The sequence below is a fragment of the Streptomyces cacaoi genome, from assembly GCF_006539165.1.
GTDB lineage: Bacteria > Actinomycetota > Actinomycetes > Streptomycetales > Streptomycetaceae > Streptomyces > Streptomyces cacaoi.
In genome coordinates, this window is sequence record NZ_BJMM01000046.1 from 1 (window position 1) to 54,041 (window position 54,041).

Genomic DNA, 54,041 nt, shown 5'->3' on the forward strand with positions numbered 1-54,041 from the left:
CCAAGAAGGCGCACCCTGAAGCAAGGCCCGACCAACAAGGCGAACCGCACAAAGCGCGCACAACAAGACCCTCAGCGGCGGAGATAGGTGAGAACCGCCAGCACCCGCCGATGATCATCCACCGCAGGCGGCAGATCCAACTTGGCAAGAATCGACCGCACATGCTTGACCACAGCGGCCTCGCTGACGAAAAGGGCCCGCGCGATCCCCCCGTTGGACCTCCCCTCGGCCATGGCCGCGAGAACCTCCAGCTCCCGAGCGGTCAGCCTCCGCAACGCGGACGGCTCCCGCCGCCGCCCGAGCAACCGCCGCACCACCTCGGGATCGATGACGGTCCCGCCGGAGACCACCCGCTCGACGGCGTCGATGAACTCGGCGACCTCACCGACCCGGTCCTTGAGCAGATAGCCCACGCCGTCGCCGGTGGCCAGCAGTTCGGCGGCGTACGCGTTCTCCACGTACTGGGACAGGACCAGCACGGGCAACCCCGGCCGCGCCGCGCGGAGTTCGAGCGCGGCCCGCAGCCCCTCGTCACGCAGTCCGGGCGGCATCCGGATGTCGGTGACGACGAGGTCGGGCTCGTGCTCGGCGACCGCGTCCCGCAGCGCGGGCGCGTCGCCGACGCCCGCGCACACCTCGTGCCCGAAGCGGCCGAGGATCTGCGTCAGCCCTTCCCGCAGCAGCACGGAATCCTCCGCGATCACCAACCGCACCTGTCCGCCCCTCACTCGTCGAGCCCGTCGAGCCCGTCGGGCTCGTCCACCCGTCCATACGTCCGCTGCTCCGCAGCCCCGGCCCCGGCCCGCCGGACGGCTCCACGGGCGCACCGCATTATCGCGGTACGGGACGGCTGCCCCGTCACGCCCAGGGCAGTTCCATGCGCAGGACGGTGGGCCCGCCGTCCGGGCTGGACAGGCGGACCCGGCCGCCGTGCACGGCGAGCCGGTCGGCGAGCCCGGTCAGGCCGGTGCCGCGGGACGGGTCGGCTCCGCCGTGCCCGTCGTCGCGCACTTCCAGCCACAGCAGGCCCGCCTCGCGCCCGGCCGTGACCGTCGCACGGGAGGCCCCGCTGTGCCGGGCCACGTTCGTGAGCGCCTCGGACACCGCGAAGTACGCGGCGACCTCGACCGCTTCGGCGGGGCGGGCCGCGCCGAGCCGGATGTCGGCCGTCACGGGGACGGGCGAGCGTTCGGCCAGCGACTGGACCGCGGCGCCCAGTCCGCGGTCGGTCAGCACCGAGGGGTGCAGGCCGTGCACCAGGTCGCGCAGCTCGTCGAGCACGGCGCGCGCCTCGTCCTGGGCCTTGGCGACGAGCGCGGGATCGGCGTCGAGCCTGGCCAGCCCCAGCGTCATGATCAGCCCGGTGAGCCGCTGCTGGGCCCCGTCGTGCAGATCGCGTTCGATGCGCCGGCGCTCGACCTCGAAGGCGTCGGCGAGCCGGGCCCGGGAGGCCGTCACCTCGGTGAGCCGGGCGTCCAACTCCCGCTCCCGGCGCGGCTCCACCAGCAGCGCGCGGGCCAGCGCGGCGCGCGCCCCGGCCACGGCCGTCCACACATAGGCGGCGAGCACGGCGAAGACGGGCGTCAGCAGCAGCCACGGCAGCACCTGGCCGACCTCGGTGAGGACGACGACCTCCCAGTAGGTCACCCGCTCACCGCCCGCGACCGCGATCAGCGCGTAGGGCTGGCTCACGACGAGCGCCAGGCCCAGCACGGCCACCGTCAGATCCACCAGCGCCAGCAGCGCGTTCAGCAGCGCGAAGCCGAACTCCAGCCAGGTCGCCGGGGAAGTGGCCCGGCGCCACAGCCGGCGCAGGGCACGCCACCGGGTTCCCTGCGGTACGGGCGGGGCGAACTCCGCGCGGTGCGGTGAGGGCGCCTCACGCGGGTCCATCCAGCGCAGCCGCCGACGCTCCAGCGCGGCCAGCCCGACGGCGGTGACCGGCACGCACAGCAGCGCGACGGCGCCGATCCCGGCGGCCGGGAGCAGCAGCACTCCCGCGGTGATGAGCGCGACCGCGAGGAACAGCCAGCCGATGCCGAGGACACCGCCGGTCAGCAGATAGCCGAGGGCCCGCCAGGGCCATACGGTCAGCAGCAACCGCCCGGGCCGGTGCACCAGCACATACCGCACCCCGGCGGGACGCCCGCTCGCCTCGGGCCCGGCGACGGTGGTCCCGCCCGCCGGGGTCCCGTGCGCAGCGGTGCCGCCCGCCGCCGGGGTCCCGTCCGCCGGAGGCCCGCCCGCCGGGGTCCCGTCGTCACGGGCGGACACGGCTCCCCCGCCCCGCTCGTCGGCCGCGTGCCGTCGCCCACCCGCAGCACCCGGCGCCGAACGCCCGCCCGTCGGCTCACCCTTGGTCACTGCTCGACCGTACGTGACAGCAGATCACGGAGCCGCTGGGCCGCCGCGTCCCAGGTGTGCGCCCGCGCGACCCACTCGCGGCCGCGCCGTCCCGCAGCCGCGCCGACGCCGGGGCGGGGGCCGTCGGGTGTGCCGAGGAGTTCCACGAGGTGGGCGGCGACGGCGGTGGGGTCCCTGCCGTCGACGACGCGGCCGGTCTCTCCGTCCCGTACGGCCTCCGGGGCGCCGCCCGACGCCCCGGTGAGCACCGGCAGGCCCGCTGCGGCCGCTTCGAGGCAGACGATGCCGAACCCCTCGGTCTCCAGCCCGAACCGGCGGGTGCGGCAGGGCATCGCGAAGACGTCCGCCGCCGCGTAGTAGGGCGGCAGGTGCGCATGGTCGCGGGGGCCGGCGAGGACGACGGCGTCCGGGGGCAGCTCCGGCTCCCGGCGCACCGCACGGCGCAGCGCCCGCTCGTACGGCCCGGAGCCGACGATCAGCAGCCGTGTCCCCGGCACCGCGCGGCGCACCCGCGGCAGCGCGCGGATCAGCACGTCCTGTCCCTTGCGCGGCACGAGCCGCGAGACGCTGAGGATCAACGGGCCGGCGCCGAGGCCGAGTTCGGCGCGGACGTCGGGCTCGTGTCCGGTCACCGCCTCCGTGGTGCCGTCCGCGGCCCGAGCGGACGCGTCCGGGGGCGCGTTGCCGGACGGGCGGTGTCCCGGGGTGTGGTCCCGCGGCCGGAACATCCGCGGGTCCACTCCGGGGGTGAGCCGTTCCAGGTGGGCTCGCGGGCCGAGGGCGGGCGCCAGCCGCGCACGGGAGTGCTCGGTGAGGTAGGTGACCGTCGTGACGGTGTCGCCGATGCGGCGCAGCGCCGCGCGGCTTCCCGGGAGGGCGGCCCACCACACCTCGTGCCCGTGCGTGGTGGCGACGGCCGGGAGGCCGATCCGTGCCGCGAGCAGCCCCAGCGGCGCTGCGGCGCCGAACCACACCCGGTCGCAGCCGTACCGGAAGGCGAGCGCCCGTGCCGTGGCGGCGACCCGCGGTGTGGGCAGCAGCAGCCGGGCCCGGTCGCGGACGACGGTGAACGGCTGGGCCGCGTCGAACGCGTCGGAGCCGGGCTGGGCTGCCGTGTAGACGACGGTGTCGTCCGCGGGCCAACGGCTCGTGATTTCGTGCACGAACGTCTCGATGCCGCCACGGCGCGGCGGGAAGTCGTTCGTGACGACAAGAGTGCGCCCCGCCCGCTCTGCCCGGCCCTCCCGCTCGGCCCGGCCCTCCCGATCTGTCCGCCCGTCCGGCGAACAGCCGTACGGCGCCTGCCCGTCGGCCGCCGCCCGGCCGACCGGTACGCCGTGCCGCTCAGGCGCCGAGCCGCCCGTGGGCCCGGGCAGCGTCGAGGGGTGCCGCACCCCCGGCGCCTGCTCCACCCCCGGTCCCGGCTCCGGCGGCTGCTGCGGGAAGGGCGGGCGGTGCGGTGGTCGGGGCATCGGGTTTCCTCCAGTGGGCCCACAGGGCGAGGACGAGCGGATGGACGAGATAGCCGAAGCGGGAGGCGGGCATCAGCGCCATGGCGGCGCACAGGCCGAGAGCCAGCCGGAGCGCGGCGGCGGGGGCGTCCCGCGGCGGACGCAGCACGAGCGAGACGGCGACGGCGACCGCCGCGAGCGCGAGCAGCACCACGGCCGCCGTGTGCCCGCCCGTCCCGAGCCCGGCCAGCAGCCGTCCCGGCAGCGGGGCGGCGGCCGGCGAGGCGGCATCGGCCAGACCGAGCGGATAGCGCACCGTGTTGGCCAGCAGTCCGCCGGGATCGGCCAGCGCCGGCAGCCCCACCCCGCACACCAGCGGCATCGCGGCGCCCGTCCCGAACCGCGCCACCGCACGGCGACCGCCGTACACCGCGAGCAGGGCCGCGGCCACCGGCAGCGCGGGCCAGGCGGTCGCCTTGAGGGTGCCGGCCAGCCCGAGCACCAGCCCGGCGCGGCCCGCATCGCCCCGGCCCGCGAGGGCGAGGCCCAGACAGCACAGTCCGATGACGGGCAGGTCGTCCCCGCCGACCGCGAGCGGCAGCGCCACCAGCGGCGAGGCACACAGCGCGAGCGTGCGCACCGTCCACCCCGCGGCCGTCGGCCGCCCCTGCCGGGGCCCCGCCGGGGCGCACGGGGTACGCGGGGTGTGAGGGACACGCGGGGCACGGGGGACACGCGGGATGCGTCGGACGGAGGTGCGCAGGGCCGTGGCGAACGTGACGGCGAAGACGGCGCCGAACACGAACCGGGCGTCCACCCCGGCCAGTCGGTGCGGCAGACCGAACAGGGCCATACCGGGCAGATACGGGTTGTACGCGGTGTGGTCCGCACCGTCGAGAGCTGCCGGGGCCGCATAGGGCGTGCCGTGTACGAGGAGCCGCGCGGCGGCACGGTGCACCACGGCGACCTCCTCCTGTGCGCTGTCCCGCGCCACGAGCACGAGGAGGGGCAGGACAGCGGCGGTCAGAAAGGCCACCACGACGACGGCGCCCGCGCCGCGCCGTCCCGTCACGGAGGCGGGAACGGCGGACGAAGCGGGGCCGCACGCGCGGGTGTGCGCGGAGACGTGGGCACGGGCCCGGGTACGGACCCGGGTGCGGGGCGCGGCGGCGAGGGCGAGGGCGAGGGCGGACAGTCCGTAGCCCGCGGCTGCGATCGTCCCCCACAGCCGGTGCGGCGGCAGCGCGGTGACGGCCGCGGTGAGGGCGGCGAAGACGGCGAAACCGCCGTACAGGGCGGGGTGTCTGCTCACCCGTCCAGCCAACCGGGGCCCGGCGCCGGGATCATTCCCACTGTCCACCCTTCCGGGTAGAGCCGGCTCTACCCCGCAGGCCCGCCCGCCGGGGAGGGGCCGGCTTCCCCGCCGGATCCGGCCCGTCCGGCCCCGAAGGCCGCCGGTGGGTGCGGGCGGACGGCGAACGCCGAGGCCACGGCGCGAAGCGGGCCACGGAGCCGCTGTCCGAGCCCACTTGGCAGAAGGACGGCCGGGGTAAAAGTTTGTGAACTGATTCACACCACCCCCTTGGCCGTGCGCCCCCACGCATGCTGAGATGCGTCACATCCGGCTCGACGGCGCGCTTGGGGAGGGCACTGTGGCGGACACCGCCATGTCTCGTTCGGAAAGCCTGGATCCCGACTCCGGTGACGGCGGTGGCCGCCCTCCCGCGATGGGTCCCGACAGTCCGCTGGGCCGCGCGGTGTGGCGGCTGCGGTCCCGCGGCTGCTGGGACGACGCGGCGGAACTGCTGACCCCCTATGTGCAGCAGCACCCGCAGGCCGCGATCGGCCGCGCGGGCCTCCTGGTGGAACGGTGCATGTTCACCTCCGACGGCTGGCAGGCCGCCGAGGACGCCCTGCGGCTGGCGGAGGCGGTCGCCCGCGTCGACGACGAGCGGGGCGCCGCAGCCTGCGAGCGCGGCCAACTGGCGTACGCGGCCACGGTGTTGGGCGTACGCGACAGGACGGACGAGGCACGCGCCGCCCTCGGCAGGGCCGCGGCGCTGCTCGCGCCGAACGCCCCCGGCCGCGCCCTGCTGGACTTCCGGCGGGGCCTGCTGGCCGAGAACCTCAGCGACACCCCCGAGTCGGCACGTGCCGCGTACCGCCGGGCGCACGCGGGCGCGACGTCCCGCGGCGATCTGCTGCTGTGCTCGTTCACCTGGCGCCATCTGGCGGGGCTCTCCGTCCGGGAGGGCGAACTGGCCGACGCCCGGCACGGATTCGCCGAGTCCCTGCGGCTCCGCGAGGAGCTGGGCTTTCTCGTGGGGATGGCGCCGGCGCTCGCCTCCCTCGCCGATGTGGAGCCCGAGCCGACGGCGACCCGGCTGCGGGAGGAGGCCGCCCGCCTCTTCCGCCTCCTCGGCGGCGTCCCCTCCTGGCTCGCCGACCATCTCCCGCTGCCCCGCAGCCCGGACACCCGGGACGCGCGGCACGAGCCGAACGAGCCGGACGAGTCACAGGCGCCGGACGGTGGGGACGGACGGGGCGGACCGGGCCGGCCGAACACCGGGACGCCCCGTACCACGGCGACGGACTGACCTGCGGTAGCGGCCCGCACGGCGAGGACCGACCGAGCGGCGGCGATCGACCGCGCGGCGGGCCGCCGTCAGTAGTGGCCGCGCACCAGCCGCTCGACGGCCGCCAGATCCCCCTCGGTCAACGCGTCCAGCAGGGCCACATGTTCGGCGGCCTCGGCGAGCAGATCGGTGGTGCGGGGCGCGGGAGCGGCGCGGACGGCGCACAGATGGGCGCGCCGGTGGATGTCGTCGCCGAGGAGCACGAGCTGCTGATTGCCGGTCAGTTCCAGCAGCGCACGGTGGAAGACGCGGTCGGTCTCGGCGTAGCCGGCGCGGTCGCCGCGGGCCGCCGCCTCCAGGGTGTCCTCGGCCAGCGGACGCAGCCGGTCCCAGTGCGCGACGGGCACGGTCCGGGCGAGCGCGAGCACGGCCGGCACCTCCAGCAGGGCGCGGATCTCGGTGAGTTCGGCGACGTCGCGCGGGCTGTGCTCGGCGACGCGGAAGCCCCGGTTGGGCACCGTCTCGACGGCGCCTTCGCTGGCGAGGCGCTGCATGGCTTCCCGTACGGGGGTGGGCGAGACCCCGAAGCGGTCGGCGAGCGCGGGCGCGGAATACACCTCGCCGGGCGCGAGTTCACCGGAGAGCAGCGCCGCACGCAGCGCCTCCAGCACCTGGTCACGCACGGAGTGCCGGCGGGGTACGGGGCGCGGCGGGGCGATGTCGGGGGCCGGCGGCTCGCTGTGCACGTGTTCGCCGCGCACCCGGGGGCGGCGCTGCTCGGGCGTCCGCCCGGCCTCCCGGAGCAGGGGAGCGCCGCCGTGCCCACCGCCTCCGCCGCGCGGGTCGCACCCGTCATGGCCGTCGTAACCGTCGTGGCCGTCGCACCCGTCGTGGCAGTCGTGGCCGTCGGCTCCCGGATCCCCCTCGGAATTCCAGGGATCGCGTGCGTCCTCAACGGCCCGCGTCCGCACGGCGGAAGGGGGCGGCTGGGCGGGAGCGGGGCGCTCGCGGAGCGCGGACGGTGCGACGGGCACGGCAGCCGCACGGCCGGCGCGCTGTATGGGCGCCTCCGCTCGGGTCTGCTCCATCTGTCCCCCTCCAGGTGTCGCCCAGCACGATAGGCGCCGGAGGCGCGAGATCAAACCACGCGAACCATCCGCTAAGGTAAGGCTTACCTGCCAAAGTTCGTCGATTCGGTGGTCCCCATGACCGTGCCCACCCTCGCCCCCGCGGCCCCTGACGTGTCACCTTTCGGTGCGGCCTATGCCCGGTTGACCGAGGTCTTCCCCGCGCTCACTGTGACCGAGACCACGGCTCGTGAATCCTTTCCCGAGGGTCCCGGCTGGGTGCGCGCGGACGAGCTGGCGGCCGGCGGCCCCGCCCTCGACGCCTTCCTCGCCCACGACGAGGAGCAGATCCTGCGCGACTACGGGCAGCGGGCCCGCCCGCACGTCGTCGCGAGCTTCGCGCTGCACCGGTACGCGTGGCCGGCCTGTCTGCTCGTCACGATCCCCTGGTTCCTGCACCGCCGGGTGCCCCGCGTACCGGCCGGCGCCGTCGCCTTCCAGCGCACCCTCGGCCGGATGGTCGTCCGTATCGAGTCCTTCGCCTGTCTGCCGGACGACCCGGCGGCGACGGCGCCCGGGGCACGCGTCGTACCCGACGAGGAAGCCCTGCGTACCGAGGTCCGCTCGGCCGTCGCCGAACATCTCCAGCCGGTGCTGGAGGGCTTCCGGCCCCGGATGCGCCGCGGATCGCGGGCGCTGTGGGGCATGGCGACGGACGAGATCACCGAGGGCCTGTGGTACCTCGGGCACCTCTTCGGCGAGGAGGAGCGCGCCATGGCGGAGGCCGGACAGCTGCTGCCCGGCGGCCTCACCCCGTACGCCCAGGGCTCCCGGTTCCGCGCGCTGGAGGCACCGGACGGGCGCCGGCTGACGACCCGCGACCGCGCCAGCTGCTGCCTGTACTACACGCTCCGCCCCCAGGACACCTGCGTGACCTGCCCCCGCACCTGTGACGCCGAACGAATCGAGCGCATGACCGCCCTCGGCTGAGCCGTTCGACCCCCGGCACCCCTTCCGTGCTCAACGGGCCCCCCGTACCGGTCACTTGGCGGGAAACGGCCCGGAAGCGCCGCACGCTTCGCGGAGGATTCCCGTCGACAGCGAAGCAAGCAGACCGCGAGCACGGCGCTGCCCGCACACCGGCCCCGGGAGCCCACATCCCGGCGCCTCCCGTGCGCGAGCCGGGCACCGTGCGGCAAGGGGCCCACCCGATGAGACTGACCGACATATCGCTGAACTGGGTACTGGCAGGAGCCGTCCTGCTGGCCGGTGCCCTGGCCGCGGTACTCGTGCTGGCGCGCTCGCGCCGTCACCCGGAGCCGCCGGAGGGCGCCGGCGGCGACGCGCGCTCCGCGCAGCCGGACTCCTGGGAGCGCATGGAGGAGCGCAGGCGCCGCAAGGAGACCCTGTACGCCACCGCCGCCTATCTGCTCCTGTTCTGCTGTGCCGCCGTCGCTGCCGCGCTCTCCTTCCACGGGCTCGTCGGCTTCGGCCGCCAGAACCTCGGCCTGAGCGGCGGCTGGGAGTACCTGGTGCCGTTCGGGCTGGACGGCGCGGCCATGTTCTCCGCTGTGATCGCCGTACGCGAGGCCAGCCACGGGGACGCCTCCCTCGGCTCCCGGCTGCTGGTGTGGATCTTCGCGGGGGCCGCCGCCTGGTTCAACTGGGTGCACGCGCCCCGGGGTTCGGGACACGACGGCGCACCGCAGTTCTTCGCCGGGATGTCCCTGTCGGCCGCGATCCTGTTCGACCGCGCCCTCAAACAGACCCGCCGCGCCGCGCTGCGCGAGCAGGGGCTCGTCCCCCGTCCGCTGCCCCAGATCCGCGTCGTGCGCTGGCTGCGCGCCCCGCGCGAGACCTTCGGCGCCTGGTCGCTGATGCTGCTGGAGGGCGTACGGACGCTCGACGAGGCCGTGGACGAGGTACGCGAGGACCGCCGCAGACGCGAGGAGGAGCAGCAGCGCAGAAAGGAGCAGGAACGGCTGGAACGGGCACGGGTCAAGGCCCTCAACAGACAGCACCGGCTGTGGAACCGGGGCCGGAGTCCGGCGCCGCGCGTCGACGTCGAGCTGACACCGGCCTCCGCGAACGGTGCGCCGCCGGGCGGCCCCGCGGTGGCCGACCCGGCGGCGAACCGGTCGCGGACACCGGCTGCCGCGCTTCCCCTCGCCGGCGCCGTCGACGCGCCCCGGAACCGGCCGGCTCTCCGGGCCGCCGCCGAGGAGCCCCCGGACGAGCGGGACACCCTCCCGGCATCCGGCTCCGCGTCTGCCGACGCCGCGTCCGCCGGTTCCGCACCTGCCCGCCCGTCGACCGCCGGTGCCTCCGGTTCCTCCGGTTCCGCCGGTGCCTCCGGTTCCGCATCCGTCGGCGACGGGACGGCGGAGGCCGCGGGCTCACCGGACGACCGTACGGACCGGGACCGTGACGCTCGTCCGGACCGGGACGGCGGTCCGGTACGCACCGAGCGGGCCGGGCGCGGCACGGCCGGGCCACGGCTGGACAGCCTGGAGAAGAAACTCGCCGAGATCGAGCGGCAGTTCGGCTGACCCCACCGCGCGGACCGTCCACGGACCCCCGCAGCGATGGCGCTCGGCCTTCCGCCACACCCGGCCGACCACGACGGCCACCATGGCGACGGCGACGGCGACCACGACCGACGACGGCGCGGCGGTGGTGACCGACCACGGCGGTGGCACCTCGCGAGGTGCCACCGCCGCACCGCGCCCGAGCGCCACCGTCCGACACCGCCCGCCCGGCCCGGCCTCGCTCCGGCCCCGACACCTGCCCGGTGTCGTGGCCCCGGCACCGCCCTCGCCCGGCGTTCGGCGTCCCCGGAACGGGGCTCCCGGGGCGGGGGCTCCCGGGGCGAGGGGAGGAGGGAGGAGCGGCCCGGGTTCAGCTCTCGTTGCCGTTCCGGTGCTCGTCGGGCGCCTCCCAGACCGTGGCGGCCGTCCGGTCACCCGGCTCTCCCGGCCCTTCCCGCTGGAGGTCCATGAGGTAGGCGGCCGCGTCCGGCGCCGCCCGGGTACCCGCCCAGCGCACGGCCAGCGCGTCCGGGAACGCCCCTCCCCTGCGCAGCGCCCGCGCCAGGCCGGGACCGCACACCATCAGCACATCGCCGGGCCGGCCCACCGAGGCCCGGAACCGGAAGGGATCGGCGGGGACGGCCGCGGCCGGATCCGCGTGCGGTGCGCCGACGCCGCGCAGATGCATCGTCGGCCGCGTCGTACCGGACGACGCCGACGCGGAGGACGGCGCCGACGCCGATCCCGCGGTGCGCGGCTCGATGTCGCGCCACGCTCCGTCACGCAGCCGGAAGAAACCGCCGTCGCCGGTGCCGAAGAGGATCCGGGTCCGGCAGCCGGGGTCGACGGGCAGCAGCAGACAGCGCAGATCGACGGTGTGCTGCTCCGGTGCGGGGCCGGGCGCCCCGGCCCGGGCACGGAGTCGGCCGAGTGCCCGGCTCGTCAGCCGGTGCAGCCCGGAGTCGAGCGCGTTGCGCCGCCCGGCGCGGAGGTCGTCGACCAGCCGCGCATGGCTGCGGCCCACGGCGGCACCGAGCGCGTGGCACGCCTCGCGCGCCGCCCGGTTCGCGTGCGGCCCCGGTGGTGCGGTCGCGACGGCGACGAACAGCAGGGCGTCGTCCCCCTCGCCGAACCGTGCTGTCAACAGGGCGTCGCCGCGCGGCAGTCCGGCCTCGCGTGTCGTCTCGCCGCGTGTCGAGGCGGCGCGGAGCGTGAACGCTGTGCAGCGGGCTCCGTCGAGCACGGTGTCCGGCACCAGTTCGGCCAGCGCCGCCGGATCCGCCGCGGGCGGCAGCCCGGGCATGTCCCCGGGAACACCCACCGGCTCCGTCCCGGCCAGGCCCTCCGTCCCGCCGTCGTCCACCCCACCGGGCACGGACTCCCCCGAGCCCCCGGCCACTCCGACTCCCGGCCCGGCCTCCGCCCCCGGCTCCCTCTCCTCTTCCGGCCCGGCATCCGATCCGGGCACACCCTCCGCCACCGGTTCCGCTTCCGGCCCGACCTCCGCTGCCGGTTCCGCCTCCGGTCCGGCTCCCACTGTCGGTTCTGCTTCCGGCCCGGCTTCCACAGTCGGTTCCGCCTCCGGCCCGGCTTCCGCCCCCGGCGCACCGTCCGCTGCCGGTTCCGCCTCCGGCCCGAACTCCGCTACCGGTTCTGCTTCCGGCCCGGCTCCCACTGTCGGTTCCGCCTCCGGTCCGGCTTCCGCTCCCGGCGCACCGTCCGCTGTCGGTTCCGCCTCCGGCCCGACGCCCGCTGCCAGGTGGGTTTCCGGCCCGGACTCCGCTCCCGGTTCCGCCTCCGGTCTGAAGTCCGCTGCCCGGTCGGCTTCCGGCTCGGGGGCTGCCTCGGGTCCGGGCGGCGTACCGGGGCCTTGCGCGGTTTCCACTTCCGGCTCGGGGCCCTGCCCCGAATCCACCGGGCCGGACTTCGGCTCCGGCTCGGGCCCCTGCGCAAGGTCCGTCCCAGGCCCGGGCGCGGACTCCGGCCCAACCCCCTGTGCGAGGCCCGCCCCAGGCCCGGGCTCCGGCCGCGGAGCGGACGGCTGCTCTGCGGCAGGCTCGTCGGGAGGCGGCGCATCGGCGGAGGCGCCGGTGGAGGTCTCGGGTTCGGGCCGGTCCGTGGAGGTGTCCGCTTCGAGCCGGTCCGTGGCGGCGTCCGGTTCAGGCCGGTCCGTGGCGGCGTCCGGTTCGGGCCGGTCCGTTGAAGTGTCCGGTTCGGGCCGGTCGGTCGAGGGTGTGTTCGCCGTGGACCCGTCCGTGCGGGGTGGGGCGGTGCCCGGGGTGAGCGCGAGGGTGGCGTCGGCCGGAGTGAGGGCCAGGGTGGCGTCGTCCCGGCGTCCGGTGTCCGGCGTCCCGGCGGGGCGGAGTCCGGGCGCGCCCTGCCCCGGGCGCCCGGACTCCTCGACTGCGTCCGATGCGTCGGTTGCACCCGATGCCTCGGTTGCGCCCGATGCGTCGGACGCGTCCGGCGGCTCCGGGGCCGGGCGCGGTGTCGTGGGCCCGGCGGCCCGCGGGTCGGGGACGGGGCCCGGACCGGCCGGCCCGCCGGAGGGCCGGTCCGGGTCCGGCGGGGCCGTGTGTCCGGCCACGTCCACCGTGCGGGTGACGGAGGCGAAGCGGTCGTCGACCGTGTCGGACGCCCGCGCCCCGCCTGTGTCGGATGTGTCTGCGTCGTACAACTGCGCCCACCAGTCCTCGTGTTCGCCGTCCGTCCCCCCGGCCGGCGGGCCGTGCCGTTCCCCCTGTGCGTTCATACGCTCATTCTCACCCGCGCCGCACACCGCCGGTGCACGTACGGCCGAACCGAACCGGAGCGGACCGGTCCGCCCCGCCCGTCGGTGTCGTCGGCCGTGCCGCGGTTTCGGCGCGCAGCCGGGACGGTGTTCGGGCAGGCTTCCTCCATGACCACCTCCGGGCAGCTGAACCAGGTCCTGCTGGTGGGCCTGGTGCTCGCGATGGGCCTGGTGGGGGTCGTGCTGCCCGGGGTGCCGGGGCCGCTGGTGGTGTGGGCGGCGGTGTTCTGGTGGGCGGCGTGGACCGCGACGCTTCCCGCGTGGTGGCTGCTGACGGCGGTGACGGGGCTGCTGTTGACGACCGCCGCCGCCCGGCTCCTGGTGCCGGTGCGCCCCGAGTGGATGCAGGACGTGGGGCGGCGCACTCTGCTGGCGGGCGGGGCCGGGGGCGCCGTGGGCTTCGTCGTCCTGCCGGTGGTGGGGGTGGTTCCGGGTTTCGTCGCGGGCGTCTACGTCCGGGAGCGGCTGCGGCTGGGTGGCCACGGCTCGGCCGCGGCGGCGACCCGGACGGCGATGCGGGCGACGGGCTGGCGCACGCTGACCGATCTGACCGCCTGTCTGCTGACGGTCGCCGGCTGGCTCGGCACCGTCCTGTGGCGGTGAACGGCGCGGGCCGACCAGCCGGGCGGCCGGCTCAGGCGGTGGCGGCGGGGTCAGCGGGGGCGCCTTCGAGGGCGAGCAGGTGCCGCTTGCGGTCGAGGCCGCCGGCGTAGCCGGTGAGCGAGCCGTCCGCGCCGATGACGCGGTGGCAGGCGCGGACGATCAGCAGCGGGTTGCGGCCGACCGCGCCGCCGACGGCCCGCACCCCGGCGCGGCTCATGCCGAGCCGGGCGGCGAGTGCGCCGTAGGTGGTGGTGGCGCCGTAGGGGATGTCGTCGAGCGCGGCCCAGACGGACTGCTGGAACGCGGTGCCGACGGGCGCCAGTTCGAGGTCGAACTCCTTGAGCGTGCCCGCGAAGTAGGCGTCGAGCTGGCGCCGTGCCTCGCCGAGGACGGTGTCCGGTGCGTCGTCGCGCTGCCAGTCGGGGCCGACGCCGGTGGCGCCGCGTTGCCCGGGCACGGACAGCGCGACGAGCGCGCCGCCGTCGGCGGCCAGCAGCAGCTCACCGAGCGGGCTGGGGTGGGTGGTGTAGGTGAGGGTGCGCGGGGTCGCGGTGGTGCTGGTCATCGTGTGCTCCTGCTCGGGGCGGACGTGGATGTCGGCGTGGATGTGGTCGTGGATGTGGACGTGGGTGTCGGCGTGGACGCGGTGGTCGGGGGTGCGGGGGCGGTGGGTGCCGGGCCGGACGCCGCGTGCCAGAGGTGGTGCAGCGCGTAGGAGCGCCAGGGGCGCCAGTGGGCGGACCGGCCGGCGTCGGCGCCGACGCGTGCCAGGCCGTGGCGTACACCGGCGTCGCCGGGGAGGAAGACGTCCGGGTCGCCGAGTGCGCGCATACGGGTGTAGCCGGCGGTCCAGGGGCCGATGCCGGGCAGCCGCAGCAGCGCCTGTTCGGCTTCGTCGCGGTCGGCACCGGCGTCCAGCGTCACCTCGCCGTCCGCGAGGGCGGCGGCGACGGTGCGGATCGTACGCCGGCGGCTGTCCGGCATGCCGAGTTCGCCGAGCCCGGCACCGGCGAGCACGTCCGGCTCGGGGAACAGATGGGTGAGCGCGCCGTCCGGCGCCGGCAGCGGCTTGCCGTGGGCGGCGACGAGCGTGCCGGTGAGCGTCCGGGCGGCACCGACGCTGATCTGCTGGCCGAGCACGGCGCGGACCGCGAGTTCGTGCGGGTCGGCGGCGCCGGGCGAGCGCAGCCCGGGGGTGTCCGCCAGCAGCGGCCCGAGGGCCGGGTCCGCGCCGAGCGACTCGGCGACCGCGTACGGGTCGGCGTCCAGGTCGAACAGGCGGCGGACGCGCTGGACGGCGGTGGTCAGATCGCGCAGGTCGCCCAGGCGCAGCCGGCAGGCGAGCCAGCCCGAGCCGCTGCGGGCCGGGCACTCGTCGACCTCGGCGATGCCGGTGCCGTGCGGGAGGCGCAGCGTGCGCCGGTAGGTTCTGCCGCCGGGCTCGCCGGTGACCTCCTCCACGCCGGGCACGGCACGCCGGGCGAGGAAGCCGAACACCTGGCCGGTCGCGTACGGGCCGCGGTAGGCCAGCCGCAGCGGTACGCCGCCGACCTCGTCCTGCCGCGCCTCCGGCCGGCCCGCCGGGCCGTGCCCGCCGCGTGCCGAGGCGGCGCGCAGCGCGCTGGGGGTGCGGTCGTACACCTCGCGGACGGTGTCGTTGAACTGCCGGACGCTGGCGAAGCCGGCGGCGAACGCGATCTCGGTCACCGGCAGCGCCGTCGTCTGGAGCAGCACGCGCGCGGTGTGGGCGCGCTGGGCCCGGGCGAGCGCGACGGGCCCGGCGCCCAGCTCCGCCGTGAGCTGGCGCTGCACCTGCCGGGTGCTGTAGCCGAGCCGGTCGGCCAGCCCGGTGACGCCTTCGCGGTCGACGACGCCGTCGGAGATCATCCGCATCGCGCGGCCCACGAGGTCGGCGCGGACGTTCCACTCGGCCGAGCCGGGCACCGCGTCCGGGCGGCACCTGCGGCAGGCCCGGAATCCGGCGCCCTGGGCGGCGGCCGCCGTCGGGAAGTAGCGCACGTTCTCCCGCTTGGGTGTCACCGCCGGGCAGCTGGGACGGCAGTAGATCCCGGTGGTGCGCACGCCGAGGAAGAAGACGCCGTCGAACCGCGCGTCCCGGCTCCTTACCGCTTCGTACCTGCTGTCTTCTGTCGTCACGGGTTCCAGTGTGCGGGCCGTCGCGCGCTCGCACTGGCGGAAATCGGACGCCGAGGAGCAGCCCCGGTGACCGGGGAACCCGGGACGCCGAGGAGCGCCCCGGCGACCGGGGAACCCGGGGCACCGAGGAGCGCCCCGGCGCCCGGCAGCCCGGGACGCCGGGGAGCCGCCCGGGCGCCCGGGACGCCGAGGGCGGCCGAGCACGCCGAGAACGGCGAGGACGGCGAGCACACGAGCACGCCGAGCACGCCGAGGACACCGAGAACGGCGCGGAGAGCGACAGGCGGAAGGGGTGGAGCCGGGCTGTCGGGCGCCGGGCTGTCCGGGCTGTCCGGACAGCCCGAGCTGCTGCCGTACTGGTTCAGCGGAGGCGGGGCGGCTTGCGTTTGCGGTCGTGCAGATGCCGGCCCAGCGCCTGCTTCTCCTTGACCCGGCGGCGCTCCTCGGCGCGCAGCCGGGCGTCGGTCCGGGCGGCGAGGCGGACGTTCTCCCGCTGGAGCTTGCGGTAGCTGGCCAGCCGGCGCTCGCCCAGCGTGCCGTCCTCGACGGCGGCCAGCACGGCGCAGCCCGGCTCCGTGCCGTGCGCGCAGTCGCCGAAGCGGCAGCGGGCGGCGAGCGCCTCGATCTCGGCGAACGCCTGGCCGAGGCCCTCCCCGGCGTCCCACAGGCCGACACCGCGCAGCCCCGGGGTGTCGATGAGCACGCCGCCGCCGCGCGCGGCCGGCAGCGGGAGCAGATTGCGGGTCGTGGTGGTGTGCCGGCCCTTGCCGTCGCGGTCGCGAACGGCCCGGACGTCCTGGGTCTCCGTGCCCAGCAGGGCGTTGGCGAGCGTGGACTTGCCGGCGCCGGACGGGCCGAGCAGGGCCGTGGTGCCGCCGGCCGGTCCGCCGGTGAGGGCCTCGGCGAGCGCGTCGACGCCCTCGCCCGACTCGGCGCTGACGGCGAGCACCCGCACACCGGGCGCCGCACCGGCCGCGTCCTCGGCGAGGTGCCCGAGCCCGGCGGCGTCGGGGACGAGGTCCGCCTTGGTGAGGACGAGCAGCGGCCGGGCACCGCTCGTCCAGGCGAGGGAGACCAACCGCTCGACACGGCCGAGGTCCACCTCGGCGGAGAGCGGGACGCACAGCACGGCGTGGTCGACGTTGGCGGCCAGCACCTGGCCCTCCGACCGCTTCGACGACGTCGAGCGCACGAAGGCGGTACGGCGGGGCAGCAACGCCCGTACGTAGCGCGGATCGTGGCCCTCCGGGTCGACGGCGGCCCAGTCCCCGGTGCACACGATCTTCATCGGGTCGCGGGGGACGACGAACTCGGTGTCGGCGCGGACGGTTCCGCCGGCGGTGACGACATCGCACCGCCCGCGGTCGACGCGGGCGACCCGGCCGGGCAGCAGCCCCCGCGCGGCGTACGGGGCGAACACGGCGTCCCAGTCGGCGTCCCAGCCGTAGGGCGCCAGCGGATGCGAACGGGACGGCGGGCACGGGAAAGAGGAATCAGCGGACAAGGGGTGACCCTTCGCAGGGTGGCCCCGACTGCGCGCTCGGGCGCGGAGAGAGGAGTGAGGGGTTCAGCCGGTGGCCACGGAGGTGGACGTGAAGGACTTCCGGATGCGGGCAGCGCCCTGCACGACAACAGCCATGGCACACCTCCTGGGACACAGCGGCGACGGCGAACTGCCGTCCGTGACACGGGAATCGTAGAGGCGGAGGCCCCGTCCCGTCGCCTGGTTATCGGCGGGGCGGGCGCATGCGGGAGCGCCCGTCGGGGGCAGAGCGCCGACCAGGGAGGATGCCGGCCCGGGGTCGGCTCTTGTAGAAGTCTACGAAGAGCCGGTCCCGGCCCGCGGGCCATTTCGGCGCTTCCACCCTTAGCCCTCGGGACACCATTGGCTGTGTACTCCTCTCACGAGTTGCAACGCAGCAAGGGATGAGTGCCGTGGACTTCCTCCGACCCGCCACATGCGCGCAGGCGCCGGCCGCAGCGACCCGGCGTCCGGGTGCGACGCCGGCCGCGGGCGGTACCGGCGCGGGGGCCCGACCGGCCACCGCGGACTGCGGGGTGGGCCGGGCACGTTGAGCATGCGGCAGGCGCCGGGGCGGCCACCACGGACGGTGCCCGGCCCCCGGCGGGAGCGCGGGGAGGACCGCGCGCAGCCGTCGACCGCGTCGGAGCCGGGCCCCGCCCCCGGGAGCGCGGAACGTCCCGGCGCACCGCCTGCCGGACCGTCGCGTGCGGCTCGCTCTTCCCGAACCGGCTCGGCCCCGGCCCGCCCGGCCCGGAACGCGGCCGGCCCGAACCCGCTTGGCCCCGACTCCGGCTGCCGAGTACCCAGACAGTGGAGGCTTCCCCATGACCGACCAGACTTCTCCTGCCCGCACACCGCAGGATCTCAATGAGTTGATCACCGGTGGGATCGGCGACAGCCCGCTGCGGCCGGACGGCACGCTCAAGGTGCGCGGGGAGTACGCCTATTCCTCGGATCTGTGGGCGGAGGACATGCTCTGGGGCGCGACGCTGCGCAGCCCGCACCCCTACGCGCGGATCAAGGCGATCGACATCGGCCCGGCGCTCCGGCACCCCGGCGTGTACGCGGTGCTGACGCACGAGGACGTGCCCGGCGAGAACATCTACGGCCTGAAGGTCGCCGACACCCCGGCGCTGGCCGAGGACGTGGTGCGGTACAAGGGCGAGCCGGTGGCCCTCGTCGCCGCCGACCATCCGGAGACGGCCCGGCGCGCGCTGAAGAAGATCGCCGTGGACTACGAGGTGCTGGAGCCGGTCACCGACCCGGAGCGGGCCGCGCACGACGACACGCTGCCCCGGCTGCATCCCGGGGGCAACGTGGTGCGCTACCAGCCGATCGTCCAGGGCGATCCGGAGGCCGAGGCCGATGTCGTGGTCTCCGACGTGTACACCCTGGGCATGCAGGACCAGGCGTTCCTCGGCCCCGAGTCCGGGCTGGCGATCCCCGCCGAGGACGGCGGCGTCGACCTGTTCCTGGCGACGCAGTGGCTGCACGTGGACCAGCGGCAGACGGCGCGGGCGCTCGGACTCCCGGTGGAGAAGGTGCGGTTCACCATGTCCGGCGTCGGCGGCGCCTTCGGCGGGCGCGAGGACCTGTCCATGCAGATCCACTGCTGCATGCTGGCGCTGCACACCGGCCGGCCGGTGAAGATGGTCTACAGCCGCGACGAGTCCTTCTACGGGCATGTGCACCGGCACCCGGCGAAGATGTACTACGAGCACGGCGCCACCAAGGACGGCAAGCTCGTCTACGTCAAGGCGCGGATGTACTTCGACGGCGGCGCGTACGCCTCCAAGACGCCGGTCGTCGTCAGCAACGCCACGTCGCTGGGCACAGGACCGTACGTGGTGCCCAACGTCCGTATCGAGGGCTGGGGCCTGTACACCAACAACCCGCCGTGCGGGGCGATGCGCGGGCTCGGTGCCGTACAGCCCGCCTACGCCTACGAGTCGCAGATGGACAAGCTCGCCAAGGCGCTGGGCATGGACCCGGTGCGGCTGCGTCAGCTCAACGCCGTCGAGGAGGGCTCGGCGCTGCACACCGGGCAGGTGCTGGACTCCCCCGCGCCGGTCGCCGAGCTGCTGGAGCGGCTCAAGCAGCTCCCGATGCCGCCGGAGAACCGGACCGCGCCGGTGGACGTGCGGGAGCTGCCGGGCGGCACGTCCAACACCACGCACGGCGAAGGCGTCGTGCGGGGCGTGGGCTACAGCGTGATCATCAAGAACATCTCGTACGCGGAGGGCGCCGACGACTACTCCACGGCCCGGGTGCGGCTGGAGGCCATCGGCGGCGAACCCGTCGCGATGGTGCACACGGCGGCGGCCGAGGTCGGGCAGGGCCTGGTCACGGTGCAGCAGCAGATCGCCCGCAGCGAACTCGGCGTGGAGCGGGTGAACATCCACCCGAACGACACCAACGTCGGTGACGCCGGGTCGAGTTCGGCGTCCCGGCAGACGTACATCACCGGCGGCGCCGTCAAGACCGCCTGCGAGGCCGTGCGCGCCCGGCTCTTCGACCGGGTGTCCGCGCGGTTCGGCGAGGACCCGGCGGATCTGTCGCTGAGCGGCGGCAAGGTCGTCTCCCGGTCCACGGGTGTCCTCGCGGACCTCGTCGACGTGCTCGGCGAGGAGGCGATCGAGGAGACCCGCGAGTACCACCACCTCCAGACGTACGAGATGGACCCGGAGACCGGCCAGAGCCGGCGTGTGCACGTCCAGCACGCCTACTCGGCGCACCGCGCCGTGGTGGACGTGGACAGCGAACTGGGTCTCGTGCGGGTGGTGCAGCTGGACTGCGCCCAGGACGTCGGCAAGGCCGTCAACCCGGACGCGGTCGTCGGCCAGATCCACGGCGGGTCCACCCAGGGGCTCGGCCTCGCCGTGATGGAGGAGATCCAGGTCAAGGACGGCCACATCCGCAATCCGTCGTTCACCGACTATCTGATACCGACCATCATGGACACCCCGCCGATGACGGTGGACGTCATCGAGCGGGGCGACCCCAACGCCCCCTACGGCGTGCGCGGGGTCGGCGAGCCGCCGACCATCTCCGCCACCCCGGCGGTCGTCAACGCCATCCGCGACGCGACGGGGCTGGACCTGACCCACACCCCGGTCGCGCCGGAGCACATCTGCGGCATCCGGCCGTGATGTGCCCCGCGGGCGCCGGCCGCACCGAGGCCGGGCCGGCGCCCGCGGGTCCCCTGTGTCATCCCGGCGAGGTGTCCGGCACGGCCGGGCAGTGCACCCGGGGAGCCCCCGACATGTCCGAAAAGGAGAGAACGTGACCGCGCACACCGAGGAACCGTCCGTCGAGGAACGCGAACGCGCGTGGATGGACGAGGCGATCAGAATGGCCACCGACAGCGTGGCGAACGGCGGTGGGCCGTTCGGTGCCCTGGTCGTCAAGGACGGCGAGGTCGTCGCGGCCGGGAACAACCAGGTGACCGCGAACCTGGACCCGACGGCGCACGCCGAGGTGAGCGCGATGCGTGCCGCCTGCAAGCAGCTGAACAGCTTCTCGCTGGAGGGCTGTGTCCTGATCACCTCGTGCGAGCCGTGCCCGATGTGCCTGTCCACCGCGCTGTGGGCCCGGCTCGACCGGATCGTCTTCTCCGCCGACCGGAACGACGCCGCCGTGGGCGGCTTCGACGACCGCAGGTTCTACGACCTGTTCGAGAAGAAGCCCAGGTCGATGTGGCCGACGCGGGTCGAGCAGCTCGATCTGCCGTACCGTACGGCCCCGTTCGACGCCTGGCTGGCCAAGTCCGACCGCGTCGACTACTGACCGCTCTTCTTTCCGTTCTTCCGTTCCGCGTTCTTCGTTCCGCGACTTCCGTTTCCCGTTCCGCGTGCACCGGCCCCGCTCTCGTGCGGGGCCGGCCGCGTTTCCGGGGCGGTCACGTTCCGGGCGGGCCGGTCGGCCACCCGGCGGCCGACCGGCCGGGGTCAGCCCGCGGAGCGGCCGTCCCGGCCGCCGCCGTCGCCGTCGTCACCGTCGATACCGCCGTCGCCGTCGCCGCCACCGTCCCGGTGCTGGCGGCGCAGCCGGCCGCGGATGTCGTCCAGCGGGAGGAACTTCGTCCAGCGTTCGGGGAACTCGGCGGGGGCCTCGGCCGCGCCCTCGTCGCCGTCCTGCTCCCGGGCCCGGCGCGCGGCGACGGCCGCGACGACCTCGGCGGCCACCTCCTCGCGGCGCCGCTCCCGCGCCCGCCGTGCCGCCGCCGTGGCGACGGACGGCCAGACGTGGTCGATGGCCGCGTTGACGGCGGCGCCGACCAGCACCGCGAACGCGGACACCCCGATCCACAGCAGCACCGCGACGGGAGCGGCCAGCGAACCGTAGATCGTGGGCCCCTCGACGGTGCTGGTCAGATACAGCCGCAGCAGGAAGCTGCACAGCACCCACATCACCAGGGCGACCAGCGCCCCCGGGATGTCCTCCCGCCAGGGCGAACGCACCGGCACGGACACGTGGTAGAGCGTCGTGAGGAAGACGATGGACAGCAGCAGCACGACGGGCCAGTAGAAGACCGACACCACCCACTGGGCCTGCGGCACCAGCCGGAGCACCGCGTCGGGGCCGGCCACCATGAGCGGCAGCGCCACCGCCCCGATGACCAGCGCCACCAGGTACAGCCCGAAGGCCAGCACCCGGGTGCGGACGATCCCGCGCCTGCCGTCCAGCCCGTACATCACCGTGATGGTGTCGATGAAGACGTTCACGGCACGCGAGCCGGACCACAGCGCCAGCGCGAACCCCAGGGAGATGACGTCGGGTTCGCCGCCCTTGATCACATCGTCGATGAGCGGCCGGGCGAGCTGGTCGACGCCCTTGTCGGACAGGACGGCGGCCGACGCCTCCAGCACGTTGTTGCGCAGCGTCTCGACCGTGTCGGCGCCCACCCAGTCCAGATAGCCCAGCGAACCGATCAGCCCGAGCAGCAGCGGCGGGATCGAGATCAGGGTGAAGAACGCCGCCTCGGCCGCCAGCCCCAGCACCCGGTACTCCATACAGGAGTTGACCGTGTCCTTGAGCAGCAGCCACGCCATCCTCCGCTTGGGCACGTCGCGGTACTTCACCCGGGCTTTGCTCAGCACGGCGCGGGAGCGCCGCGGAACCCACCGGAACGCGCGCGGGGGCTTCTGCTCAGGGGTTTTCTGGACTGAACGCACATCCTTAACGTATCTGTCATGCCTGCCTCGACACACACCGTGACCAACCAGCCGCCGCCGCTGACCGACTACGACGTCTTCTCCGCCGACGCCGCCCTCGTGGAGGGCCTCGCCCGGCACGTCTCCCCCGAACACGCCGACGAGGCACACGCGGAGCTGGCCGCGCTGGGCCGGGAGGCCGGTTCGGCGCAGGCACAGGAGTGGGGCGCCCAGGCCAACGAGAACCCGCCCGTCCTGCGCACCCACGACCGCTACGGCCACCGCATCGACGAGGTGGACTTCCATCCGTCCTGGCACCGGCTGATGGACCGCGGTGTCGCCGCCGGCCTGACCGATCCGTGGTCGCGGCCGGACGGCCAGCTGCGGCGCAGCGCTGCCTTCCTGGTGTGGACGCAGGTCGAGGCCGGGCACGGCTGTCCGCTGTCGATGTCGCACGCGGCGGTGCCCGCGCTGCGCAAGGAGCCGTCGCTGGCGGCCGAGTGGGAGCCGCTGCTGTCCTCCCGCACCTACGACCACGGCCTGGACCGCCCGGCGGCCGGCAAGGCCGGCGCGATCGCCGGTATGGGCATGACGGAGAAGCAGGGCGGCAGCGACGTCCGCGCCAACACCACCTCGGCCGTGCCGCTGGCGGGCGAGGGCGAGTACGCGCTGACGGGTCACAAGTGGTTCTGCTCGGCCCCGATGTCGGACGTCTTCCTCGTCCTGGCGCAGGCGCCCGGCGGGCTGACGTGCTTCCTCGTGCCGCGGGTCCTGCCGGACGGCACCCGCAACACGTTCCGCATCCAGCGGCTGAAGGACAAGCTGGGCAACCGGTCCAACGCCTCGGCGGAGATCGAGTTCGACGGGACGACCTGGGCACGCCGGGTCGGCGAGGAGGGCCGCGGCGTGGCGACCATCATCGAGATGGTCGCGGCCACCCGGCTGGACTGTGTGACGGGTTCGGCGGCGCTGATGCGGCAGGCCGTCGCCCAGGCCACCCACCACGCCGCGCACCGCTCGGTGTTCGGCAGGGAGCTGATCGAGCAGCCGCTGATGCGCAACGTGCTGGCCGATCTGGCGCTGGAGTCCGAGGCGGCGACGGCGCTGGCGCTCCGGCTGGCCACGGCCTACGACAGCGCGGCGGGCACCGGCGAACAGGCCGCACAGGACCGCGCGTTCCTGCGGCTGGCGCTGCCCGCCGCCAAGTACTGGGTGACCAAGCGCTGTGTGCCGCTGGCCGGCGAGGCGCTGGAGTGCCTGGGCGGCAACGGCTACGTGGAGGAGTCGGGCATGCCGCGGCTGCTGCGGGAGTCCCCGCTCAACTCGCTGTGGGAGGGCTCCGGCAACGTGCAGGCCCTCGATCTGCTGCGGGCCCTCCAGCGCGGCCCGGAGCCGCTGAACGCCGTGCTGACGGAGATCGGCCGGGCGCACGGCGCCGACCACCGGCTGGACGCGGCGGTCAAGGATCTGCTCACCCAGCTGTCCGACCTGGACGGCATCGAGACCCGGGCACGCCGGCTGGCCGAACGGCTGGCGCTGGTCCTCCAGGGCTCGCTGCTGGTCCGGTTCGCCCCGCCCCAGGTGGCCGACGCGTTCTGCGCCGCACGGCTCGGCGGGGACGCGGGCGCCGCCTTCGGCACCCTGCCCGGCGGGCTGGACCATGCGGCCCTCGTCGAACGGGCCCTGCCGGTGGCCTGACCCGGAACCCCCACGGCACACCGGCCGGGACAGCACCCGGTCGGCGCCCTGCCGCACTGGATCGCACCGGCCGCACCGGGCCACACAGGCCGCACCGGGCCACACCGGGCCGCACCGGGCCACACCGGGCCACTGGGTCGCGACGCGGCCCACGAAGGGAGCGGGCGGGGCACCGCCCGGCAGGGAGAGCCGTGGCGTCGGCGCACGGTTCGACCGTCGCCGCAGCGTTCCCGGCCTAGCGTCCAGGCATGACGCAGACCTCTCCACCGACGGGCCGGCAGCCTGCCCGCTGCTCCGGCCACCGCTTCGCCCGGCTGCACCACGGGTCCGGGCCGCTGCTGCTGCCGAACGCCTGGGACCACGCCTCGGCGGCGGCGCTGGCCGCGGCCGGATTTCCCGCCGTCGGCACCACCAGCCTGGGTGTGGCGGCGGCGGCCGGGCTGCCGGACGGTGCCGCTGCCACCGCGGAGGCGACCGTGGCGCTTGCCCGCCGGCTCGGCCGCGGGGGCCTGCTGTTCAGCGTCGACGCCGAGGGCGGGTTCAGCGACGAACCGGCGGAGGTGGCCGCGTGGGCCCGCCGGCTGCACGAGGCGGGGGCCGCCGGCGTCAACATCGAGGACGGACGTCCCGACGGCACCCTCGCCCCGCCCGGGCTGCTCGCCGCGAAGGTCGCCGCCGTCAAGGCCGCGGTGCCGGGGCTGTTCGTCAACGCCCGTACGGACACGCACTGGCTGGGCACCCGCCGGGAGGAGACGGCGGACCGGCTGGCGCGGTACGAACAGGCCGGCGCGGACGGGGTGTTCGTACCGGGGCTGTCCGACCCGGAGGGCATCGCCGCGCTCGTGGCCGGGCTGCGTGTACCGCTGAACATCCTCCACCGGCCGGACGGCCCGGGGCTCGGCGAGCTGGCCGCGCTGGGCGTGCGCCGGGTCAGCCTCGGCTCGCTGCTCTACCGCAGGGCGCTGGCGGCGGCGGTGGACGCGGCGACCGCCGTCCGCGACGGCCGCCCCGGGACGCCGGACGCCCTCTCCTATGCGCGGGTGCAGGCTCTGGCGGCGCCGGGCCGTTGACCGGGCACGGGCGCGAGCACGGTGGCGGGCGTGGCCGGGCACGGTTGCGGGCGCGGCCCGCTGGAGGGCTGAGGGTGCGGTTCCGGGTGGTGCGGTCCGGCGCCGCGCGGGTGCGCGCGGCCGGTCGTCGTCCGCCCGGTGGCCCGCTCCGTCAGCCCGTGATCAGCCCGTCGTCAGCCCGTGGTCAGCCCGTCGTCCGGCGGAACACCTGGCGGGAGCCGCCTTCCGGTCCGGGATCGGTGGGTTCGGCCGGGGTGAAGCCGAGGCGTTCGTAGAAGGCGCGGGCGCCAGAGGCGACGGCACCGGGGTGGTCGGCGCCGAAGGTGACGACCTCCAGGGTGCCGGGCCCGCGCACGAACCGGCGCACCGCGTCGTCCAGCAGTGCCCGGCCGACGCCCCGGCCCCGCGCGGGCCCGGCGACGACGAGCCAGTGCACGTGGTGGCGCGGCGGCCGGGAGCCGAACAGCAGCCCGCCCAGCGGCTGTTCGGCCGCGTCGACGGCGAGGAGTGCGGCGCCCCGGCGCAGATGGCCGCGGAGCGCCTCGTGGAACCCGGGCTCCTCGACCATGGGCCCGAACCAGTGCTCGACCTCGGCAGCCAGCCGCAGAAAGCCCGGGAAGTCGCCGTCCTCCGCGACGCGCACGGTGACCGGCGCCGTGACCGGCGCGGTGACCGGCGCGGTGACCGGCACGGTGCGGCCGGGTTCCGGGGTCACGAGCCGAGCATCCGGTCGAGGGCGCGGCGGGTGCGGGCCGGGGCGAGGGCGTGGGCGAACAGCTGGAGTTCCTGGTTGAGGGCCATGTAGAGGCCCTGCATCTCGAAGGCGAGCTGTTCGGGGTCGGTCTCGGGCGGCAGTTCGCCCTGCCGGACGGCGACGCGGAGATCCTGCACGAGGAGCCGGCGTCCGCGCAGCAGATAGCGGGCGACGGCGTCGTGCACGGGGCCGCCGCGCGCGTCGAACTCGACGGAGGCGGTGGCGAACAGGCAGCCGCCGGGGAAGACGGTGCGCTCGTGCTCCAGGTAGCGGATCCACTCCTCGCAGAAGGCACGCAGCCGGCGCAGCCCGGGGCGCAGTTCGGCGACGGGTTCCCACACGAGCCGGGTGAACAGGTCCGAGGCGCCGTGCAGCGCGGCGAGTTGGAGCGCCTGCTTGCTGCCGAAGTGGCCGAGTACCCCGGCCTTGCTCATGCCCAGGTCGGTGGCGAGCCGGCCGATCGTCAGCCCTTCGAGCCCCTCGACGGAGCCGATCGCGACGCTGCGCTCGATGATCTTCTCCCGCGTCCTGCGGGACTCGGCGGCGGACCTGCGTGGGCTCATGGCCTCATCCTAGCCACCCCGCCCCATTTAACTTCCGATCGGTCGGTTGCTATTCTTCCCGGCACCGCCGAGCGCCGCTCGGTGGTGGTCGGCGCCGCTCAGCGCTGCTCGGCGCCGGTATGCGCTGCTCAGCACGCTCGGCGCCGCTCGGCACAGCTCGGTGCGGCTGAGCACCCCGCGGGCCCCGTGCCCCCGCTGTGCGCGGCGTTCCCGCGGTCCGCCGCGGCGGACCCGCCGAAGCCGTGCCTTCCGCGCCGGGCGGCCCATGCCCCCGCGCGGCACGTCCCGTCGTCTTCGCCAGGAGCCCTCCCGTGAGCCCAGTTCTGTCCGGAACCCGTATCGCCGCCCTCGGGCACCACCAGCCCGAGCACGTGCTCACCAACGACGATCTGGCGCGCCTCGTCGAGACGAACGACACCTGGATACGACGGCGGACGGGGATCGCCGAGCGGCGTATCGCGCGCGACGAGTCCGTCGCCGATCTGGCCACCCGGGCCGCCGGCAAGGCGCTCGCCGCCGCGGGCGTCGACCCGGCCGACATCGGCATGGTCGTCGTGGCGACCTGCTCGGCGCGGGACCGCTGCCCCAGCACCGCCGCCGAGGTCGCCGGACGTCTGGGCCTGGCGGCCCCCGTCGCCTACGACCTCAACAACGGCTGCGCCGGCTTCTGCACGGCCCTCGCCTCCGCCGGGCACTCGCTCGCCGCGGGCGCCGTCCGGCACGCGCTGGTGATCGGCGCGGAGAAGATGTCGGACGTCACCGACTGGACGGACCGCAGCACCTGTGTGCTCCTCGCGGACGGTGCGGGCGCCGCCGTGATCAGCGCCACGGACGACCCCGGCGACGCCGGTCTGGGCCCGGTCGTCTGGGGCTCGGACGCGAGCCGGCGCGATCTGGTGCGGCTCCAGGGCGCGTGGCAGCCGCACTTCGAGCAGGAGGGGCAGGCCGTCTTCCGCTGGGTGACCTCCGAGCTGCCGAAGCTGGCCCGGCTTGCCTGTGAGCGGGCCGGGCTCACCCCGGACGGGCTGGCCGGCGTCGTCACCCATCAGGCGAATCTGCGCATGATCGAGGCCCTCGTCCGGGAGCTGGAGCTGCCGGAGCGGGTGGTCGTCGGGCAGGACGTCGTCGGCTCGGGCAACACCTCGGCGGCCTCGGTTCCGCTGGCGCTGTCCAAGCTGGTCGAGGAGGGCCGGTTCGCGCCGGGCGACCCGGTGCTGCTGCTCAGCTTCGGCGGCGGGCTGTCCTGGGCGGGCCAGGTCGTGCGCTGCCCCTGAGCCGGGGCGGGCGAGGGCGCGGCACGGCCGGGGGCCCGGCTCGGCCGTCCGGGCCGCCTGCGAGGATCGGGGCATGCACCACAGCGAAACCGCCGATTCCGCCCCCGTTCTGCACGTCGCCGCCGCTGCCGTGGTGGAGGACGGCAGGCTGCTGGTCGTCAGCAAGCGGGCGGCGCCCGAGGTGTTCTATCTGCCCGGCGGCAAGCCGGAGCCGGGCGAGAGCGCCAGGGAGGCGCTGGAGCGGGAGCTGCGCGAGGAGCTGGGCGTCGGCCCGCTGGAGGTGACCCCGTTCACCGAGGTGCACGCCGAGGCCGCGCTGGAGGGCGTGCCGATGCGGATGACGGTCTTCCGGGCCCGGCTGGACGGGCGTCCCGAGCCGGCGGCCGAACTCGCCGCGCTGCGCTGGATCGACGGCGCACCCGGCGGCCCGGCGCTGGCCCCGGCCGTCCGCGACCACGTCCTGCCGCTGCTGGGCCTGGGCACCGCGCCGGTGCCGCCGGGTCCGGCCGTGCCCGGGAACTGATCCACGAGGCCGTCGCCGCCGGCCTCAGTGCCCCCGCTGCCCGGCGGCCGGGCCGATCAGCGGCCGGGGCTCGCCGGAGGCGGCGATCCGGTCGGCCAGGCGCGCACGGAGCCCGTCGAGGACGTCCGCGAGTGCGGGTTCGCCGACGAGGTTGGTCAACTCGTCCGGGTCGGCGTGCAGATCGTAGAGGTAGGCGTCGGTGTAGTGGCCGGCGGAGGCGTCGTGCCAGGGGTCGGCGCCGGGGGCGACGGCCCCGTACTTCCAGCGCCCGGTGCGCAGGGCCCGGCCCACCTCCGACTCGCTGACCTGGATGAGCACCTCCTCGGGCCAGGGCGGCTCCGCACCGCCCCGCAGCAGGGGCAGCAGGGAGCGCCCCTGCATCCGCGCGGGCACGGGCAGCCCGGCCGCGTCCAGCAGGGTCGGCGGGAGATCGACATGGCTGACCAGCTCCGGCAGGCGGCCCGCGCCGTGGAAGCCGGGGCCGTGCAGCACGGTCGGTACCCGCACCGAGGCATCGTGCACGCTGCGTTTGTACTCGTCGTTGCGGGTCTTGAAGTGGCAGCCGTGGTCGGAGGTGAACAGGATGACCGTCTCGTCCAGGGTGCCGCGCTCGTCCAGCGCGTCGACGATACGGCCGAGCACCTCGTCCAGCCGCCGGACCATGCCGTAGTAACCGGCCAGGTGCTCGGGTGCGTTGCCGCCGCCGAGCGCGGTCAGGTCGGACGGCGTCCAGGGGTCGGCGTAGCGCTCGCGGTAGCCGTGCGGCGCCGGGTAGTCGTCGCGGGAGTTCTGGTGGTGCGGCTCCAGGAACGACAGGAAGAGGAAGAACGGGCGCTCCCGCTCCCGCCGGATCCACTCCAGCGCGGCCTCGCCGAGGGCGTCGGCGCGGTAGCCGTCGTAGGTGTGCGGGGCGCCGTCCCGGTCGTACAGCGTCGTTTGGTAGGCGTCGGAGGTGAATTCGAGAAGGTTGGCGGCCAGCCAGTGGTCGTAGCCGCCGCGCAGCTCCTCGGGGACGGGTCCGGTGTGCTCGTCGCCGGCCAGATGCCATTTGCCGATGTAGCCGGTCTCGTAGCCGGCGGCGCCGAAGTGGTGGGCGAGCGTGCGGGTTCCGGGCGGCAGCGGCAGCGCGTTGCGGAAGACGCCGGTGTCGGTGGGGTACCGGCCGGTCTGGAGCGCGGCGCGGGACGGGGCGCACACGGGCTGGCAGGTGAAGGACCGGTCGACGTCCAGGCCGCGGGCGGCGAGCCGGTCGAGCACGGGGGTGAGGCCGTGCGGATTGCCGTGTGTGCCGGTGGTGTCCCAGCGCTGCTGGTCGGTGAGGAAGACCAGGACGTCGGGGTGGCCGGTGCGCGGCCGGCCGCTGCTCGCGTCCGGGTTCGTCACGGAGTCATCACGCCTCACTTCGCCGGGAGGGCCGCATACGGACGTCAAAGGGGCCGCATACGGAGGGAGTTGCGCGGGACGGCTTTCAGCAGAGGGTCTTATAAAAGCCGTGCGGCTAGAGTGGCAACCCGTGTCCCCCGGGTCAAGAGAGATCGCGGACTCGGCCCTCGTCCGCCGGCTGAACGCCGCACGCGTGCTGACGGCGCTGCGTGCCGAACCCGCCCTGTCCTCCAGCGCGTTGGTCTCCCGTACGGACATGGCGCGGCCCACCGTGCTGGCCGCCGCACAGCTGCTCGTCCGGCTCGGCTGGGCCACGGAGTCCGGCGGGGGCACCGGCGCACGCGGACGGCCCTCGCGGGTCTTCGCGTTCCGCGCCGACGCCGGTCACGTCCTCGGCCTGGACGTGGGCGCCCGCACCGTCCGCGCCCGGCTCGCCGATCTGCGCGGCGAGGTGGTCGCCCGGGCGGCGCGCACCGTCCCCGATCCACGGCTGCCCGCCGCCGAACGCCTCGCCCTCGTCCGGGAATGCGCCCTCGGCGCCGTGCACGAGGCGGGGCTCGCCGGACACCGGTTGCTGGCCGTGTGCGCCGGGACGAGCGGCCCCGTCGACCCGGACGGCGCCGTCCACACCCGCACCGGCATCCCCGGATTCCTCGGAGCGGGCCTGCGCACCGCGCTGGCCGAGGAGTTCGGGCCGGACGTCGTCGTCGAGAACGACTGCAACCTCGCCGCGCTCGCCGAACGCCGCCGGGGCCTGGCCGCCGGCGGCGGCTCCGACGGCCACGACGGCGGCGACGACCCGGAGGGCGACGACACCGTGTGTCTGCTGGCCGGGGAACGCCTCGGCGTCGGCGCCTTCGTCGGCGGCACGCTGCTGCGCGGCGCCCACAACCGCGCCCGCGATTTGGGGTTCCTCGCCCTCATGCCGGACGCCGCGCGGGACCTGCCGGCGGGCGCCTCCCCGGACGACGGCATCGGCGCGCTCGCCCGCGCCCACGGTGCGCGGCTGGTCGCCGAACTCGCCGACGCGCGTGGCCGGCCGGCGCCCGGCGCACCAGGGGCCGTGCTGTACGGGCTGGCCGGCGGCGCACCGGAGCGGGTGGACGCCGAGACCGTGTTCGCGGCCGTCCGCGCCGGCGACACCGCCGCACCCCGCCTCCTGGACGGGATGCTCGCCCCGGCCGCCCACGCGGTGGCGACCCTGTCGATGCTGCTGGCTCCCCGGCTGGTCGTCGTCAGCGGCGCGGTGGCGGCGGCCGGGGACGTGCTGCTGGAGCCGCTGCGCCGGCGCGTCGCCCGGCTCGTCCCCGCCGTGCCCCGGATCGCCGCCTCGCCGCTGCGCGACGAGGCCGTCGTCACCGGCGCCGTCTGCCTCGCACTGGAGCACGCCGAGGCCCGGTACCTCACCGATCTGCGGCCCGCGCCGGGATGTTGAGGCCCGGCACGGTTCCGCCCCGCGGTGGTGACGCGCCGACGGGGACCGCGTACGGTGCCGCTGCGCGGCCGGACTCCCGGCCCCGGCCCGGTCCCGCCGCACGGACCGCGCCCGGGGCGCGGCGGCCGTGCGCGACTCCGCAACGCCGTTGCCCCGCACGGCCGTCGACGCACCGTGCCTCGTCGGCGCCGCGCCGCGGGGCATGCCGTACGGGCCCGCGCCGGGCCCGGGAGAAGAGGAGGTGCCCGGGTGGGCCAACAGGAGCCGAACGCGCGCAAGGTGGTGGCCGGGCCGCTCGGGGGCGGCTGCCCGGTACGGCGCGACGCCGACGGCGTCTGGCGGGTGGACGGCTACGCGGCCGGCCGGGCCGTGCTGCGCAGCACCGGCACGGTGCAGGCCGGCCTCGGGATCGAGATGGTGGAGAAGCTGCCCTCCTCGGTGCGCCGTCCCGTGCTGTACCGGGACGGGCCCGAGCACCGGGAGCACCGGCGGCAGACCGCCCGGTACTTCACTCCGCGCCGGGTCGCCGAGCACTACCGGGGCATGATGGAGCGCGTCGCCGACGAGCAGATCGCCCGGCTGCGGGCGGCCGGCAGCGCCGATCTGTCCGAGCTGAGCTTCCGGCTCGCCGTCGACGTGGCCGCCGAGGTGATCGGCCTGACGGAGAGCCGCCCCGGGCTGATGCGCCGCCTGGAGCGGTTCTTCCCCGACGAGTTCGGCGAGCCGGGGTTCACCAGCCTGCGCGGTCTGCGCTTCATGATGCTGCGCAACTCGGCCTGGCTGCGGATGCACTTCGGCGATGTCCGCCCGGCCGTGCGGGCCCGCCGCCACCGGCGCCGCGACGACCTCGTCTCCCATCTGCTGGACGAGGGCTGCTCGGCCGGGGAGATCCTCGCCGAGTGCCTGACGTTCGCGGCCGCCGGCATGGTCACGACCCGGGAGTTCGTCAACGTCGCCGCCTGGCACCTGTTCGACGACGAGCAGCTGCTCCAGCAGTACCGGTCGGCCGACCGGGCCGGGCGGACGGCCCTCCTGCACGAGATCCTCCGGCTCGAACCGGCCGTCACCAGCCTGTGGCGGCGCACCACGGAGGACCTGGAGATCCCCGCCGGCGGCGACGGAGCGGACCCCGCGGGCACCGGACCGGTCACCGTCCCGGCGGGCGCACTCGTCGAGATACGCCTCGACCGGACGAACACCGACGCCTCGGCCGTCGGCCCGCGCGCCGGTGAGGTCTGCCCGGCCCGCGCCACCGCCGACGGCGCCGACGCCTACGGCCTCTCGTTCGGCGGCGGCCCGCACAAGTGCCCCGGCGCGCACATCGCCATCCAGGAGTCGGACATCTTCCTCACCCGCCTCTTCGCCGAGCCCGGACTGCGGCTGGTGTCCACACCCCGAGTCGGCCGCAAGGACAACCTCGGCGCCTACGAGATACGCGACATGCGGGTGACCCTCGACGGCAACACCGGCTCGCCCGCCGCGGGTTGACGCCCCTGCCGCCGGGGCCGGCGCCCCCGGGCCGACGCCCCGGCCCGGCAACAGGCCCCCGGTCGACACCCCGGCCACGGCAGCAGATGCCCCGGGCTGACGCCCTGCGACCGGCAGCGGGCACCCAGGTCCACCCCCGCAGCAAGCGGGTCAACGCCCCACCGACGGCAGGCAGGTCCACACCCGGCACCGGCGGCAGGCACCCCCGGCCGACACCCCGGCACCGGCAGCAGGCGCCACGGCAGCACACGCCGCCGGCCCCGGTACCGGCGGGGCTCAGGCCGCCTTCCCGGCGCCCCCGCCGCCGAGCGCCTCCACCAGCTCCGCACGGTTCATGGACGAGCGCCCCGGGACGCCGCGCTCGGTCGCCCGCCGGTACAGCTCGTCCTTGCTGAGGTCGGCCAGCCGCTCCCGCGCACCACCGCTGCCCCGCTTGCCCTGCTGGGCCTGCTTCCCCCGCTTCTCCGAAGCGCCCTGTTTCCCCTGCTCCTTCGAGGCGCCCTGCTTCCGTCCGGTGCCCCGCTTCTCCCCGGTGCTCTGCCGCGACCGCTGCCGTTGCCCGGCGCTCTTCTTCCCGCCACCGGCCCGGCCGGTGCCCCCGCGGCCCTCCTCGGCGCCGCCTTCGCCGCGCGCCTGCTCCAGGCTGCGCGCCAGCGCCTCGCTCAGGTCGATGACGTTCGTGGCCTCGGGCGGCTCCTCGGCGGAGGTGACCTCCTCGCCCTTGGCCTTGGCCGCCACCAGTTCCCGCACCCGGTCCTCGTAGACATCGGCGTAGTCCTCCGGATTCCAGTCGACGGTCATCGTGTCGACCAGCTGCTCCGCGGTACGCAGCTCCTGGCCGCGGGCCGAGGCCGTGTCCGACTGCTCCGGCAGCGACGGCAGTTCCTCCTGCGGCTCCCGCACCTCGTCGGACCAGTGCAGTATCTGCAACAGCAGCACGTCGTCCTGGGGGCGCAGGGCGACGAGGTACTCCTTGTTGCGCATGACGAAGGTGGCCACGCCGACCTTCCCCCGCTCCGCCAGCGCCGCGCGCAGCAGCTCGTACGGCTTGGTGTACTCCTCGCCGCGCGGCGCCAGATAGTAGGGCCGGGCGAAGTAGACGGGGTCGATGTCCGACAGCTGGACGAAGCCGGAGACGTCGATGGCCCGCGATCTGCCGGGGGCGATCTCCTCCAGCTCCTCCGGCTCGACGACGACGTACTCGCCGTCGGCGACCTCGTAGCCCTTGACGATGTCGTCGTAGTCCACCGGCTTGCCCGTCCGCTCGTTGACACGCTTGTTGCGCACCCGGTCGCTGGTGCCGCGTTGCAGCTGACGGAAGTGGATCGTGTGGTCCTGCGTGGCGGTGTACATCTGCACGGGCACGGTGACCAGCCCGAAGTTGATCACCCCGCTCCAGATCGGCCGTGCCATCCGGGCGCACCTCGCTCTCCTCACCGACGCTTCTCACCGGCGGCTTCTCCCCGACTTCCCGTCTACCGCGCGGTAAGTCATCGGGCCGCCCCGGCGCCCGCCGCCGCCCCGGCGCGACACACCGTGACGAGGCGGACACCGGGGCGGCGGGACGGTCCGCCCGCGCGCCCTGTGGCGCGGAGGCGGACCGCCCCCGCGGAGCCGGGCCGTTCAGAGCGTGAGCAGCACCCGCCCCGCGACGCCGGGATCCCGCAGCGGAGCCAGCGCGAGGCGCACCAGTGCCAGGACGTTGTCGTCCCCGGCGATCCGGTTCGCGCTCAGCTCCTCACAGGCCAGACACCGGTGGATGAGCATCCACTCGCCGTCCGGCCGCACCGACAGCCCGAACGCCTCCATCCGGCCGCGGCAGGAGGCGGCCCTGTCCCCCGGCACGCGGTCGTCCACGTGCAGGCTGGCCAGGCAGTGCGGGCAGTGGTTGCGGTGCGCGGTGCCCGGGGCCTGCCCGGGCACATCGAGCCGGCAGCCCACGCACCGGAAGTCCCGCTCCCGGTGCCCGCCGTACCGGTACGGCACGTCCTTGTGCCGCTGCGGCCGACGCGGCCGGGACCGGCCCCCGTCACGGGCGCTCGTACGCCGAGGCATCCTCGTCCCCCCGTCCTGCGGGCCGCTTCCCTGTTCCCGTCCGCTCCCGTCCGCCGTTCACAGCGTTCCGAACGCTTCGAGCGGGAACGGGGGCTGGGCCAGTGGCCGGACGGCGATCCGCATCAGGATCAGCTGGTTGTCGTCCGCGCAGACCGGGTCGGAGGTCAGCTCGTCGCAACGGACGCAGCGGTGGACGACCCGCCAGTCGCCGGTGCGCAGCACGGCGATGGCGATCGGCGTCATCCGCGCGCCGCAGTCGCTCGGTCCGCCCTCGACATGGTCGGTGACGTGCCGGGAGTGCAGGCACGAGGGGCAGTGCTCGCGGCGGATCCCCTCGGCCGCGAAGGTGGAGACGGTCAGACCGCACCACACACAGGTGAAGGTGTCGACCTTCAGGGTGTTGCTGAGGCCGCCCTGACGGGCGTGCTCGTCATGGGACACCGGAGTGCTCCTTGCTGAGAAGTGTGTGCAGACAGCAAGAGCCGGCCGAGCGTCCTCGGCGGTCGTGAGCCGGACAGCGCTCCGCCGCCCCGACGGGCGGCCGGAGCACGGGCGTCGGACCGTGCACCGGAGTTCACATCCGGTCCGCCGCGCGCGGGGTGCGGCGTGGCAGGGGACAGCGGATGGTTACGCGGCGTGAGGCGCACTCGGCGCGATCCGGGGCATAGACACTTCTTCCAGGGCACACGGCCCGGTCGGGGTCAGAACACGGCAGAGCGTAACCAGCCCCCGGCACCGTCGCCAGCGGTTTTTCCCGGGGGCGGACCGCCCGCTGCGCTCAGCGCACCGCGGTCAGCACGCCGTCCCCCACCTCGTGCACCTCGACGGCGAACTCGCCCGTGGCACGCAGCAGTTGCTCGAAGGGCCGCACCTGGTCGCGGTGGCTGACGGCGTTGTCGACGGCGATCACACCGTGCGGGCGCAGGGAGCGGCGCAGCGCCGGCAGATAGCCGGGATAGGCGGGCCGCTCGGCGTCGAGGACGACGAGGTCGAGGGAGCCGGCGGGCGTCTGCTCCAGCACGGCCCCGCCGTCCCCGTGCCGGACCTCGGCGTACCCGGCGAGGCCGCCGCGTTCCAGGTTGCGGCGGGCCTCGGCGACCCGTGCGGCGTCCACGTCGACGGTCGTCAGCCGGCCGCCGGTGTCCCGCACCGCCTCGGCGAACCAGAGCGCCGCGTAGCCGTTGGACGCGCCGATCTCCAGCACGGCGGTGCCGCCCTGCACCCGGATCAGCGTCGCGACGAGGGCGGCCGCCGCGGGCGTCATGTTGCGCCGCCGCAGCAGCCGGTCCGCCAACGGCGCGTCGTGCTCCCGCCCTTCGGCGTACAGGGCGTCCCGCAGTGCGCTCAGCTCACCGTCCATGCTCACCCCCTCCCCGGCCCGGATCCTCCGGCAGCCTACGTCCGCCCACGGTCCGCCCGCCCCCGCACGCCGCCTGCGCCCGCCCGCCCGCGCGCACCCGGCTCCCGGCCCCGCGCCCGGCGGGCTCTACGATGCCGGGGACGCACGGGAGCCCGTGCCGCGGCCAGGATCGCCGACGGCCGTGCAGGCCGCGCGGGCCCCGGAGGAGCCGGGCCGCACAGGCCGAGGCGGCCGGCACGGCCACGAGCCGCCGGGCGCGGCGGGGCGGCGAGAACCGGCGAGGCCGGGCAGGAACCGGCAGCGAACGACAAGAACCGGCGAAAACCGGTGAAATACCGGCGACAGGCCGGCGAAAAACCGGCGAAGAACGGTGAAGACGGCGGGAGACGCCGAGAAGCAGGGAGACCGGAACACATGACCGCAGCCGCACCCGGCCACACGCTGCTCCCCTCCACCGCGCACGCGCTCCTCCACCGGCTGGCCACCGCGCAGGCCGAGGGCAGGGCGCCCTCCATGACGGCGGCCCTGTTCCGCGACGGCGTCCCCGTGTGGTCCGCGGCACGCGGCACCGGCCCCTGCGGGCCCACCACGCAGTACCGCATCGGCTCGATCACCAAGACCCTCGTCGCCGCCCTCGTCCTGCGTCTGCGCGACGAGGGCCGGCTGGACCTGGCCGACACCCTCGGCACCCATCTGCCGCAGACCGCGCCCGGCACCGAGGACCTCACCGTCGCCCAACTCCTCGCCCACACCGGCGGGCTGTCCGCGGAGACGCCCGGGCCCTGGTGGGAGCGGACGCCGGGGACACACCGGCCGGAGCTGGCCGACATCCTCGACCCCGACCCGCTCCGGCACCCGCCCGGCCGCCGCTTCCACTACTCCAACCCCGGCTACGCGCTCCTGGGCGCTCTCGTCGCCCGGCTGCGCGGACGCCCCTGGCAGGACGTCCTCGCCACGGAACTCCTCGACCCGCTCGGTATGACGGCCACCGCGCCGCACCCGGAGGCGCCGCACGCCCGCGGCTGGGCCGTGCACCCGTGGGCCGACGTGCTCCAGCCCGAACCGGAGACCGACACCGGCGTCATGGGCCCGGCCGGCCAACTGTGGTCCACGGCCGCCGATCTGTGCCGCTGGGGCCATGCGCTGACGGGGGCCGTACCGGAGGTGCTGCGCCCGGAGACGACCGCGGAGATGCGCGAGCCGGCCTCCGGCGCCGCCCCCGCCGACGGGCAGCTGGCCTACGGCCTCGGGCTCCAGCTGGCCGGCGCCGGCGGCCGGGTCCTCGTCGGGCACAGCGGCTCCATGCCGGGGTTCCTGGCGGGCCTGTGGCTGGACGACGAGGAGCGCTCCGGCGCCGTCGTCCTCACCAACGCCACCTCCGGACCCGCCGTCACCCGCGTCGCCGCCGATCTGCTCCGGCTCCTCGCCGAGTTGGAGCCGCGCCTGCCCGACCCGTGGACGCCGCTGCCGGCCGGCGAAGCCGATCCCGCCCTCCTCGCGCTCACCGGCACCTGGTACTGGGGCGCCGCCCCCTACGGCCTGCGGCTGTGCGCCCAGCGCTTCCTGGAGCTGGCGCCGCTGTCCGGTACGGGCCGCGCCACCCGGCTGCGGCCCGAGGAGGACGGCACCTGGCGGGCGCTGGACGGCTACCACACCGGGGAGACCCTGCGCGTCGAACGCACCCCGGACGGCCGCCCCGGCCATCTCGACCTGGGCTCCTTCGTCTTCACCCGGGAGCCCTACGGGCCGGACGCACCGGTCCCCGGCGGGGTGGACCCGGAGGGCTGGCGCGGCCTGCCCGGCTGAGCAGCGCCCCTCGGGCAGGAGCCGGAGGGAGAAGCCGTGGCGCCCCAACTGCCGCCGTGTGCCCGGTTGTTCAGGGGTTTTTCGGGGGCTTCCGGGGGGTCACGGCCCCCGCGCGGCACTACGATCGCGTCCGTGACCGTACGCAGAGACGACGGATACGAGATCACCACCGATCCCGGCCGTATCGACACCGCCCTCGTCCACCGCTGGCTGTCGACCGACGCGTACTGGGCGCTCGGGCGCAGCCGGGAGACCGTCGAGCGGTCGATGGCCGCCTCGCTGAACTTCGGTGTGCTCGGCCCCCGCGGCGATCTGGCCGGCTACGCACGCGTCGTCACGGACCGGGCGACGTTCGCCTGGCTCTGCGACGTCTACGTACCGCCCCACCACCGCGGCGCCGGCCTGGGCACCTGGCTGGTGCACACGGTCCGGGCGCACCTCGCCCCGCACGGTGTCAAACGCGTCCTGCTGGCCACGGCGGACGCGCACGGCGTGTACGCCAAGGCGGGCTTCACCCCCTGCGCCGACCCCGCCCAGCTGATGGAGCTCGACCTGCACGCCGCCGGGCCGGGCCGGACCGGCACGGAAGGAGCCGGGGCGTAGCCGGACGGACGGACGGCGGGCACACACCGCAGGCGTGGCGGCAGCCGTCGCGCGGGACACCGAGGGGCAGGCGGGGCGCCGGGCCGGGCCCGGGGGACGGTTCGTCAGGCCCCGGCCCCACCGTCGACCGGCAGGATCGCGCCGGTCACATACGAGGCCCGGTCGCTGAGCAGCCACGCGGCGGCCTCGGCGATCTGCCGGGGCTCGGCCATCCGGCCGAGCGGGATCGTCGCGGTCATCTGCTCGATGATGCCGGGGGTGGCCGCTTCCCAGGCATCGATCATCCGAGTCGATGTGCCGCCGGGCGTGATGCCGTTGACCCGGATCCGGTCCGCCGCCCAGTTCACGGCGGCGGTCTCGGTGAGGCTGTTGAGCGCGCGCTTCATGGCGCCGTACGCCGGCAGGACGGGGTTCGCCCGGCGGCTGCCGATGCTGGAGGTGTTGACGATCGCCCCGCCACCGCCCCGCCGCATCAGCGCGGCCTCGGCGGTCATCGCGGTCCAGTGCGCTCGGAAGTTCACGGCGAACTGCTCGTCGATGTCCTCGTCGCTGGTGGTCTCGACCGGGCCGAACCCCCGCTGGGGGACGGCGCCGTTGTTGAACGCGCCGTCCAGCCGGCCGTGCAGCCGCTCGACACGGCCGACGACGGCGCGGACGCTCTCGCGGTCGGCGAGGTCCAGGGCGGCGGCGTCGGCCACGCCACCGCCGGCGCGGATCTCCCGGACGACGGCTTCGAGGGCGTCGGTGCCGCGCGCCGCGAGGACGACGGCTGCGCCCTCCGCGGCGAACAGCCGGGCCGCCGCCGCCCCGATGCCCCGGCTGGCGCCGGTGACGAGCACGACCTTGCCGGTGAGCAGTCCGACGGGTGCGCCCCCGGCGCCGCCCCCGCCTCCCCGCGCCCCGGCGCCGCCCGTAGCGCCCGTAGCGCCCGTCGTACCTGTAATGCCTGTGACACCTGTGGTGCCCGTACTGCCCCTGCTGTTCCTGTCGTTCGTCATGTGCACAGCCTCGGCCCGGCCGCCCGGCCGGATGCAGGCACAACCGGTACCAGGATCCGCCGCCGCGCGGTGTGCACACTGGACGGATGGACAGACGGGAGCTGGGTGCGTTTCTCCGCAGCCGCCGCGAGCGGCTGCGCCCGCAGGACGTCGGCCTCCCCACCGGGCCGCGGCGCCGGACTCCGGGGCTGCGCCGCGAGGAGACCGCGGTGCTCGCGCACATCTCCACGGAGTACTACGTCCGGCTCGAACAGGGCAGGGCGCCCCGGCCCTCCGGCGAGGTGCTCGCCGGGATCGCGGACGCGCTGCGCCTCACCGACGCCGAGACGGACCACCTCCACGTCCTCGCGGGCGCCGCGCCGCCCCGCGCCCGGCTGCACCCGCGCGAGGTGCGCCCCAGCATCCTCGCCCTCCTCGAACAGATGCCGCGCACGGCCGGGTTCGTGATGTCCGCCGTGTTCGAGGTGCTCGCCTGGAACCGCCTCGCGGCGGCCCTCATGGAGGACTTCGCGCCGCTCCCCGCCGCCGGCCGCAACCTCGCGCGCCGCGCCTTCCTCGAACCCCCGCACGGCGAGGGGACGCCGTACGGGCTCGTCGACCTCGCCGAGTTCCGCCGGCAGGCCGTGATGCAGCTCCGCTCCGCCCTCGCCCGCTACCCGGCCGACCCCGCGGTGACCGGCCTCGTCGACGAACTCCGCGGCGCCGCACCGGAGTTCTCCCGGCTCTGGGAGCAGCACGACGTCCAGGCCCGTCCGGCGTTCACCAAGACCTTCCAGCACCCGGCCGTCGGCCGGCTCACCCTCGACTGCGACGCGCTCGCGCTCACCGACCGCGACCAGTACCTCGTCCTCTACAGCGCACCCGCGGGCTCCCCCGCCGCCGACGCCCTGGCCCTCCTCGACGTTCTCGGGCCGGCTCCGCGGGCCACGCACTGAACACCGCCGCCCGGTGACGACGCCGGGCGGCGGGCGGACCGCACCCGGGCGGGGCGGGCGCGCACCCGGGCCGGACGGCCCCCGGCCCCGCCGTGCGGGAGGCGGTCCGGTGCCGGTGCGGGCGGCGGCCCCCGGGGAGCGCCGCGGCGAACTGTCCGTTCTGTATCGTCGCGTCCCGCGAGACGATCGAGCGGCGCCGGGACCAGGGCGCCGGGAACGGAGGGGCAGACGCGTGCGGGAGCGTTCCAGGGGCCACGGCGGCAGCGACCGGCAGGGGGCCGGGCGGCACGGCGGCGGGCGGCCGTACGGGCGTGGCGCCTCGGGCGGCCGGCCGTACGGCGACGGCGGACGGGGGCACGGCGGGGGCCGCGAGGGTGCGCCGCGCCGTGCGTCCGGTCTCCGGCGGGGGCTGGCCGAGGAGCTGCGCGGGCTCGAAGGCGCCCAGTACGGGCGGTACAAGGGCCTGGTCGGGCGGTGGGAGCTGCCCGGCGGGACGGTGCTGGAGCTGGTGCGGGCGCAGTCGGACCCGTACGCGCCGCCGGCCCGGGTCGCGCTGCACGTGCCGGCCGGGCAGGCGGGTTTCCCCGAGGATCTGTGGTCGACGGCGACCCGGCGGCGGGCCCTGGCGTCGTATCTGGCCCGGCAGGCGGCCGGGGCGGTGCGCGGGGAGCGGGCCCTGCGGGTGGACGCGGGCGGCCAGGAGGTGCTGGCGCGCAGCTCGTGCAGTGTGGACGCGGCGGACGGCGGGGTGACGCTGCGGCTCGGTGCCGCGCTGCCCGGCCGGGGCCGCCGGATCGACGCGCGGGAGGCCGAGCGGCTGCTGTGCCAGGTGCTGCCGCGCACCGCCGAACGGGCCCTGCGCCACGGCGCGTCGGACGCGGAGGAGGTGCGCCGGTTCATCGAGACCGTGGAGGACTCGGTGGCGCTGCGTGAGGCGCTGCCCGGGCTCGGGCTGGTCGGTTTCGTGGCGGACGGTGCCGTGCTGCCGCGCCGCAGCGGGGTGGACGACCGTCCGGCGACCGGCTCGGGCATCGTGCGCTTCGAGTCGCCCGAGGAGCTGCGTGTCGAGGTGGAGCTGCCGCACGCGGGCCGGGTCTCGGGCATGGGGGTGCCGGAGGGGGTGAACCTCGTGGTGGGCGGCGGCTTCCACGGCAAGTCGACGCTGCTGCGGGCCCTGGAGAGCGGCATCTGGGACCATGTGCCGGGCGACGGCCGCGAGTTGGTCGTCTCACGGAGCGAGACGGTGAAGCTGCGGGCCGAGGACGGCCGGCATGTGGAACGCGTCGACGTGCACGCCTTCGTCGACCATCTGCCGGACGGCTCCGACACCACGGACTTCTCGACGGAGAACGCCTCCGGCTCCACCTCGCAGGCCGCGTCCCTGTGCGAGGCCGTGGAGGCCGGCGCCCGCGTGCTGCTGATCGACGAGGACACCGCCGCCACCAATCTCATGATCCGGGACGCCCGGATGCAGACCCTGGTCGCCAAGGACCGCGAGCCGCTGACCCCGCTGGTGGACACCATCCGCTCCCTCCACCGCGACCACGGCGTCTCGTCCGTCCTGGTCATGGGCGGCTCCGGGGACTATCTGGAGGTCGCGGACCGGGTCGTCATGCTGGACGCCTACCGGCCCTCGGACGTCACCGCGCGCGCCCACGAGATCGCGGCCGTGCCCACCGGGCGGCGCGCGGAGGCCGAGGCGTTCCCCGGGGTCGTCGCCCGGGTGCCCGACCCCGCCTCCCTCGACGCCGAGGTACGCGGCAGGCCCCGTATCCGGGCGCGCGGCGAGGACGTCCTCTCCTTCGGCGACCACGAGGTGGATCTGCGCGCCGTCGAGCAGATCGCCGACCCGCGGCAGGTCACCGGCATCGGCCTGGCGCTCGAACTCATGGTCCGGCGCGGCCATCTGGACGGCCGGCGCACCCTCGCCGAGGCGCTGGACCTGCTGGACGAGGAGCTGGCCGAGGACGCCACCGCCGCCCTTCTCACCGTCCGCGACGAGGACTTCGCCGCACCGCGCCGCTTCGAGACGGCCGCCGCCGTCAACCGGGTGCGCGGCCTGCGCATGCTGCGTCGCTGACGGCCGCCGGGCCCCGCACCGCCGCGGGGCCCGGCCGCGTGGTTGGCTGTCGGCCATGAGCGACACGCAGACCGTCACCACGTGGTACCTGGAGCAGACCTCCCCCGCCGATCTCGTCCCCGCGCGGGAGCCGGAGAGCGCCAGGGGCGCCGCGGACGGCGGGGACGGCGGGGACGGCGTGCGGATCGTGCGGGCGGGAGTGCCGAGCCCGGAGTTCAGCCGGTTCCTGTACGCCTCCGTGGGCGCCGACATCACCTGGACCGACCGGCTGCCGTGGACGTACGCACGCTGGACCGCCTATCTGGAGCGGCCCCTCGTGGAGACCTGGGTGGCGTACGAGAACGGCACACCCGCCGGGTTCATCGAGCTGAACGGGGCCGACAGCGCCCAAGGGGACACGGAGATCGCCTACTTCGGGCTGCTGCCCGCCTTCCGGGGGCGCCGGATCGGCGGACATCTGCTCTCCTACGGGGTGGCCCGGGCCTGGGACATCGCCGAGCGGTGGGAGGGCGCCGCGCCCGCGAAGCGGGTGTGGGTGCACACGTGCAGCAAGGACGGGGAGCACGCGCTGGCCAACTACCGGCGGCGGGGCTTCCGCGTCTACCGCACCGAGACGGAACAGGAGCCGATCGTCCCCACCCCCGGGCCCTGGCCCGGAGCCTGACGCCCACCGTCGCGGGCACCTTCCACGCCGCCGACCGGCCCCGGACCCGGCTCCCGCGCACACGGAGGTCCCGCACGCGGAACCGCACGGAACCGCTCGCGCGCCCGGAGCGACCGGGCGCCTCGGCGGCGGTCAGGCGCCCGCGGCGACCCCCGTGTTCTGTGCGGCGCAGACCCACCAGGAGCCGTCCCGCTTGACCAGCGTCCAGGTGCCCACGTTGGCGCGGCGGGCGCCGGCCACCTCGATGGGCTGCCGCAGGGCGACCACGGCGACGTCGGGCGCGGGGAAGCTGATGTGTTCCAGCTCGTACCACGTGGTGAGGGCGTCGGTCGGGGTGCTCAGCCGGTCCCGGTGGTAGGCGTGGAGGGCCTCCCAGCCGACGAACCGCGCGCCGTCGACCGCGGTGAAGACGACGTCGGCCGTGAAGGGCGCGTCGAACCGCTCGGCGTCGGCCTGCGCGAAGGCCGCTTCCAGCTCGGCGAGCAGTTCCCTGATGCGTGCCGTCTCCTCGGCGTGTGCGGCGGCGCCTGTGTCGTCCGAACCGGCGTCGGTACGGGGACGGTTGGACATGAGCGGTTCCTTTGCTGGGCGTCGGCTGCCGACCGGAGGCGCCCTGATTCTCCGCCCGCCCGACGCGTGAGGACAAGCGGAGCCCGGCCGGTGGCACGTACCGCACGGGCCGGGGGCAGGGGAGCGTGCGGTTCGCGCACCGCGGCGCGAGACCCCGACCGGCGCCCAGAGACACAGGAGTCCACAAAGCGAGACGCCAATGTTCAGCATACGGATAACAGTGGACTGCGCTCAGACGTGCGTGCGAGGCTTCCTCCATGTCTCGCGCTGGAATCGCCTTGGTGAGTCGACGCCACGTCGACCTCGTTCGCGTGTCCAGCGCCATCTGTCCGGCGGGCTGACAGTCACAGCACCGCCGATCCCCCGCTCGTAGCGAGCCCGGCCCACCCCCACCGCCGCGGGTGCGCCCCCCGTTTCTCCCTGAACGCCAACTGTGCCTGTACGCAGGCCGGTTCGTCGTGCCCGAAGCCATGTCGACGGCCGCTGAGCCGTCCCGGCGTCGTGCCCGGCCGGCTTCTCCGTGTCCGCGTCCCGCCTGCCCGAAGGATCTCCCGCCATGGCCGACACCTCCGAGCGCCCCGCCCCGCCAGCCCGCCGCAAGGCCGGACGCCACCGCGGCGAAGGACAGTGGGCCGCGGGGCACTTCACCCCGCTCAACGGAAACGAGCAGACGAAGAAGGACGACGACGGTCTCAATGTGCGGACACGCATTGAGACGATCTACGCACACCGCGGTTTCGGCTCCATCGACGGCGCCGATCTCCGCGGCAGGATGCGCTGGTGGGGCCTGTACACCCAGCGGCGCCCCGGCATCAGCGGCGGCAAGACGGCCGTGCTGGAGCCGGAGGAACTGGACGACGAGTACTTCATGCTCCGGGTCCGGATCGACGGCGGACGGCTGACGACCCGCCAACTGCGCGTGATCGGCGAGGTGTCGCAGGAGTTCGCCCGCGGCACGGCCGACATCACCGACCGGCAGAACGTCCAGTTCCACTGGATCCGGATCGAGGACGTACCGGAGATCTGGCGCAGGCTGGAGGGCGTCGGGCTGTCCACGACGGAGGCGTGCGGCGACACCCCGCGCGTGATCATGGGCTCGCCGGTGGCCGGTATCGCCGCGGACGAGATCATCGACGGCACCCCGGCCGTCGAGGAGATCCACCGCCGGGTGGTCGGCAACCCGGCCTACTCCAATCTGCCGCGCAAGTTCAAGACGGCCGTCTCCGGGTCTCCGCTGCTGGACGTCGCGCACGAGATCAACGACGTGGCGTTCGTCGGCGTCGTCCACCCCGAGCACGGGCCCGGGTTCGACGTGTGGGTCGGCGGCGGGCTGTCCACGAACCCGCGGATCGGGGTGCGGCTGGGGGCCTGGGTGCCGCTGGAGGACGTGGCGGACGTGCACGAGGGCGTCGTGTCGATCTTCCGTGACCACGGCTACCGCCGGCTGCGCAACCGGGCCCGCCTCAAGTACCTGCTCGCCGACTGGGGCCCGGAGAGGTTCCGCCAGGTGCTGGAGGACGAGTATCTGCTGCGCAGGCTCGCGGACGGGCCGGCGCCGGAGAAGCCCGTGCACCAGTGGCGGGACCACGTCGGGGTGCACCGCCAGCAGGACGGCAATCACTACGTCGGCTTCGCACCGCGGGTCGGCCGGGTGGACGGCGCGACGCTGAGCAAGATCGCCGACCTCGCCGAGGCGCACGGCTCGCAGCGGGTACGCACCACCGCCGAGCAGAAGATGCTCGTGCTGGACGTCCCCGGCGACCGGGTCGACTCGCTCGTCGAGGGGCTGGAGGCGCTCGATCTGACGGCCCGGCCCTCCGTCTTCCGGCGCGGCACCATGGCCTGCACCGGCATCGAGTTCTGCAAGCTGGCGATCGTCGAGACCAAGGGCCGGGGCTCCTGGCTGATCGACGAACTGGAGCGCAGGCTCCCCGAGTTCGACCAGCCGGTCACCATCAACCTCAACGGCTGCCCCAACTCCTGCGCCCGTATCCAGGTCGCGGACATCGGTCTGAAGGGCCAGCTGGTCACCGACGCATCCGGCGAGCAGGTCGAGGGCTACCAGGTGCACCTGGGCGGCTCGCTGGGCCTGGAGCCGGGTTTCGGCCGGAAAGTGCGCGGCTTGAAAGTGACGGCCGAGGAGCTGCCCGACTACATCGAGCGGGTGCTGCGTGCCTACGACGCGCAGCGCGCCGACGGCGAACGGTTCGCCCAGTGGGCGGCGCGCGCGGACGAGAGCGACCTCAAGTGACCCGCGACGGACAGCACACCGACCCGGCGACGGCGACGACAGCAGCGGCGGCGACGGCGGCGACCACGGCGACGACGGCGACGACGGCCACGGCAGCGGAGGGAGAGACCGGTGAGTGAACGGGCCGCCCCCTTCTACTGCCCCTACTGCGGGGACGAGGACCTGCGCCCCTCCGAGGAGGGGCACGGCGCCTGGGAGTGCGCCGCCTGCAACCGGGCGTTCCGGTTGAAGTTCCTCGGTCTGCTCGCCGCGGGGCTGCGCACCGCGCGGGCGGACGAGGAGCACCCGACGCCCGCCGCCGAGCCGCCCGCCGACCGAGAGGACCCCACGTCATGAACACCGCACCCGCCGCCGAGCAACAGCGGCGCCCGCCCGCCGAGTTGCGGGCCCTGGCCGAGCGGGCCGGCCGGGAGCTGGAGGAGGCCCCGGCACTGGAGGTGCTGCGCTGGGCGGCCGACACCTTCGGCCACCGGTTCTGCGTCACTTCCTCGATGGAGGATGCGGTGGTGGCGCATCTGGCCTCCCGCGTGCTCCCCGGCGTCCGCGTCGTCTTCCTCGACACCGGCTACCACTTCCCGGAGACGATCGGTACCAGGGACGCCGTCGCGGCCGTCATGGACGTCGAGGTCGTCACGCTCACACCGCGGCAGACCGTGGCCGAGCAGGACGCCGAGCACGGGCCCCGGCTGCACGACCGCGACCCGGATCTGTGCTGTGCCCTGCGCAAGGTGCGGCCGCTCCAGGAGGGGCTGCGGGAGTACGACGCCTGGGCCACGGGGCTGCGCCGCGACGAGTCGCCCACCCGCGCGCACACCCCCGTCGTCGGCTGGGACGAGCGCCGGCAGAAGGTCAAGGTCGCGCCCCTCGCCCGCTGGTCACAGCGGGACGTGGACGCCTATGTCGCCGAGCACGGCGTGCTCACCAATCCGCTGCTGTCCGACGGTTACGCCTCGATCGGCTGTGCGCCGTGCACCCGCCGGGTGTCGGCCGGCGAGGACGCACGGGCCGGCCGCTGGGCCGGCCGCGACAAAACCGAATGCGGTCTACACGGATGAGCCCCGAACCGGGAGGCCGGCGCGGCCAAAGATCGACGGAGCGCGCCGGCAGCTGGGTAGGAAGAGGCGGACAGGACCGAACCCGGGACCGGGAGGGCATATGACAGGCGCCACGGTGTGGCTGACAGGCCTGCCGAGCGCGGGCAAGACGACCATCGCCCATGCGCTCGCCGAGCGACTGCGGGACCAGGGACGCGCGGTGGAGGTGCTGGACGGTGACGAGATACGCACGTTCCTCTCCGCCGGGCTGGGCTTCTCCCGGGCCGACCGGGACACCAATGTGCAACGCATCGGCTTCGTCTCCGAACTGCTGGCCTCGCACGGGGTGACGGTGCTGGTGCCGGTCATCGCGCCGTACGCGGACAGCCGCGAAGCCGTGCGCAAACGGCACCAGGCCGAGGGCACCGGCTATCTGGAGGTGCACGTGGCCACGTCGGTCGACGTGTGCGCACGCCGCGACGTGAAGGGCCTGTACGCGAAACAGGCGGCGGGGGAGCTGAGCGGACTGACCGGCGTGGACGACCCGTACGAGCCACCCGGCGCTCCGGATCTGCGGATCGAGACGGACGGCCGGAGCGTGGACGACTCGGCCGGTGAGCTGTACGCGCTGCTTTCGGAAAGGGGACTGCTCCCGTGACCACGACGACGGCGCGCACGCCGCACCACGATCTCGACGCGAGCCCGTACGCGCTCTCGCACCTGGACGTGCTGGAGTCCGAGGCGGTGCACATCTTCCGGGAGGTGGCCGGACAGTTCGAGCGTCCGGTGATCCTCTTCTCGGGCGGCAAGGACTCCATCGTCATGCTGCACCTGGCGCTGAAGGCGTTCGCCCCGGCGCCGCTGCCCTTCGGCCTGCTGCACGTGGACACCGGCCACAACTTCCCCGAGGTGCTGCGCTTCAGGGACGACACCGTCGCACAGCACGGGCTGCGGCTGCACGTGGCCCTGGTGCAGGACTACCTCGACAACGGCACCCTGCGCGAACGCCCCGACGGCACCCGCAATCCGCTCCAGACCGTGCCGCTGCTGGAGGCCATCTCCGGCAACCGGTTCGACGCGGTCTTCGGCGGCGGACGCCGGGACGAGGAGAAGGCCCGCGCGAAGGAGCGGGTGTTCTCGCTGCGCGACGAGTTCGGCGGCTGGGATCCGCGCCGGCAGCGCCCCGAGCTGTGGCAGCTGTACAACGGGCGGCACGCGCCGGGCGAACACGTGCGGGTCTTCCCGCTGTCGAACTGGACCGAGCTGGACGTGTGGCAGTACATCGCCCGCGAGCGGATCGCCCTGCCGTCCATCTACTACGCGCACGAGCGGCGGGTCTTCTCCCGCAGCGGCATGTGGCTGGCGCCCGGCGAGTGGGGCGGGCCCGCCGAGGGCGAACCCGTCGAGACCAGGCGGGTGCGCTACCGCACCGTCGGTGACATGTCCTGCACCGGCGCCGTCGACTCCGACGCCGACACCGTCGAGAAGGTCATCGCCGAGATCGCCGCCTCCCGGCTGACGGAGCGCGGTGCCACCCGCGCCGACGACAAGCTCTCCGAGGCCGCCATGGAAGACCGCAAGCGCGAGGGGTACTTCTGACCATGACCGTCACCGACTCCACGGCCCGGGCCACGTCCCTGCTGCGCTTCGCCACCGCGGGCAGCGTCGACGACGGCAAGTCCACCCTCGTCGGCCGGCTGCTGCACGACTCCAAGTCCGTGCTGTCCGACCAGCTCGAAGCGGTCGAGCGTGCCTCGGTGGCCCGGGGGCAGGAGGCGCCGGACCTGGCGCTGCTGACCGACGGGCTGCGTGCGGAGCGCGAGCAGGGCATCACCATCGATGTCGCCTACCGCTACTTCGCCACGCCCCGCCGCCGCTTCATCCTCGCGGACACCCCGGGCCATGTGCAGTACACCCGCAACATGGTCACCGGGGCCTCCACCGCGCAGCTGGCCATCGTGCTGGTCGACGCCCGCAACGGCGTCGTCGAGCAGACGTGGCGGCACGCCGCGGTGGCGGCGCTGCTGCGGGTGCCGCACCTGGTGCTGGCCGTCAACAAGATGGACCTGGTGGACTTCGACGAGTCCGTGTTCGCCCGTATCGCCCGGGAGTTCACCGCGTACGCGGCCTCGCTCGGCGTCCCCGAGATCACCGCGATACCCATCTCGGCGCTCCAGGGCGACAACGTGGTCACACCCTCGGCCCATATGCACTGGTACAGCGGTCCGACGGTCCTCGAACACCTGGAGACCGTGCCGGTGACCCACGACCCCACCGGCGACGCGGCCCGCTTCCCCGTCCAGTACGTCATCCGCCCGCAGACCGCCGAACACCCCGACTACCGCGGCTACGCGGGCCAGTTGGCCTCCGGTGTGCTGCGCGTCGGCGACCGCGTCACCGTCCACCCCTCCGGGCGGCAGTCCACCGTCTCGGCCATCGACGTGCTCGGCCGTGCGGCGGAGCTGGCGTGGGCGCCGCAGTCGGTCACCGTCCGGCTCGCCGACGACCTCGACATCTCCCGCGGCGACGTCATCGCGCCCGCCGACGCCGCGCTGCGGCCCACCCGGCAGGTGACGGCCACCGTCTGCCATCTGCACGACCGTCCGCTCGCACCCGGCGACCGGGTGCTGCTCCAGCACACCACCCGCACCGTCAAGGCGATCGTCGAGGACATCCCCTCGCGGCTCACCCTCGCCGACCTCTCCCACCATCCGGCGCCCGGCCGGCTGGAGGCCAACGACATCGGCCGGGTGGTGCTGCGCACCGCGGAGCCGCTGCCGCTGGACGACTACACCGCCTCCCGCCGCACCGGCTCCTTCCTGCTCGTCGACCCCGCCGACGGGAGCACGCTCACCGCCGGCATGGCAGGTGCGGCCTTCGCCGGCCCCGAGGCGCACCCGTCCCCGGCCGAACCCGACGACGAAGGCTGGGACTTCTAGGTCGTGTCGTCAAAGGCCCGCCTGCCTGGCGGGACTTCGAAGACACTCCCTGGGCCGGGTCGCCGGCGTCCCGCCCACCGGGCGGGACCTCGGCGACGCCCGGGCCGCACCGCCGTCGAAGCCCCGTCCGCCATCCCGGAGAGGACACCCCGTGCCCGCCATACGCCTGCCGCGCCGCGGTTCCGCGCGCGCCGCCGCACCGGCCGTCGCCGTCGCCGTCGTGCTGGCCGTGCTGCTCGCCGGCTGCGGCTACGGCTCCCGCGCGGTGCACGACTTCTCGGGGCCCGAGCCGGCGGGCGGACCGAAGGCGGGCGGTCTCGACCGCATCCGCCTCGGCTACTTCGCCAACGTCACCCACGCCACCCCGCTGGTCGGGCTGCGCACGGGCGGGCCGATCACCGAGGAGCTGGGCGGCACCCGGGCGGCGGTCCAGGTGTTCAACGCCGGGCCGTCGGCCATCGAGGCGCTCAACGCGAAGGCGGTGGACATGGCGTGGGTCGGCCCCTCCCCCACCGTCAACGGGTATCTGCGCTCCGGCGGCCGGAATCTGCGCATCGTCGCGGGCGCCACCTCGGGCGGTGCCTCGCTGGTGGTGGACCCCGCGAAGGTGCGGTCGGCCGCCGACCTCAAGGGCAGCCGGATCGCCAGCCCCCAGCTGGGCAACACCCAGGATGTCGCGCTCCTGGCGTATCTGAAGCGGCACGGCATCCACGTCGACCCGGACACGGGCAAGGGCGACACGTCCGTGCTGCGCCAGGACAACAAGGAGATCCCGACGACGTTCCGGCAGGGCGGCATCGACGGCGCGTGGGTGCCGGAGCCGACCGCCTCCCGGCTGGTCGCCGAGGGCGGCAAGGTGCTTCTCGACGAGCGGAAGCTGTGGCCCGGCGGCCGGTTCGTCACCACGCACCTCGTCGCCCGCCGGGACTTCCTCCGGGAGCATCCGGCGGCGGTCGCGGCGGTGCTGCGCGGCTCGGTGCGGACCACCGCGTGGATCCGCCACCACCCGTCCCGCGCCCGGAAGTTGATCAACTCCGCGCTGGCCAGGGACGCCGGCAAACCGCTCCCCGGGAAGGTGCTGGCCGCCGCCTTCTCCCGGATGGAGGTCACCGACGACCCGCTCCCCGCGACGCTGCGCCGGCAGGCCGCCGACGCCGTCTCCACCGGACTCCTCGACGAGGCCGGCCTGGACGGGATCTACGATCTGCGGCTCCTCGACCGGATCCGCGCACGGCACGGCCGGCCCGCGCTCTCCACCGGCACGGCCGGGGGCGGACCGTGAGCCGCGCACGCACCGGCGCCCCGCGCACCCGAGGAACCGCACGCCCCGGGAACCGCGCGTCGAGGAAGCACGCATCGAGGAACCGCGCACAGAGCAACCGCACACCGAGCAACCGCACATCCGAGGAGGTGAACCCCGTGACCGCACCGGCAGCAACGGACCCGTCGACAGCGGCGGCAGCGGCGGCGACGGAAGAGACGACGCGGACATCCGAGTCGACCGCGCCCGCCGCCCGCCTCTCCCACGTCTCCAAGAGCTTCGGCCCGCCCGGCGCCCGGCAGCACGTACTGGACGACATCACGCTCGACGTGGCGCCCGGGGAGTTCGTGACGCTGCTCGGCGCCTCGGGCTGCGGCAAGAGCACCCTGCTCAACCTGGTCGCCGGCCTCGACAGCCCGACCGGGGGCAGCGTGCACGTGCCCGGCGGCCGGCCCGCGCTGATGTTCCAGGAACACGCCCTGTTCCCCTGGCTGACCGCCGGCCGGAACATCGAACTCGCGCTCAAACTGCGCGGCGTCCCCAAGGCGGAGCGCCGCCCCCGCGCCGAGGAACTGCTCGAACTCGTCCGCCTTCAGGGGGCGCACCGCAAGCGGGTGCACGAGCTGTCCGGCGGGATGCGGCAGCGGGTCGCGCTCGCCCGGGCCCTCGCCCAGGACAGCCGGCTCCTGCTGATGGACGAGCCGTTCGCCGCGCTGGACGCCATCACCCGGGACGTGCTGCACGAGGAGCTCTCCCGCGTCTGGTCCGGAACGGGGCTGTCGGTCCTGTTCGTCACCCACAACGTGCGCGAGGCCGTACGGCTCGCCCAGCGCGTCGTGCTGCTCTCCTCCCGCCCGGGCCGGATCGCCCGCCAGTGGGAGATCGCCATCCCGCAGCCGCGCCGTATCGAGGACGGGGACGTCGCCGCGCTGTCCGCGGAGATCACCGAACAGCTCCGGGGGGAGATCCGCCGCCATGGCCGGCACTGAGACCGCACACACCGACGAACCGTCCCCGGCGGGTGAGGACCTCGCCGGGCTGGAGGCCGGGCTCGACGCCCTCGACACCCGGACCACCACGCGGCCCCCGCTCGGCCGGATGCTGCGCCGCAAGGTGCTGCCCCCGCTGATCGCCGTCCTCCTCGTACTGGCCCTGTGGCAGGGCGCGTTCGCGCTGGAGCTGAAGCCGGACTACCAGCTGCCGAGCCCGCTGATGGTGTGGGACGCGCTGGCCGAGGAGTGGTACAAGGGCACCATCCTCGGCGTGATCTGGCAGAGCGTCTCGCGCGGTGCGCTCGGCTTCCTCGTCGCCCTCGCGTTCGGCACCCCGCTGGGTCTGCTCGTCGCCCGGGTGCGCCCGGTGCGCGCCGCGATCGGGCCGATCCTCTCCGGGCTCCAGTCGTTGCCGTCGGTGGCCTGGGTGCCGGCCGCGATCATCTGGTTCGGGCTGACCGACGCCACCATCTACGCCGTCGTCCTGCTCGGCGCCGTCCCCTCCATCGCCAACGGGCTCGTCGCCGGCGTCGACCGTATCGACCCGCTCCATCTGCGAGCGGGCACGGTGCTGGGCGCCACCGGCCTGCGCGGCATCCGGCACGTGCTGCTGCCGGCCGCGCTGCCCGGCTACGTCTCCGGGCTCAAACAGGGCTGGGCGTTCTCCTGGCGCTCGCTCATGGCCGCCGAACTGATCGCCACCTCGCCCGAACTCGGCTCCGGGCTCGGCAGGTTGCTCGACACCGGCCGCTCCTACCAGGACATGCCGCTCGTCCTCGGCGCGATCCTGCTGATCCTGCTGGTCGGGATCGGTATCGAACTGCTGCTCTTCGCTCCCGTCGAGCGTCGGGTCCTGCGCCACCGCGGCCTGCTGCACTGACGGACGGCCCGCCCTGACCGACACCCCGGACGCCCTCGACGCCCCCGTGACGCCCTCGTTGCCCTCGACGCCCTCGACGCCCTCGACGCCCGTGACGCCCTCGGCAGAACGCCCCCGGCCGGACGCCCCCGACCGGGCGCCTCTGGCCGGACGCCCCTGACCGGACCGCCCGTCGCCCGAACCGCACTGGAGTACGCATGCACCGCCCCGCCCTCGTCCTCGTGGCCCACGGCAGCCGCGACCCCCGGCACGAGGCGACCGTCCGCGCCCTCGGCGCACGCGTGCGCGCCCTCCTGCCGGACGTACGGACCGAGATCGCCCACCTCGACTTCAACACCCCCGACCTGGCAGGCGCGTTGCGGCAGCTGTACCGCGACGGCGTACGCGAAGTCGTCGCCGTGCCGCTGCTGCTCACCCGGGCCTACCACGCCAAGACCGACATCCCCGCGGCGCTGGCCGAAGCCGCCGCCGCGCTGCCCGGACTCCGGGTGCACCGAGCGGATGTGCTCGGCCCGCACCCGCTGCTCACCCGGGCCCTGGAGCGCCGCCTCGCCGAGGCCCGCGTCACCGCGCCACAGGCGCGCGAGACCGGCATCGTCCTCGCCGCGGCGGGCTCGTCCGACCCGGAGGCGATCGCGGTGATCGCTGAAATCGCGCGGGAGTGGCGGCACACCAGCGGCTGGTGCGCCGTGCGACCCGCGTTCGCCTCCGCCTCACTCCCCACCACCGAGGACGCGGTGCGGGAGCTGCGGGACTCGGGCGTGCGGCGGGTCGCCGTCGCGCGGTACGTGGTGGCGCCCGGGTTCCTGCCCGACCGGATCGCCCGTGGGGCGTGGGACGGTGGGGCCGATGTGGTGGCTCCCGTGCTGGGGGATGCGGTTGAGGTTGCTCGGGTGGTGGCTCTCCGCTATGGGAGGGCCTCCGCCCCCCTCGTGTTGTCCTCTGCTGCTGCTTGAGTGTCGGGCTTCCCGGGGCCTTGTTTCCTCGCCCGGGTGTTTCTGTGCTGCTTCTGGTGGTTGAGGTGCGGCTCCGTGTTGTCAGAGCTTCGCTCCTGTTATGGGGCTTCGCCCCTTTCCCCCTTGGCCTCGCCGGCCGGGCGTCAGGGGGCTCTTCCCCCAGACTCCGTCCGGGGGCACCCCCACCCCGACAGCCCCCCCCCGCTACAGGGGGCTCCGCCCCCTCTAGGAGACCCCCGCTCCCTGGTGCCCCC

47 protein-coding genes and 1 pseudogene are annotated in these 54,041 nt (G+C 75.1%); 29 read left to right on the forward strand and 19 right to left on the reverse strand.

Annotated elements, in window-relative coordinates; genetic code table 11:
- Positions 1–71: 71 nt before the first annotated feature.
- From SCA03_RS28605 to SCA03_RS28620, 4 genes are all read right to left on the reverse strand, one after another.
- Positions 72–704 carry a response regulator gene (locus tag SCA03_RS28605; protein ID WP_078873732.1) on the reverse strand — a complete coding sequence of 211 codons (633 nt, stop codon included), beginning with the start codon at positions 702–704 and terminating at the stop codon, positions 72–74.
- A 154-nt stretch (positions 705–858) separates the two neighbouring features.
- Positions 859–2,364, reverse strand: coding sequence for a sensor histidine kinase (locus tag SCA03_RS28610; protein ID WP_230988971.1), 1,506 nt, complete (start codon positions 2,362–2,364; stop codon positions 859–861).
- Positions 2,361–3,776, reverse strand: coding sequence for a glycosyltransferase family 4 protein (locus SCA03_RS28615; RefSeq protein ID WP_230988972.1), 1,416 nt, complete (start codon positions 3,774–3,776; stop codon positions 2,361–2,363). The genes SCA03_RS28610 and SCA03_RS28615 overlap by 4 nt, the downstream gene beginning before the upstream one ends.
- Positions 3,709–5,127: a glycosyltransferase 87 family protein gene (locus SCA03_RS28620; protein ID WP_230988973.1), complete on the reverse strand. Its 1,419-nt coding sequence runs from the start codon at positions 5,125–5,127 to the stop codon at positions 3,709–3,711. The genes SCA03_RS28615 and SCA03_RS28620 overlap by 68 nt, the downstream gene beginning before the upstream one ends.
- 355 nt (positions 5,128–5,482) lie before the next feature.
- Between SCA03_RS28620 and SCA03_RS28625 the strand changes: the two genes are divergently transcribed.
- On the forward strand, positions 5,483–6,412 hold the full coding sequence (locus tag SCA03_RS28625; protein ID WP_371864003.1) for a hypothetical protein: 930 nt from the start codon (positions 5,483–5,485) through the stop codon (positions 6,410–6,412).
- Positions 6,413–6,480: 68 nt separating this feature from the next.
- Here the strand turns inward: SCA03_RS28625 and SCA03_RS28630 are convergent, their stop codons facing one another.
- Positions 6,481–7,197: a GntR family transcriptional regulator gene (locus tag SCA03_RS28630; protein WP_230988977.1), complete on the reverse strand. Its 717-nt coding sequence runs from the start codon at positions 7,195–7,197 to the stop codon at positions 6,481–6,483.
- A 399-nt stretch (positions 7,198–7,596) separates the two neighbouring features.
- Between SCA03_RS28630 and SCA03_RS28635 the strand changes: the two genes are divergently transcribed.
- Together SCA03_RS28635 and SCA03_RS28640 are read left to right on the forward strand one after the other, a co-directional pair.
- Complete coding sequence (locus SCA03_RS28635; RefSeq protein ID WP_086818133.1) at positions 7,597–8,448, forward strand: (2Fe-2S)-binding protein; 852 nt, start codon at positions 7,597–7,599, stop codon at positions 8,446–8,448.
- Between the two features lie 221 nt (positions 8,449–8,669).
- Complete coding sequence (locus SCA03_RS28640) at positions 8,670–10,007, forward strand: DUF2637 domain-containing protein (RefSeq protein WP_086818135.1); 1,338 nt, start codon at positions 8,670–8,672, stop codon at positions 10,005–10,007.
- A gap of 349 nt (positions 10,008–10,356) precedes the next feature.
- Here the strand turns inward: SCA03_RS28640 and SCA03_RS28645 are convergent, their stop codons facing one another.
- Positions 10,357–11,361 carry a protein phosphatase 2C domain-containing protein gene (locus tag SCA03_RS28645; protein ID WP_230988974.1) on the reverse strand — a complete coding sequence of 335 codons (1,005 nt, stop codon included), beginning with the start codon at positions 11,359–11,361 and terminating at the stop codon, positions 10,357–10,359.
- Between the two features lie 1,524 nt (positions 11,362–12,885).
- On the opposite strand from SCA03_RS28645, the gene SCA03_RS28650 reads away from it, so the two are divergent.
- A complete protein-coding gene (locus SCA03_RS28650) occupies positions 12,886–13,380 on the forward strand; it encodes a DUF456 family protein (RefSeq protein ID WP_030886117.1) in 495 nt (164 codons plus the stop codon).
- A 31-nt stretch (positions 13,381–13,411) separates the two neighbouring features.
- Here SCA03_RS28650 and SCA03_RS28655 read toward each other — a convergent pair whose 3' ends face one another.
- The 3 genes from SCA03_RS28655 to rsgA form a co-directional block, all read right to left on the reverse strand.
- Positions 13,412–13,945 (reverse strand): methylated-DNA--[protein]-cysteine S-methyltransferase, encoded by a 534-nt coding sequence (locus SCA03_RS28655; RefSeq protein ID WP_030886120.1) that lies wholly within the window; start codon positions 13,943–13,945, stop codon positions 13,412–13,414.
- Positions 13,942–15,537: an AlkA N-terminal domain-containing protein gene (locus SCA03_RS28660; RefSeq protein ID WP_086815373.1), complete on the reverse strand. Its 1,596-nt coding sequence runs from the start codon at positions 15,535–15,537 to the stop codon at positions 13,942–13,944. Before SCA03_RS28660 ends, SCA03_RS28655 begins: the two co-directional genes overlap by 4 nt.
- A gap of 361 nt (positions 15,538–15,898) precedes the next feature.
- The gene (rsgA, locus tag SCA03_RS28665; protein WP_230988975.1) at positions 15,899–17,041 is read right to left on the reverse strand and encodes a ribosome small subunit-dependent GTPase A; all 1,143 of its coding nucleotides are present in this window, start codon (positions 17,039–17,041) and stop codon (positions 15,899–15,901) included.
- An 845-nt stretch (positions 17,042–17,886) separates the two neighbouring features.
- Between rsgA and pucD the strand changes: the two genes are divergently transcribed.
- Positions 17,887–20,211 (forward strand): xanthine dehydrogenase subunit D, encoded by a 2,325-nt coding sequence (pucD, locus tag SCA03_RS28670; protein WP_086815372.1) that lies wholly within the window; start codon positions 17,887–17,889, stop codon positions 20,209–20,211.
- 133 nt (positions 20,212–20,344) lie between these two features.
- A complete protein-coding gene (locus SCA03_RS28675) occupies positions 20,345–20,848 on the forward strand; it encodes a nucleoside deaminase (protein ID WP_328589971.1) in 504 nt (167 codons plus the stop codon).
- Positions 20,849–21,009: 161 nt separating this feature from the next.
- Here the strand turns inward: SCA03_RS28675 and SCA03_RS28680 are convergent, their stop codons facing one another.
- Positions 21,010–22,113 (reverse strand): YihY/virulence factor BrkB family protein, encoded by a 1,104-nt coding sequence (locus SCA03_RS28680; RefSeq protein ID WP_235865095.1) that lies wholly within the window; start codon positions 22,111–22,113, stop codon positions 21,010–21,012.
- A 141-nt stretch (positions 22,114–22,254) separates the two neighbouring features.
- On the opposite strand from SCA03_RS28680, the gene SCA03_RS28685 reads away from it, so the two are divergent.
- Positions 22,255–23,913 (forward strand): acyl-CoA dehydrogenase family protein, encoded by a 1,659-nt coding sequence (locus SCA03_RS28685; RefSeq protein ID WP_030893852.1) that lies wholly within the window; start codon positions 22,255–22,257, stop codon positions 23,911–23,913.
- 305 nt (positions 23,914–24,218) lie between these two features.
- Positions 24,219–24,983, forward strand: a pseudogene (locus SCA03_RS28690) (isocitrate lyase/PEP mutase family protein); the annotation flags it as partial.
- A gap of 184 nt (positions 24,984–25,167) precedes the next feature.
- On the opposite strand, the gene SCA03_RS28695 reads toward SCA03_RS28690, so the two are convergent.
- Together SCA03_RS28695 and SCA03_RS28700 are read right to left on the reverse strand one after the other, a co-directional pair.
- Entirely contained in the window at positions 25,168–25,626 is a 459-nt protein-coding gene (locus SCA03_RS28695) for a GNAT family N-acetyltransferase (protein ID WP_230988979.1), read from the reverse strand.
- 68 nt (positions 25,627–25,694) lie between these two features.
- Positions 25,695–26,300, reverse strand: a complete 606-nt coding sequence (locus SCA03_RS28700; RefSeq protein ID WP_030893847.1) for a TetR/AcrR family transcriptional regulator — start codon at positions 26,298–26,300, stop codon at positions 25,695–25,697.
- A gap of 323 nt (positions 26,301–26,623) precedes the next feature.
- On the opposite strand from SCA03_RS28700, the gene SCA03_RS28705 reads away from it, so the two are divergent.
- The gene (locus SCA03_RS28705; protein ID WP_030893845.1) at positions 26,624–27,574 is read left to right on the forward strand and encodes a beta-ketoacyl-ACP synthase III; all 951 of its coding nucleotides are present in this window, start codon (positions 26,624–26,626) and stop codon (positions 27,572–27,574) included.
- Positions 27,575–27,647: 73 nt separating this feature from the next.
- Entirely contained in the window at positions 27,648–28,097 is a 450-nt protein-coding gene (locus SCA03_RS28710) for an NUDIX hydrolase (protein ID WP_086815370.1), read from the forward strand.
- 24 nt (positions 28,098–28,121) lie between these two features.
- On the opposite strand, the gene SCA03_RS28715 is transcribed toward SCA03_RS28710, so the two are convergent.
- Positions 28,122–29,480, reverse strand: a complete 1,359-nt coding sequence (locus SCA03_RS28715; RefSeq protein WP_030893840.1) for a sulfatase family protein — start codon at positions 29,478–29,480, stop codon at positions 28,122–28,124.
- 130 nt (positions 29,481–29,610) lie between these two features.
- Between SCA03_RS28715 and SCA03_RS28720 the strand changes: the two genes are divergently transcribed.
- Both SCA03_RS28720 and SCA03_RS28725 read left to right on the forward strand, forming a co-directional pair.
- Positions 29,611–30,915 (forward strand): ROK family protein, encoded by a 1,305-nt coding sequence (locus tag SCA03_RS28720; protein ID WP_230988976.1) that lies wholly within the window; start codon positions 29,611–29,613, stop codon positions 30,913–30,915.
- 249 nt (positions 30,916–31,164) lie between these two features.
- Complete coding sequence (locus tag SCA03_RS28725; RefSeq protein ID WP_086815368.1) at positions 31,165–32,403, forward strand: cytochrome P450; 1,239 nt, start codon at positions 31,165–31,167, stop codon at positions 32,401–32,403.
- Positions 32,404–32,679: 276 nt separating this feature from the next.
- On the opposite strand, the gene ku is transcribed toward SCA03_RS28725, so the two are convergent.
- The 4 genes from ku to SCA03_RS28745 all read right to left on the reverse strand — a co-directional run bounded on the left by ku (position 32,680) and on the right by SCA03_RS28745 (position 35,818).
- Positions 32,680–33,816: a non-homologous end joining protein Ku gene (ku, locus tag SCA03_RS28730; RefSeq protein ID WP_086815367.1), complete on the reverse strand. Its 1,137-nt coding sequence runs from the start codon at positions 33,814–33,816 to the stop codon at positions 32,680–32,682.
- A gap of 210 nt (positions 33,817–34,026) precedes the next feature.
- On the reverse strand, positions 34,027–34,458 hold the full coding sequence (locus SCA03_RS28735; protein ID WP_030886163.1) for an RNHCP domain-containing protein: 432 nt from the start codon (positions 34,456–34,458) through the stop codon (positions 34,027–34,029).
- Positions 34,459–34,515: 57 nt separating this feature from the next.
- On the reverse strand, positions 34,516–34,899 hold the full coding sequence (locus tag SCA03_RS28740; RefSeq protein WP_030886165.1) for an RNHCP domain-containing protein: 384 nt from the start codon (positions 34,897–34,899) through the stop codon (positions 34,516–34,518).
- Between the two features lie 337 nt (positions 34,900–35,236).
- Positions 35,237–35,818, reverse strand: a complete 582-nt coding sequence (locus SCA03_RS28745) for an O-methyltransferase (RefSeq protein ID WP_086815366.1) — start codon at positions 35,816–35,818, stop codon at positions 35,237–35,239.
- A gap of 414 nt (positions 35,819–36,232) precedes the next feature.
- On the opposite strand from SCA03_RS28745, the gene SCA03_RS28750 reads away from it, so the two are divergent.
- A complete protein-coding gene (locus tag SCA03_RS28750) occupies positions 36,233–37,624 on the forward strand; it encodes a serine hydrolase domain-containing protein (RefSeq protein WP_086817278.1) in 1,392 nt (463 codons plus the stop codon).
- Between the two features lie 132 nt (positions 37,625–37,756).
- Entirely contained in the window at positions 37,757–38,227 is a 471-nt protein-coding gene (locus tag SCA03_RS28755) for a GNAT family N-acetyltransferase (RefSeq protein WP_051857053.1), read from the forward strand.
- 104 nt (positions 38,228–38,331) lie between these two features.
- On the opposite strand, the gene SCA03_RS28760 is transcribed toward SCA03_RS28755, so the two are convergent.
- Positions 38,332–39,225: an SDR family NAD(P)-dependent oxidoreductase gene (locus SCA03_RS28760; RefSeq protein WP_086817280.1), complete on the reverse strand. Its 894-nt coding sequence runs from the start codon at positions 39,223–39,225 to the stop codon at positions 38,332–38,334.
- Between the two features lie 86 nt (positions 39,226–39,311).
- Between SCA03_RS28760 and SCA03_RS28765 the strand changes: the two genes are divergently transcribed.
- From SCA03_RS28765 to SCA03_RS28775, 3 genes are all read left to right on the forward strand, one after another.
- The gene (locus tag SCA03_RS28765) at positions 39,312–40,160 is read left to right on the forward strand and encodes a helix-turn-helix transcriptional regulator (RefSeq protein ID WP_086817282.1); all 849 of its coding nucleotides are present in this window, start codon (positions 39,312–39,314) and stop codon (positions 40,158–40,160) included.
- Between the two features lie 232 nt (positions 40,161–40,392).
- On the forward strand, positions 40,393–42,240 hold the full coding sequence (locus SCA03_RS28770; protein WP_086817284.1) for an ABC-ATPase domain-containing protein: 1,848 nt from the start codon (positions 40,393–40,395) through the stop codon (positions 42,238–42,240).
- 55 nt (positions 42,241–42,295) lie between these two features.
- Complete coding sequence (locus SCA03_RS28775) at positions 42,296–42,904, forward strand: GNAT family N-acetyltransferase (RefSeq protein ID WP_086817287.1); 609 nt, start codon at positions 42,296–42,298, stop codon at positions 42,902–42,904.
- A 132-nt stretch (positions 42,905–43,036) separates the two neighbouring features.
- Here the strand turns inward: SCA03_RS28775 and SCA03_RS28780 are convergent, their stop codons facing one another.
- On the reverse strand, positions 43,037–43,474 hold the full coding sequence (locus SCA03_RS28780) for an SgcJ/EcaC family oxidoreductase (protein WP_086817289.1): 438 nt from the start codon (positions 43,472–43,474) through the stop codon (positions 43,037–43,039).
- A 257-nt stretch (positions 43,475–43,731) separates the two neighbouring features.
- Here SCA03_RS28780 and SCA03_RS37355 point away from each other — a divergent pair, with 257 nt between their 5' ends.
- From SCA03_RS37355 to SCA03_RS28835, 12 genes are all read left to right on the forward strand, one after another.
- The gene (locus tag SCA03_RS37355; protein WP_312000843.1) at positions 43,732–43,815 is read left to right on the forward strand and encodes a putative leader peptide; all 84 of its coding nucleotides are present in this window, start codon (positions 43,732–43,734) and stop codon (positions 43,813–43,815) included.
- Positions 43,816–44,030: 215 nt separating this feature from the next.
- Complete coding sequence (locus SCA03_RS28785; protein WP_030893810.1) at positions 44,031–45,725, forward strand: nitrite/sulfite reductase; 1,695 nt, start codon at positions 44,031–44,033, stop codon at positions 45,723–45,725.
- The gene (locus tag SCA03_RS36885) at positions 45,722–45,844 is read left to right on the forward strand and encodes a hypothetical protein (protein ID WP_268932846.1); all 123 of its coding nucleotides are present in this window, start codon (positions 45,722–45,724) and stop codon (positions 45,842–45,844) included. Before SCA03_RS28785 ends, SCA03_RS36885 begins: the two co-directional genes overlap by 4 nt.
- Positions 45,837–46,061, forward strand: a complete 225-nt coding sequence (locus SCA03_RS28795; protein WP_037866973.1) for a hypothetical protein — start codon at positions 45,837–45,839, stop codon at positions 46,059–46,061. Before SCA03_RS36885 ends, SCA03_RS28795 begins: the two co-directional genes overlap by 8 nt.
- On the forward strand, positions 46,058–46,780 hold the full coding sequence (locus SCA03_RS28800) for a phosphoadenylyl-sulfate reductase (RefSeq protein WP_030893808.1): 723 nt from the start codon (positions 46,058–46,060) through the stop codon (positions 46,778–46,780). The genes SCA03_RS28795 and SCA03_RS28800 overlap by 4 nt, the downstream gene beginning before the upstream one ends.
- Positions 46,781–46,880: 100 nt before the next feature.
- Positions 46,881–47,417 (forward strand): adenylyl-sulfate kinase, encoded by a 537-nt coding sequence (gene cysC, locus SCA03_RS28805; protein ID WP_030889264.1) that lies wholly within the window; start codon positions 46,881–46,883, stop codon positions 47,415–47,417.
- Positions 47,414–48,358 carry a sulfate adenylyltransferase subunit CysD gene (cysD, locus tag SCA03_RS28810; RefSeq protein ID WP_030889261.1) on the forward strand — a complete coding sequence of 315 codons (945 nt, stop codon included), beginning with the start codon at positions 47,414–47,416 and terminating at the stop codon, positions 48,356–48,358. Before cysC ends, cysD begins: the two co-directional genes overlap by 4 nt.
- Before the next feature lie 2 nt (positions 48,359–48,360).
- Positions 48,361–49,698: a sulfate adenylyltransferase subunit 1 gene (locus SCA03_RS28815; RefSeq protein WP_030889258.1), complete on the forward strand. Its 1,338-nt coding sequence runs from the start codon at positions 48,361–48,363 to the stop codon at positions 49,696–49,698.
- 160 nt (positions 49,699–49,858) lie between these two features.
- Positions 49,859–50,980, forward strand: coding sequence for an ABC transporter substrate-binding protein (locus SCA03_RS28820; RefSeq protein ID WP_230988980.1), 1,122 nt, complete (start codon positions 49,859–49,861; stop codon positions 50,978–50,980).
- Positions 50,981–51,117: 137 nt separating this feature from the next.
- The gene (locus SCA03_RS28825) at positions 51,118–51,948 is read left to right on the forward strand and encodes an ABC transporter ATP-binding protein (RefSeq protein ID WP_030889251.1); all 831 of its coding nucleotides are present in this window, start codon (positions 51,118–51,120) and stop codon (positions 51,946–51,948) included.
- On the forward strand, positions 51,935–52,831 hold the full coding sequence (locus SCA03_RS28830; RefSeq protein WP_030893797.1) for an ABC transporter permease: 897 nt from the start codon (positions 51,935–51,937) through the stop codon (positions 52,829–52,831). Before SCA03_RS28825 ends, SCA03_RS28830 begins: the two co-directional genes overlap by 14 nt.
- Before the next feature lie 197 nt (positions 52,832–53,028).
- Positions 53,029–53,787, forward strand: coding sequence for a sirohydrochlorin chelatase (locus SCA03_RS28835; RefSeq protein WP_086815225.1), 759 nt, complete (start codon positions 53,029–53,031; stop codon positions 53,785–53,787).
- Positions 53,788–54,041: the final 254 nt, after the last annotated feature.

Coding starts and splice junctions, on each gene's coding strand:
- SCA03_RS28625 (WP_371864003.1), top strand. CDS start 5,483: ATGTCTCGTTCGGAAAGCCTGGATCCCGACTCCGGTGACGGCGGTGGC.
- SCA03_RS28635 (WP_086818133.1), top strand. CDS start 7,597: ATGACCGTGCCCACCCTCGCCCCCGCGGCCCCTGACGTGTCACCTTTC.
- SCA03_RS28640 (WP_086818135.1), top strand. CDS start 8,670: ATGAGACTGACCGACATATCGCTGAACTGGGTACTGGCAGGAGCCGTC.
- SCA03_RS28650 (WP_030886117.1), top strand. CDS start 12,886: ATGACCACCTCCGGGCAGCTGAACCAGGTCCTGCTGGTGGGCCTGGTG.
- SCA03_RS28655 (WP_030886120.1), bottom strand. CDS start 13,945: ATGACCAGCACCACCGCGACCCCGCGCACCCTCACCTACACCACCCAC.
- pucD (WP_086815372.1), top strand. CDS start 17,887: ATGACCGACCAGACTTCTCCTGCCCGCACACCGCAGGATCTCAATGAG.
- SCA03_RS28680 (WP_235865095.1), bottom strand. CDS start 22,113: ATGGCGTGGCTGCTGCTCAAGGACACGGTCAACTCCTGTATGGAGTAC.
- SCA03_RS28685 (WP_030893852.1), top strand. CDS start 22,255: ATGCCTGCCTCGACACACACCGTGACCAACCAGCCGCCGCCGCTGACC.
- SCA03_RS28700 (WP_030893847.1), bottom strand. CDS start 26,300: ATGAGCCCACGCAGGTCCGCCGCCGAGTCCCGCAGGACGCGGGAGAAG.
- SCA03_RS28710 (WP_086815370.1), top strand. CDS start 27,648: ATGCACCACAGCGAAACCGCCGATTCCGCCCCCGTTCTGCACGTCGCC.
- ku (WP_086815367.1), bottom strand. CDS start 33,816: ATGGCACGGCCGATCTGGAGCGGGGTGATCAACTTCGGGCTGGTCACC.
- SCA03_RS28735 (WP_030886163.1), bottom strand. CDS start 34,458: ATGCCTCGGCGTACGAGCGCCCGTGACGGGGGCCGGTCCCGGCCGCGT.
- SCA03_RS28745 (WP_086815366.1), bottom strand. CDS start 35,818: ATGGACGGTGAGCTGAGCGCACTGCGGGACGCCCTGTACGCCGAAGGG.
- SCA03_RS28750 (WP_086817278.1), top strand. CDS start 36,233: ATGACCGCAGCCGCACCCGGCCACACGCTGCTCCCCTCCACCGCGCAC.
- SCA03_RS28760 (WP_086817280.1), bottom strand. CDS start 39,225: ATGACGAACGACAGGAACAGCAGGGGCAGTACGGGCACCACAGGTGTC.
- SCA03_RS28765 (WP_086817282.1), top strand. CDS start 39,312: ATGGACAGACGGGAGCTGGGTGCGTTTCTCCGCAGCCGCCGCGAGCGG.
- SCA03_RS28775 (WP_086817287.1), top strand. CDS start 42,296: ATGAGCGACACGCAGACCGTCACCACGTGGTACCTGGAGCAGACCTCC.
- SCA03_RS28780 (WP_086817289.1), bottom strand. CDS start 43,474: ATGTCCAACCGTCCCCGTACCGACGCCGGTTCGGACGACACAGGCGCC.
- SCA03_RS37355 (WP_312000843.1), top strand. CDS start 43,732: ATGTCTCGCGCTGGAATCGCCTTGGTGAGTCGACGCCACGTCGACCTC.
- SCA03_RS28785 (WP_030893810.1), top strand. CDS start 44,031: ATGGCCGACACCTCCGAGCGCCCCGCCCCGCCAGCCCGCCGCAAGGCC.
- SCA03_RS28800 (WP_030893808.1), top strand. CDS start 46,058: ATGAACACCGCACCCGCCGCCGAGCAACAGCGGCGCCCGCCCGCCGAG.
- cysC (WP_030889264.1), top strand. CDS start 46,881: ATGACAGGCGCCACGGTGTGGCTGACAGGCCTGCCGAGCGCGGGCAAG.
- SCA03_RS28815 (WP_030889258.1), top strand. CDS start 48,361: ATGACCGTCACCGACTCCACGGCCCGGGCCACGTCCCTGCTGCGCTTC.
- SCA03_RS28830 (WP_030893797.1), top strand. CDS start 51,935: ATGGCCGGCACTGAGACCGCACACACCGACGAACCGTCCCCGGCGGGT.
- SCA03_RS28835 (WP_086815225.1), top strand. CDS start 53,029: ATGCACCGCCCCGCCCTCGTCCTCGTGGCCCACGGCAGCCGCGACCCC.